General features: G+C 73.8%; 40 protein-coding genes and 1 pseudogene. 27 read left to right on the forward strand and 14 right to left on the reverse strand.

The window, feature by feature from the left end; all coding sequences use genetic code 11:
* From HYE82_RS07170 to HYE82_RS07180, 3 genes and pseudogenes are all read left to right on the forward strand, one after another.
* Positions 1 to 511: pseudogene (locus tag HYE82_RS07170) on the forward strand (hypothetical protein); the annotation flags it as partial.
* Between the two features lie 103 nt (positions 512 to 614).
* The gene (locus HYE82_RS07175; RefSeq protein ID WP_179173087.1) at positions 615 to 1,715 is read left to right on the forward strand and encodes a calcium:proton antiporter; all 1,101 of its coding nucleotides are present in this window, start codon (positions 615 to 617) and stop codon (positions 1,713 to 1,715) included.
* A gap of 73 nt (positions 1,716 to 1,788) precedes the next feature.
* On the forward strand, positions 1,789 to 3,297 hold the full coding sequence (locus HYE82_RS07180; protein ID WP_179173088.1) for a fatty acyl-CoA synthetase: 1,509 nt from the start codon (positions 1,789 to 1,791) through the stop codon (positions 3,295 to 3,297).
* Between the two features lie 67 nt (positions 3,298 to 3,364).
* Here HYE82_RS07180 and HYE82_RS07185 read toward each other — a convergent pair whose 3' ends face one another.
* The 3 genes from HYE82_RS07185 to HYE82_RS07195 all read right to left on the reverse strand — a co-directional run bounded on the left by HYE82_RS07185 (position 3,365) and on the right by HYE82_RS07195 (position 7,511).
* Positions 3,365 to 4,186, reverse strand: coding sequence for a YhjD/YihY/BrkB family envelope integrity protein (locus tag HYE82_RS07185; protein ID WP_179173089.1), 822 nt, complete (start codon positions 4,184 to 4,186; stop codon positions 3,365 to 3,367).
* A gap of 70 nt (positions 4,187 to 4,256) precedes the next feature.
* Positions 4,257 to 5,585 carry a phenylacetate--CoA ligase PaaK gene (gene paaK / locus HYE82_RS07190; RefSeq protein WP_179173090.1) on the reverse strand — a complete coding sequence of 443 codons (1,329 nt, stop codon included), beginning with the start codon at positions 5,583 to 5,585 and terminating at the stop codon, positions 4,257 to 4,259.
* 267 nt (positions 5,586 to 5,852) lie between these two features.
* Positions 5,853 to 7,511 (reverse strand): acyl-CoA synthetase, encoded by a 1,659-nt coding sequence (locus HYE82_RS07195; RefSeq protein WP_179173091.1) that lies wholly within the window; start codon positions 7,509 to 7,511, stop codon positions 5,853 to 5,855.
* Positions 7,512 to 7,695: 184 nt separating this feature from the next.
* Between HYE82_RS07195 and HYE82_RS07200 the strand changes: the two genes are divergently transcribed.
* The 7 genes from HYE82_RS07200 (at position 7,696) to HYE82_RS07230 (ending at position 14,307) form a co-directional block, all read left to right on the forward strand.
* Positions 7,696 to 8,496, forward strand: a complete 801-nt coding sequence (locus HYE82_RS07200; RefSeq protein WP_179173092.1) for a crotonase/enoyl-CoA hydratase family protein — start codon at positions 7,696 to 7,698, stop codon at positions 8,494 to 8,496.
* A 195-nt stretch (positions 8,497 to 8,691) separates the two neighbouring features.
* Positions 8,692 to 9,696 (forward strand): Zn-ribbon domain-containing OB-fold protein, encoded by a 1,005-nt coding sequence (locus HYE82_RS07205; protein WP_179173093.1) that lies wholly within the window; start codon positions 8,692 to 8,694, stop codon positions 9,694 to 9,696.
* Positions 9,697 to 10,120: 424 nt separating this feature from the next.
* Complete coding sequence (locus HYE82_RS07210; RefSeq protein ID WP_309144227.1) at positions 10,121 to 11,194, forward strand: thiolase domain-containing protein; 1,074 nt, start codon at positions 10,121 to 10,123, stop codon at positions 11,192 to 11,194.
* On the forward strand, positions 11,191 to 12,357 hold the full coding sequence (locus HYE82_RS07215) for a thiolase domain-containing protein (protein WP_179173095.1): 1,167 nt from the start codon (positions 11,191 to 11,193) through the stop codon (positions 12,355 to 12,357). The genes HYE82_RS07210 and HYE82_RS07215 overlap by 4 nt, the downstream gene beginning before the upstream one ends.
* A 131-nt stretch (positions 12,358 to 12,488) precedes the next feature.
* On the forward strand, positions 12,489 to 12,728 hold the full coding sequence (locus HYE82_RS37815) for a DUF397 domain-containing protein (protein WP_179173096.1): 240 nt from the start codon (positions 12,489 to 12,491) through the stop codon (positions 12,726 to 12,728).
* 184 nt (positions 12,729 to 12,912) lie between these two features.
* Positions 12,913 to 13,746 (forward strand): maleylpyruvate isomerase family mycothiol-dependent enzyme, encoded by an 834-nt coding sequence (locus HYE82_RS07225; RefSeq protein ID WP_179173097.1) that lies wholly within the window; start codon positions 12,913 to 12,915, stop codon positions 13,744 to 13,746.
* A gap of 60 nt (positions 13,747 to 13,806) precedes the next feature.
* Positions 13,807 to 14,307, forward strand: coding sequence for a hypothetical protein (locus HYE82_RS07230; protein ID WP_179173098.1), 501 nt, complete (start codon positions 13,807 to 13,809; stop codon positions 14,305 to 14,307).
* Positions 14,308 to 14,422: 115 nt separating this feature from the next.
* On the opposite strand, the gene kstD is transcribed toward HYE82_RS07230, so the two are convergent.
* Positions 14,423 to 16,222, reverse strand: a complete 1,800-nt coding sequence (kstD, locus tag HYE82_RS07235) for a 3-oxosteroid 1-dehydrogenase (RefSeq protein ID WP_179173099.1) — start codon at positions 16,220 to 16,222, stop codon at positions 14,423 to 14,425.
* A gap of 188 nt (positions 16,223 to 16,410) precedes the next feature.
* Positions 16,411 to 17,535, reverse strand: a complete 1,125-nt coding sequence (locus HYE82_RS07240; protein ID WP_179173100.1) for an aminoglycoside phosphotransferase family protein — start codon at positions 17,533 to 17,535, stop codon at positions 16,411 to 16,413.
* Positions 17,536 to 17,763: 228 nt separating this feature from the next.
* Here HYE82_RS07240 and HYE82_RS07245 point away from each other — a divergent pair, with 228 nt between their 5' ends.
* Positions 17,764 to 19,245, forward strand: a complete 1,482-nt coding sequence (locus HYE82_RS07245; RefSeq protein WP_179173101.1) for a hypothetical protein — start codon at positions 17,764 to 17,766, stop codon at positions 19,243 to 19,245.
* A 159-nt stretch (positions 19,246 to 19,404) separates the two neighbouring features.
* Here HYE82_RS07245 and HYE82_RS07250 read toward each other — a convergent pair whose 3' ends face one another.
* Positions 19,405 to 20,832, reverse strand: coding sequence for a PP2C family protein-serine/threonine phosphatase (locus HYE82_RS07250; RefSeq protein WP_179173102.1), 1,428 nt, complete (start codon positions 20,830 to 20,832; stop codon positions 19,405 to 19,407).
* A 234-nt stretch (positions 20,833 to 21,066) separates the two neighbouring features.
* The gene (locus HYE82_RS07255) at positions 21,067 to 21,315 is read right to left on the reverse strand and encodes an SCO4226 family nickel-binding protein (RefSeq protein ID WP_179173103.1); all 249 of its coding nucleotides are present in this window, start codon (positions 21,313 to 21,315) and stop codon (positions 21,067 to 21,069) included.
* Between the two features lie 366 nt (positions 21,316 to 21,681).
* On the opposite strand from HYE82_RS07255, the gene HYE82_RS07260 reads away from it, so the two are divergent.
* Positions 21,682 to 21,990, forward strand: coding sequence for a hypothetical protein (locus HYE82_RS07260; protein ID WP_179173104.1), 309 nt, complete (start codon positions 21,682 to 21,684; stop codon positions 21,988 to 21,990).
* Positions 21,991 to 22,029: 39 nt separating this feature from the next.
* Here the strand turns inward: HYE82_RS07260 and HYE82_RS07265 are convergent, their stop codons facing one another.
* Positions 22,030 to 23,247 (reverse strand): CdaR family transcriptional regulator, encoded by a 1,218-nt coding sequence (locus HYE82_RS07265; protein WP_179173105.1) that lies wholly within the window; start codon positions 23,245 to 23,247, stop codon positions 22,030 to 22,032.
* Positions 23,248 to 23,392: 145 nt separating this feature from the next.
* Between HYE82_RS07265 and HYE82_RS07270 the strand changes: the two genes are divergently transcribed.
* The 8 genes from HYE82_RS07270 (at position 23,393) to HYE82_RS07305 (ending at position 31,561) form a co-directional block, all read left to right on the forward strand.
* Positions 23,393 to 23,956 (forward strand): TetR/AcrR family transcriptional regulator, encoded by a 564-nt coding sequence (locus HYE82_RS07270; RefSeq protein ID WP_179173106.1) that lies wholly within the window; start codon positions 23,393 to 23,395, stop codon positions 23,954 to 23,956.
* 55 nt (positions 23,957 to 24,011) lie between these two features.
* Entirely contained in the window at positions 24,012 to 24,626 is a 615-nt protein-coding gene (locus HYE82_RS07275) for a DUF6461 domain-containing protein (RefSeq protein ID WP_179173107.1), read from the forward strand.
* A 363-nt stretch (positions 24,627 to 24,989) separates the two neighbouring features.
* Positions 24,990 to 25,406 (forward strand): hypothetical protein, encoded by a 417-nt coding sequence (locus tag HYE82_RS07280; protein WP_179173108.1) that lies wholly within the window; start codon positions 24,990 to 24,992, stop codon positions 25,404 to 25,406.
* Positions 25,403 to 26,185 carry a transcriptional regulator gene (locus HYE82_RS07285; RefSeq protein WP_179173109.1) on the forward strand — a complete coding sequence of 261 codons (783 nt, stop codon included), beginning with the start codon at positions 25,403 to 25,405 and terminating at the stop codon, positions 26,183 to 26,185. The genes HYE82_RS07280 and HYE82_RS07285 overlap by 4 nt, the downstream gene beginning before the upstream one ends.
* A gap of 92 nt (positions 26,186 to 26,277) precedes the next feature.
* Positions 26,278 to 26,709 (forward strand): roadblock/LC7 domain-containing protein, encoded by a 432-nt coding sequence (locus HYE82_RS07290; protein ID WP_179173125.1) that lies wholly within the window; start codon positions 26,278 to 26,280, stop codon positions 26,707 to 26,709.
* Between the two features lie 93 nt (positions 26,710 to 26,802).
* Entirely contained in the window at positions 26,803 to 27,177 is a 375-nt protein-coding gene (locus tag HYE82_RS07295) for a hypothetical protein (protein ID WP_179173110.1), read from the forward strand.
* Positions 27,178 to 27,355: 178 nt separating this feature from the next.
* Positions 27,356 to 30,940, forward strand: coding sequence for a bifunctional glycosyltransferase family 2 protein/CDP-glycerol:glycerophosphate glycerophosphotransferase (locus HYE82_RS07300; protein ID WP_179173111.1), 3,585 nt, complete (start codon positions 27,356 to 27,358; stop codon positions 30,938 to 30,940).
* A 138-nt stretch (positions 30,941 to 31,078) separates the two neighbouring features.
* Complete coding sequence (locus HYE82_RS07305) at positions 31,079 to 31,561, forward strand: VOC family protein (RefSeq protein WP_179173112.1); 483 nt, start codon at positions 31,079 to 31,081, stop codon at positions 31,559 to 31,561.
* A 44-nt stretch (positions 31,562 to 31,605) separates the two neighbouring features.
* Here HYE82_RS07305 and HYE82_RS07310 read toward each other — a convergent pair whose 3' ends face one another.
* Positions 31,606 to 32,331 (reverse strand): Sir2 family NAD-dependent protein deacetylase, encoded by a 726-nt coding sequence (locus tag HYE82_RS07310; protein ID WP_179173113.1) that lies wholly within the window; start codon positions 32,329 to 32,331, stop codon positions 31,606 to 31,608.
* 170 nt (positions 32,332 to 32,501) lie between these two features.
* Between HYE82_RS07310 and HYE82_RS07315 the strand changes: the two genes are divergently transcribed.
* Genes HYE82_RS07315 through HYE82_RS07325 form a run of 3 tightly spaced genes read left to right on the forward strand, consistent with a single transcriptional unit; the run spans position 32,502 to position 34,806 of the window.
* Positions 32,502 to 32,933: a hypothetical protein gene (locus HYE82_RS07315; RefSeq protein ID WP_256986986.1), complete on the forward strand. Its 432-nt coding sequence runs from the start codon at positions 32,502 to 32,504 to the stop codon at positions 32,931 to 32,933.
* A gap of 41 nt (positions 32,934 to 32,974) precedes the next feature.
* On the forward strand, positions 32,975 to 33,910 hold the full coding sequence (locus tag HYE82_RS07320) for an ATP-grasp domain-containing protein (protein WP_179173114.1): 936 nt from the start codon (positions 32,975 to 32,977) through the stop codon (positions 33,908 to 33,910).
* A 32-nt stretch (positions 33,911 to 33,942) separates the two neighbouring features.
* Entirely contained in the window at positions 33,943 to 34,806 is an 864-nt protein-coding gene (locus tag HYE82_RS07325) for a GNAT family N-acetyltransferase (RefSeq protein ID WP_179173115.1), read from the forward strand.
* 142 nt (positions 34,807 to 34,948) lie between these two features.
* On the opposite strand, the gene HYE82_RS07330 is transcribed toward HYE82_RS07325, so the two are convergent.
* The 3 genes from HYE82_RS07330 to HYE82_RS07340 form a co-directional block, all read right to left on the reverse strand.
* Entirely contained in the window at positions 34,949 to 35,392 is a 444-nt protein-coding gene (locus HYE82_RS07330; RefSeq protein WP_179173116.1) for an SSI family serine proteinase inhibitor, read from the reverse strand.
* 227 nt (positions 35,393 to 35,619) lie between these two features.
* Positions 35,620 to 36,084, reverse strand: a complete 465-nt coding sequence (locus tag HYE82_RS07335; RefSeq protein WP_179173117.1) for a Crp/Fnr family transcriptional regulator — start codon at positions 36,082 to 36,084, stop codon at positions 35,620 to 35,622.
* A gap of 85 nt (positions 36,085 to 36,169) precedes the next feature.
* Entirely contained in the window at positions 36,170 to 36,472 is a 303-nt protein-coding gene (locus tag HYE82_RS07340; RefSeq protein WP_179173118.1) for a hypothetical protein, read from the reverse strand.
* 199 nt (positions 36,473 to 36,671) lie between these two features.
* Here HYE82_RS07340 and HYE82_RS07345 point away from each other — a divergent pair, with 199 nt between their 5' ends.
* Both HYE82_RS07345 and HYE82_RS07350 read left to right on the forward strand, forming a co-directional pair.
* Positions 36,672 to 38,639: a cellulase family glycosylhydrolase gene (locus HYE82_RS07345; protein ID WP_179173119.1), complete on the forward strand. Its 1,968-nt coding sequence runs from the start codon at positions 36,672 to 36,674 to the stop codon at positions 38,637 to 38,639.
* Between the two features lie 187 nt (positions 38,640 to 38,826).
* A complete protein-coding gene (locus tag HYE82_RS07350) occupies positions 38,827 to 41,559 on the forward strand; it encodes a DNRLRE domain-containing protein (protein WP_179173120.1) in 2,733 nt (910 codons plus the stop codon).
* A gap of 28 nt (positions 41,560 to 41,587) precedes the next feature.
* Here HYE82_RS07350 and HYE82_RS07355 read toward each other — a convergent pair whose 3' ends face one another.
* Positions 41,588 to 42,001 carry a DUF3224 domain-containing protein gene (locus HYE82_RS07355; RefSeq protein ID WP_179173121.1) on the reverse strand — a complete coding sequence of 138 codons (414 nt, stop codon included), beginning with the start codon at positions 41,999 to 42,001 and terminating at the stop codon, positions 41,588 to 41,590.
* 138 nt (positions 42,002 to 42,139) lie between these two features.
* On the opposite strand from HYE82_RS07355, the gene HYE82_RS07360 reads away from it, so the two are divergent.
* On the forward strand, positions 42,140 to 43,135 hold the full coding sequence (locus HYE82_RS07360) for a YafY family protein (RefSeq protein WP_179173122.1): 996 nt from the start codon (positions 42,140 to 42,142) through the stop codon (positions 43,133 to 43,135).
* Between the two features lie 29 nt (positions 43,136 to 43,164).
* Here the strand turns inward: HYE82_RS07360 and HYE82_RS07365 are convergent, their stop codons facing one another.
* Entirely contained in the window at positions 43,165 to 43,626 is a 462-nt protein-coding gene (locus HYE82_RS07365) for a hypothetical protein (protein WP_179173123.1), read from the reverse strand.
* Between the two features lie 169 nt (positions 43,627 to 43,795).
* On the opposite strand from HYE82_RS07365, the gene HYE82_RS07370 reads away from it, so the two are divergent.
* On the forward strand, positions 43,796 to 44,098 hold the full coding sequence (locus HYE82_RS07370; protein WP_179173124.1) for a hypothetical protein: 303 nt from the start codon (positions 43,796 to 43,798) through the stop codon (positions 44,096 to 44,098).
* Positions 44,099 to 45,168 lie beyond the last annotated feature (1,070 nt).

The following is a 45,168-nucleotide window of genomic DNA, read 5'->3' on the forward strand; positions in this document are numbered from 1 at the left end:
CGGCGGCACCGGTGGTGGCGGTGGTGGCGGCGGCCTCGCCTGGTGCGCCGTTCCCGTGAAGCCGGGGCAGTCGTACGTGGTCGTCGTCGGCGACGGCGGTACGGGCGGTACCGGTGGCGCCGGCGGTACGGGCGGAGGCCCGGGCGCGGCCGGCAACCCGGGTGCCGCGGGCAGTGCCACCACCCTGGCCTCGCCCAAGGGCGACCTCCTGGTCACGGCCGGCGGCGGTGGCGGCGGCGGTGGCGGCGGTGGCGGGACCACCGTCGACGGAGCGGACGGTACGCCCGGCGCCGGCGGCACCGCCTCCTGCCGCACCGGCGGCGTGACCAGGCCCGGGGAGCCCGGGACCGGCAACACCGGCGGTGGTGTCGCCGACGGCGTCATCGGCCTGCCCGACGGAGCCGGCACCGGCGGGTTCGGTGCTGTCGGCGGAAGCAGCGGCCGCACGTCGGGCGAGCAGGGCGGTACGTCGATCGGCAGCGGCGACGGATACGCCGTCATCTTCTGGTAGTCGCCCCCGTGGCGACGGCCGGCTGCAGGCCCCGGCTCGGGGACCGCAGCCGGCCCGCACCGCCGGTCGCGCGGCGGATCACGCGGCGTGACAGCGTGGGGGCATGAGACGCGCCGCATTCAGGCTCCCCGCCGCCGCGTGGACCGCCGCGGTCCCGCTCGTCTCGCTCCTCGCGCTCGTGTTCGGCTGGGGGCGGGACCTGCCGGGATTCGCGGTGGCGATCGTCGCGCTGTGCCTGGCGGGCGCGGTGCTCGCGGCCGTACACCACGCCGAGGTCGTCGCCCACCGGGTGGGCGAGCCGTTCGGCTCCCTGGTCCTCGCGGTGGCCGTCACCGTCATCGAAGTGGCCCTCATCGTCACCCTGATGGTCGACGGCGGCCCCAAGACCGCCTCCCTCGCCCGCGACACCGTCTTCGCCGCCGTCATGATCACCTGCAACGGCATCGTCGGCCTGTCCCTGCTCGTCGGTGCGCTGCGCAACCGCGTCGCCGTCTTCAACGCCGAGGGCTCCGGCGCCGCCCTGGCCAGCGTGGCGACCCTCGCCACCCTCAGCCTGGTCCTGCCGACGTTCACCACCGCCAAGCCCGGCCCGGAGTTCTCCGCGGCCCAGCTCACCTTCGCCGCCTGCGCCTCGCTCGCCCTCTACGGGCTGTTCGTCTCCGTGCAGACCATCCGCCACCGGGACTACTTCCTGCCCGTCGTCACCGGCACGGACCGGGGCGACGACCGCCACGCCGCGCCCCCGACCGCCCGCGCCGCCCTGATCAGCCTCGGACTGCTGCTCGTCTCCCTCGTCGCCGTCGTCGGCAACGCCAAGGCCGTGTCGCCCACCATCGAGTCGGCCGTGACGGAGGCCGGCCTGCCGCAGGCCGTCGTCGGCGTCGTCATCGCCCTGCTCGTCCTGTTACCCGAGACGCTCGCCGCCGTCCGCGCCGCAAGCCGCGACCGCGTCCAGACCAGCCTCAACCTCGCGTACGGCTCCGCCCTCGCCAGCATCGGCCTGACCATTCCGGCCATCGCCGTCGCCTCCCTGTGGCTGTCGGGCCCGCTGCTGCTGGGCCTCGGACCGGTCCACATGGTGCTGCTCGCGCTCACGGTCGCGGTCGGCACGCTCACCGTCGTACCGGGCCGCGCCACCCTGCTCCAGGGCGGCGTCCACCTGGTCGTCCTGGCGGCCTACCTCTTCCTCGCCGTAAGCCCGTGAGCGCCCCGCGGGCGCCAGCCCGATCGGCCGTGCGGTGGTTGACCGGGGTGCGCGGGGGGACGAGGATCGCGGCATGACGGCAGTGCGGGACAACACGGTCGACGGTTTGGTGCGCGACAGCGCGCGGCGGTTTCCGGAGCGGGAGGCCGTCCGGTACCGCGAGCGGGTCAGGACGTACGCCGACCTCGACGCCGCGGTCTCCACCGGGGCCGCCGTCCTGCGCGGGCGGTACGGGCTGGGCGCCGGCGACCGGGTCGTGGCCTTCGGCCGCAACTCCGACGCCTACCTGCTCGCCTTCCTCGCCTGCGCCCGGGCCGGGCTCACGCACGTCCCGGTCAACCAGAACCTCACCGGCGAGGACCTCGCGTACATCCTGGACGACTGTTCGGGCGCGCTCGTCCTCGCCGACCCAGACCTGGCCCCGCGGATTCCCGACGGGTATGCCGTGCGGCCGCTGCGCGACGCGCCGGGCTCCTTTCTCGCGGGGCTCGACGAGCCACTGCCCTTCGAGCCCGTCGGCGACCCGGGCGCCGTGGTGCAGCTGCTCTACACCTCCGGGACCACCGCCCGGCCCAAGGGCGCGATGATGACGCACCGCGCCCTGGCCCACGCGTACGAGAGCGCCGTCGAGGCGCTGGACCTGCACCCCGAGGACCTGCCGGCGCACGCGCTGCCGCTGTACCACTCGGCGCAGATGCACGTCTTCCTGCTGCCGTACCTGGCCGTCGGCGCACGGAACACGATCCTGGACGCGCCCGCCGCCGAGGAGCTGTTCGGCCTGGTGGAGGCGGGGCGGGCGGACAGCTTCTTCGCACCGCCCACGGTGTGGATCGCCTTCGCCGAGCACCCGGAGTTCGAGCGGCGCGAGCTGGGCGCGCTGCGCAAGGCGTACTACGGGGCGTCCGTCATGCCGGTGCCGGTCCTGGAGCGGCTCCGGTCGCGGCTGCCCCGCCTCGGGTTCTACAACTGCTTCGGGCAGAGCGAGATCGGGCCGCTGGCCACCGTTCTCGGGCCCGCGGAGCACGAGGGGCGGCTGGAGTCCTGCGGGCGGCCGGTCCGGCACGTCGAGGCGAGGGTCGTCGACGAGGACGGCGTGGACGTGCCCTACGGGACCGCGGGCGAGGTGGTGTACCGCTCGCCGCAGCTCTGCCTGGGCTACTGGAACGATCCGGAGGCCACGGAGAAGGCCTTCCGGGACGGCTGGTTCCGCTCCGGTGACCTGGCGGTGCGCGATGCGCAGGGGTACTTCACGGTCGTCGACCGGGTCAAGGACGTCATCAACTCGGGCGGGGTACTGGTCGCCTCGCGGCAGGTCGAGGACGTGCTCTACACGCACCCGGCGGTGGCCGAGGCGGCCGTCGTGGGGCTGCCCGACGGCCGCTGGATCGAGGCGGTCACGGCCGTCGTGGTGCCGCGCGGGGAGGTGGCCGAGGCGGAGCTGCTGGCCTACGCGCGGGAGCGGCTGGCCCACTTCAAGGCCCCGAAACGGGTGCTGTTCGTCGACGCCCTGCCGCGCAACGCCAGCGGGAAGATCCTCAAGCGCGAGCTGCGCGACCGGTTCGGCCGGGCGGCCGGCCGTTGACCCGGGGCGCCGCGGGTGCTCCCCGGGCACCGGCGGCAGGGGCTCGCGGCAGCCCGGGCCGGGGCGTTCAGTCGGGGAGCAGGCCCGAGTGGTGCAGTCGGCGCAGGGTGAGGTGCTCGTGGACCAGGCGGCCCACGAGCGCTCCCCCGTAGACGACGAAACCGACGCCGACGAGCCAGGACTGGACGACCAGCAGGGTGCCGAACGGCCCGTACGTCACGGCGTTGGAGGCGATCAGCGGCGAGAACACCAGCTGGGAGAAGATGCGCAGGCCGAGCAGGCCCAGGCCGGTCGCCACCGCCCCGGGCAGCAGTGCCCGCCAGCGGACCCGGCCCCCGAGCAGCAGGCGCTGGGACCCCCAGAAGAACAGGCAGGTGCCGATGACGTCCCCGGTACCGACGAGGAGGTTGCCCAGCACGTCGTCCGACGGGGCGGGGACCCCGACGAGCAGCGCCAGGTAGCACACCAGCAGGGCGAGCCAGATCACGTGCCGCCACATGGTGTGCCACCGGGCGGTGGGCAGGTCCCAGACCTTCTCGTACCCGGTCTGCACGGCCGACCCGAAGGTGAGGCCGAACACCGTCAGGGCCGCGAGGCCGAAGGCGGTCGTCCGCTCCAGCGCCAGGTCTGCCGACGCGAACAGCACTTCGATCCGGGCCCGGGAGGACGTCGTGACCCCGAGCGCCTGGCCCAGCCAGCGGCCGAAGTTCGAGCCGCTGCCGGGCGCGGCGGCCGCCACCACGACCAGCAGCGGCACCAGGGTGAGGAACCCGAGGGCGGCGAAGCCCATGGCCCGGTGCATCAGCTCCATCTCGCGCCCCCGGCTCCAGGCGAGCCCGGCCGGGGAGGCCAGGAGCCGGTCATGGAGGTGGCGGAGCTCGGAGGTCACGCCTCATCCACTACCCGCACGGGCCCGGCGGCTCTCGGAGGCCGGACCGAAGTGGGGCCGATCGGGCGCGTCAGCTGCCCGGGCGCGTGTTCCCCCTCTCCCCGGTGCCGCGCAGGTCGACGAGCCGCTTGAGCTTCCCCACCGAGCGCTCCAGGGTCTCAGGGTCGACGACCTCGACCGCGACGGTGACCCCGATGCCCTCCTTGACCGCCCGCACCACGGCCGCGGCCGCGGCCCCCCGCCGGGCGGCGTCCGCATCCGGGCGCGCCTCGACCCGTACCGTCAGCGCGTCCATCCGGCCCTCGCGGGTCAGCCGCAGCTGGAAGTGCGGGGCCAGACCGGGCGTCCCGAGCAGGATCTCCTCGATCTGGGTCGGGTACAGGTTCACCCCGCGCAGGATGAGCATGTCGTCGCAGCGGCCGGTGATCCTCTCCATGCGCCGGAACGCAGGCCGGGCGGTGCCCGGCAGCAGCCGCGTCAGGTCCCGGGTCCGGTAGCGGACCACCGGCATGGCCTCCTTCGTGAGGGAGGTGAACACGAGCTCCCCGGGCTCGCCGTCCGGCAGCACCTCGCCGGTCACCGGGTCCACCACCTCCGGGTAGAAGTGGTCCTCCCAGACGTGCAGGCCGTCCTTGTGCGTGGCGAACTCCTGCGCGACACCCGGGCCGATCACCTCGGACAGGCCGTAGATGTCCACGGCGTCGATGCCGAGCCGATCCTCGATCTCCCGGCGCATGCCCTCCGTCCACGGCTCCGCGCCGAATATCCCGGTCCGCAAGGACGTGCTGCGCGGGTCCATGCCCTGCCGCTCCATCTCGTCGAGCAGCGCCAGCATGTACGAGGGCGTCACCATGATGACCTCCGGCCGGAAGTCCCGGATCAGCCGCACCTGGCGGTCCGTCATGCCGCCGGAAGCGGGCACGACCGTACAGCCCAGCCGCTCCGCCCCGTAGTGCGCGCCCAGTCCTCCGGTGAACAGGCCGTACCCGTACGCGATGTGCACGATCTGGCCCGGGCGCCCGCCCGCCGCACGAAGCGAGCGGGCGACGACCGACGCCCAGGTGTCCAGGTCCCCGTCCGTGTAGCCGACCACGGTGGGGCGGCCGGTGGTGCCGCTGGAGGCGTGGAGTCGGCGGACCTCCGTGCGGGGCACGGCGAACATGCCGAAGGGGTACTGGTCGCGCAGGTCCGTCTTCGCGGTGAAGGGGAAGCGGGCGAGATCGACGAGGGACCGGCAGTCGTCCGGATGCACCCCGGCCTTGTCGAAGGCCTGCCGGTAGAAGGGCACCCGCTCGTAGGCGCGGGCCAGGGTCTCCCGCAGCCGGGTCAGTTGCAGGGCGGCCAGCTCGTCGCGGCCGAGCCGCTCGCCCGCGTCCCGGACGTCCTCGTACTGCGTCATGTGCCCTCACCCCGTCGCGAGCCGAACAGCCGACCGATCATTCGGTACATTGCCTGAGGTGGGCGGCCGAAATCAATGACTCGAACGAGTGATCGCATGATGGCATGGTCCCACCCCTTCCTGCAGCACCTGTGACGGGACCCCACTCGCCTACCGCGCCAAGGGGAGGGCGAAACCCTCGTCGGCCTGCCCGGCGGCGCGACGCGCGCCCCCGCCCGCCCCGGCCGGCGCGCGCGGCGGTACGACGGCAGCGCCGGCGCCGCCCCGTCAGCCGGCCGGTGGCACGCTCCGGCGGGCGGCCGCATCGGCCTCCGCCGCCACCGACTTCGCCCACCGGTAGTCCGCCTTCCCGCTCGGCGACCGCTGCACGGCCGGCGCGACGACCAGCTGGCGCGGGATCTTGTACCCCGCCAGCCTGGTCCGGCAGTGGCTCTGGATCTCGTCCAGCGTCGGCTCCGGCGCGCCCGCGCGCAGCTGGACCACCGCCGCGACATGGCTGCCCCACTGCGCGTCCGGCACCCCGGCCACCAGGGCGTCGTACACGTCCGGATGCGCCTTGAGCGCCTGCTCGACCTCCTCCGGGTACACCTTCTCGCCGCCCGTGTTGATGCACTGCGAGCCGCGGCCGAGGACGGTGACGATGCCCTCGTCGTCCACCGTGGCCATGTCCCCGAGCAGCACCCACCGCTCGTCGCCCTTCCGGAAGAAGGTCGCGGCGGTCTTGACCGGGTCGTTGTAGTAGCCGAGCGGTACGCGGCCGCGCTGCGCCAGCCGCCCCGGCACGCCCGGCGGCACCGGCTCGTGCGACACCGGATCCACCACCTGCGTACGGTCGTTGACCACGAGCCGGAAGCCCCGCTCCGGACCCGCGTCGTCGGCAGCCCGTCCGTTGGACCCGGACTCCGAGGAGCCGAAGTTGTTCAGCAGCAGCACGTTCGGAACGAGCCGGAGGAACTCGGCGCGGACCGAGTCCGACATGATCGCCCCGGACGAGGAGACGCTGAACAGCGAGGACAGGTCGGTCCCCTTCAGCGGTCCCTTCAGCGCGTCGATGAGCGGCCGCAGCATCGCGTCGCCCACCAGGGACACGCTCGACACCTTCTCCTTCTCGATCGTCCGCAGCACTTCCTCGGGGACGTACTTGCGGTGGATGACCACGCGCTGGCCGTAGTTGAAGGCGATGAACGAGGTCAGTGTCGACGTGCCGTGCATCAGCGGCGGGGCGGGGAAGAACGTGAGCCCGGCGCCGCGCGCCGCGACCCGCTCCGCCAGCTCCTCCGGCCGCTTCACCGGCTCGCCCGACGGCTCCCCGCCGAACAGGCCTGCGAAGAACAGGTCCTCCGCCCGCCACATGACGCCCTTGGGCATGCCGGTCGTGCCGCCCGTGTAGATGATGAACAGGTCGTCGGGGGAGCGGGGCGGGAAGCCCCGGGCCGGCGAGCCGGCCGCCTCGGCATCCGCGAACGCGACCGGGGCGACGGCCGGCTCCGGTGCACCCCCGGGCACCTCCCCGACCCTGATCAGATGGCGCAGCTTCGGCGTGCGGGGCAGGGAGGCCGCCACCCGCGCCGTGAACTCGCCCTCGAAGACGAGGGCGGCGAGGTCGGCGTCGTTGTAGAGGTAGACCAGCTCCTCCTCCACGTAGCGGTAGTTGACGTTCACCGGCACCAGGCGGGCCTTCAGGCAGGCCAGGACGGTCTGGAGGTACTCGACCCCGTTGTAGAGGTGCAGGCCCACGTGTTCGCCGGCCTTCAGCCCGCTGTCCCGCAGGTGATGGGCGATGCGGTTGGCCGCCGCGTCCAGCTGCGCGTACGTGAGGCGGCGCTCGGCACCGGATCCCGGGTGGTCCACGTACACCAGAGCCTCGCGGTCCGACGGGACCGCGTCCACGACCGATTCGAACAGGTCGGCAAGGTTGTACTCCACCGCTCCTCCTGACCCCCGAAGCTCCCTCGGCGCACGCCCGGCCGGACCGCCCGGCGGTCATTAGAGCGCCGCCCCCGGCAACTGGGAAGGGCGCGGACAAGAAAACTGACTGGGTGTCAGAAAACCCTTGAACTGCACCCCTCGCTCCTGCAACCTGTTCTAGGTCTCGAGAGGGAGGACGGCAATGGTCGGTACCGAACACCTCACCGTCGAACGGCACGGCGCCACACTGGTGCTCACCATGAACCGCCCCGAGGCGAAGAACGCGCTCTCGCTGCCCCTGCTGGTCGGCCTGCACGACGGCTGGCTGGAGGCCGACGCCGACGACACCGTCCGCTCGATCGTCCTGACCGGCGCCGGAGGGGACTTCTGCGCCGGCATGGACCTCAAGGCGCTCGCCGGAAAGGGCATGGCCGGCGACCGGTACCGCGACCGTCTCAAGGCCGACCCCGACCTGCACTGGAAGGCGATGCTGCGCCACCACCGGCCGCGCAAGCCCGTCATCGCCGCCGTCGAGGGCTACTGCGTGGCCGGCGGCACCGAGATCCTGCAGGGCACCGACATCCGCGTCGCGGGCGCCGGCGCCACCTTCGGCCTCTTCGAGGTCCGGCGGGGCCTGTTCCCGATCGGCGGCTCGACCGTACGGCTGCCCCGCCAGATCCCCCGCACCCACGCCCTGGAGATGCTCCTGACCGGTCGGCCCTATTCCGCCGAGGAGGCCGCCCGGATCGGGCTCGTCGGCCGCGTCGTCCCCACCGGAACTGCCCTGGACCACGCCCTGGAGCTCGCCGAGCAGATCAACACCTGCGGACCCCTCGCCGTCGAGGCCGTCAAGGCCTCGGTCTACGAGACCGCCGCACTGGACGAAACCGCGGGACTGGCCGCCGAACTCGCCCGCGGGTGGCCGGTCTTCGACACCGCCGACGCCAAGGAGGGCGCCCGAGCCTTCGCCGAGAAACGCCCCCCGGTGTACCGCCGCGCCTGAGTGCTCCGCGGGAGGTCTGGTCCGGTCATGAACCGCGGGCCGGTGGGGCCGGCCGCGCTGTTCCCCGCGCCCCGAGGGGGCGCGGGACGGCACCGGACTCCACCGAGCCCGCCCAGGCCGCCGCGGCCGCCCGGCCGCCCGCCCGTCCGCCCGCCGTACCCACCCCGTCCGAACCGGAGAACCGGGAGAGCCGCCATGACCGCCGCGTCCCCGCCAGAGGTGCTGCGCGCGCCCCTCATCGTCGAGTTCCCCTTCACCCGCTCCCTCGGACCCGTGCAGAGCGCCTTCCTCACCGGGCTGCGCGAGCGCGTCGTCCTGGGAGTGAAGACCTCCGACGGCTCGGTGATGGTCCCGCCCGTCGAGTACGACCCCGCCACCGCCGAGGAACTGCGCGAGCTCGTCGAGGTCGCCCCCACCGGCACCGTCACCACCTTCGCCTGGAACGGCCACCCCCGCCCGAACCAGCCCCTCGGCACCCCCTTCGCCTGGGTGCTGGTCCGCCTCGACGGGGCCGGCACCGCCCTGCTGCACGCGCTCGACGCGCCCGGCCCGGACGCCGTACGCACCGGAATGCGGGTCCGCATCCGCTGGGCCGCCGAACGCACCGGCTCCATCACCGACATCGCCTGCTTCGAGCCCTGCGAGCCCGACGAACCCGACGTGCCCGACGTGCCCGCGGAGGGCCCGCAAGCCACGACCACCACCCCGCACGACGGGGCCTTCGCCGAGCCCGTCACCGGCATCGTCGCCCCCGCCCGCCTCGACTACACCTACAGCCCCGGCCGCGCCCAGACCGCGTACTTGGGCGCCCTCGCCGAGCACCGCACCGTCGGCGAACGCTGCCCCTCCTGCCGCAAGGTGTACGTCCCGCCCCGGGGCGCCTGCCCCACCTGCGGGGTTGCCACCACCGACCGCGTCGAGGTCGGCCCCCGCGGCACGGTCACCACGTTCTGCATCGTCAACATCAAGGCTGCGCACACGGCGAATCTCGACCTCGAAGTGCCGTACGTGTATGCGCACATCGCCCTCGACGGCGCTGACCTCGCCCTCCACGGCCGGATCGGCGGCATCCCCTACGACCGGGTCCGGATGGGCCTGCGCGTCGAGCCCGTGTGGACCGAAGGCGGCCGCTACCCCGACCACTACCGCCCCACCGGCGAACCGGACGCCGAGTACGACACGTACAAGGAGCTGCTGTGAAACCTCTCTTCCCTGACGGGAGGGGATTCCCGGCCCATTTCCTTCGCCCGCGCCTGGCGAAGTCGCGGACGGTCAGCCGGCGAACCGAACGGCCTTCGCGCAGCCGGCTCATCGACTGCCGGGCCCGGTCGGCATCCCGTCCGGCTGCGCCGGCCGCACGTCGTCCTCTCACCGGTCGCCTTGCTGCGCCCGTGGACCTCGCGGGACATCGCCGCGCACTCGTCCCACACCCCCGGCACCGCGCCCACCCCCCTTCGAGGGCTGCGTGTGTCGCCGTCGTGCCTCGGACGCTGACAGCCGCCACCGACAACGAATGAGAGTGCAGGTCAGAGCAGATGCGCAACGAACTCCACCACTTCGCGGCCCCGCCCCGAGGGCCCGTTCCTCCCCGGCCCGAAGGCCGGGGCTTCCCGGGAGGAGTCCGGTGACCGACGGGACCCGGTACGCACGCGAGGTCGCGGTCGTGGGCTTCGCGCAGAGCGACCACCTGCGCCGCACCGACGAGCTGAGCGAAGTCGAGATGGTCATGCCGGTCCTGCACGAGGTGCTCCGGCAGACCGGGCTGCGCACCGGCGACATCGGCTTCACCTGCTCCGGATCCTCCGACTACCTCGCCGGCCGGGCCTTCTCGTTCACCATGACCCTCGACGGCGTCGGCGCCTGGCCGCCGATCTCCGAGTCGCACGTCGAGATGGACGGCGCCTGGGCCCTCTACGAGGCCTGGGTCAAGATCCAGACGGGCGAGGCCGACACCGCACTGGTCTACGCGTACGGCAAGTCCTCCCCGGGCCCGGTGCGCGACGTCCTGACCCGGCAGCTCGACCCCTACTACCTGGCGCCCCTGTGGCCCGACCCGGTGGCCCTGGCCGCCCTCCAGGCCCAGGCGCTGATCGACGCGGGGGAGACCGGCGAAGCCGCCCTCGCCGCCATCGGCGCCCGCAGCCGCGCCGCCGCCGGGTCCAACCCGCACGCCCAGCTCCGGGGCCCCGTCCCGCAGGGCGACTACCAGGTCCGTCCCCTGCGCACAGGCGACTGCCCGCCCATCGGCGACGGAGCGGCCGCGGTCGTGCTGGCCGCCGGCGACACCGCGCGGCGGCTGTGCGCCCGCCCGGCCTGGATCACCGGCATCGACCACCGCATCGAGGCCCACGGCCTGGGCCTGCGCGACCTGACCGACTCCCCGTCCACCCGGACCGCGGCCCGGCGCGCCGGCTTCTTCGACCGCCCCGTGGACACGGCCGAACTGCACGCCCCGTTCTCCTCCCAGGAAGTCGTCCTGCGCAAGGCCCTCGGCATCGGCGACGACGGCGCCGTGGCCGTCAACCCCTCGGGCGGGGCGCTCGCCGCCAACCCGCTCATGGCCGCCGGCCTGATCCGGATCGGCGAGGCCGCCGCCCGGATCCACCGGGGCGAGTCCGACCGGGCCGTCGCCCACGCCACCTCCGGCCCCTGCCTGCAGCAGAACCTGGTCGCCGTCCTGGAAGGGGACCGCACATGAGCAAGGAGCCCGTGGCCGTCGTCGGCATCGGCCAGACCAAGCACGTCGCCGCCCGCCGCGACGTGTCCCTCGCCGGCCTCGTCCGCGAGGCCGCGGTCCGCGCCCTCGCCGACGCCGAACTGGCCTGGGCAGACGTCGAAGCGGTCGTCATCGGCAAGGCCCCCGACTTCTTCGAGGGCGTGATGATGCCCGAGCTGTACCTCGCGGACGCCCTCGGCGCCACCGGCAAACCCATGCTGCGCGTCCACACCGCCGGCTCGGTCGGCGGATCCACGGCACTGGTCGCAGCCAACCTGGTCGCCGCCCGCGTCCACCGCACCGTGCTCACCCTGGCCTTCGAGAAACAGTCCGAATCCAACGCCATGTGGGGCCTCTCGCTGCCCGTCCCCTTCCAGCAGCCGCTGCTCGCGGGCGCGGGCGGCTTCTTCGCCCCGCACGTGCGCGCGTACATGCGGCGCACCGGCGCGCCGGACACCGTCGGCTCGCTCGTCGCCTACAAGGACCGCCGCAACGCGCTGAAGAACCCGTACGCACACCTCCACGAGCACGGCATCACCCTGGAGAAGGTCCAGGCCTCGCCCATGCTGTGGGACCCGATCCGCTACTCGGAGACCTGCCCCTCCTCGGACGGCGCCTGCGCCATGGTCCTCACCGACCGGGCGGGCGCGGCCCGTTCGGCGAAGCCGCCCGCCTGGCTGCACGGCGGCGCGATGCGCAGCGAGCCGACCCTCTTCGCCGGGAAGGACTTCGTGTCGCCGCAGGCGGGCAAGGACTGCGCGGCCGACGTGTACCGGCAGGCGGGCATCACCGACCCGCGCCGTGAGATCGATGCCGTGGAGATGTACGTGCCCTTCTCCTGGTACGAGCCGATGTGGCTGGAGAACCTGGGCTTCGCGCAGGAGGGCGAGGGCTGGAAGCTCACCGAGGCAGGGGTGACCGAGCTCGACGGGGACCTCCCCGTGAACCCCTCCGGGGGCGTGCTGTCCACCAACCCGATCGGCGCCTCCGGCATGATCCGCTTCGCCGAGGCGGCCCTGCAGGTCAGCGGCCGGGCCGGGGAGCACCAAGTGCCCGGAGCCCGGCGGGCGCTGGGACACGCGTACGGCGGCGGGGCGCAGTTCTTCGCGATGTGGCTGGTGGGATCGACGGCCCCGGACTCCTGACCGCCTCCCGACCGGGCCGGGAAGGGACCGTGCCCGCGACGTACCGGTCGCGAGTGACGCACGGTGGCCTGTGCGACACGCGCCGCGATGGCTACCCTGGCCCCGGACGACGTACCGGGAGGAGCACGCACGTGGCAGACACCATCATTTCGCAGCCGTCCTCCGGCTGGGGCAAGCCCGACCTGGACCTCAGCCAGGCGGACTGGCAGTCCAGCAGCCGGGGAGCGGGCGACGTCCAGATCGCCTTCGTCGAGGGGTTCGTCGCGATGCGCAACAGCGAGCGCCCCGAGAGCCCGTCGCTGATCTTCGCGCCGGACGAGTGGCGCAGGTTCGTCCTCGGCGCCCGGGGCGGCGAGTTCGACCTCACCTGACCCGCCGCCCCGTCGACCCGCCGACGCCGCCGGACCGCACAGCCGCTACGCCCGGCGGCGTCGGCGTGCCCGGGCGTACCCGGAGGCGCGCACATCCGCGCACGACCGCCCACGCCCGCGCACGACCGCGTACGCCCGCAGCGCAACCCGGTACGCACGCCCGCGCGACGGGCAGAGTCGCCGCATGGACCACAGCGAACGCCTGTCCCATTTCCGCCACGAGACCCTGGCCTTCGAGAAGGCCGTCGGCCGCGCCGTCGCCGAAGCCGGCGACGGCCCCCTGCCCCTCGTGCCCTCCTGCCCCGGCTGGTCGGCCTCCGACCTCCTCGGCCATCTGGGCGCCGTCCACCGCTTCGTCGGACGCATCCTGCGCGACCGCCTCGCCGAGGCGCCCGACCCCACCGACCCGTCCCTCTTCGGGCTCCCCGAGGACCCGACGGCCCGGGCCGCCTGGCCGCTCCCGGAGCAGGCGCCGAACCGGGGGCCGCTGCCGCAGCAGGTGACGGACTGGTTCGGGCAGGGCGCGCGCCACCTGGCGGACCTGTTCCACGAGCTGGGACCGGAGGAGCCCGTGTGGACCTGGTCCGCCGACCGCAGCGGGCACACCAGCGGGTTCTGGCTCCGGATGCAGACCATCGAGCTCGCGATCCACCGCTGGGACGCGGAGGGCGCCACCGGAACCCCCGGCCCCGTCGCCGCGGACGTGGCGACCGACGCCGTCCCGCAGACCTTCGAGGTCATGGCACCCTTCCGGCGCGCCGTGTCCGCCGCCCCGCCCGGGGCCGGCGAGTGCTACCGGTTCCGCCGTACGGACGGTCCCGGATCCTGGACGGTGACGTTCTCCGGGGACCTCGTCCGCGTGGAGCGCGACGCCACCGGCCCGGCGCACGTCGAGGCCGTCGGCACCGCCTCCGACCTCATGCTCTTCCTCTGGCAGCGGATCCCGGCGGACGATCTGGAGGTCACCGGAGACGAGGAGCTCCTCGCGCGCTGGTTCACCCTCGTCCCGCCCCTGTAGGAGCCCGCCACTGCCCGCCCCGGGATCCGGAAACCGCGACCGGCCACGTACCATGGCGGCATGTCCTTCCTCCGCCGCAACCGCGCCGCCACACCCGCCGGCCCGGACTTCGACGTCCTGGCCATGGACCCGGGGGACTGGCCGGGCAATCTCGGGGCCGGGCTGCTCCCCGCGCCCGACGGCAGCTGCCAGGGCGTCTTTCTCCGCTACGACCTGTTCGGCGGCCGCGGCCCCGCAATGATCATCGGCAACCTGCCCGAGGGCTCCCCGGCCCGGGACCTCGGCGAGGGCCAGGTCCCCTTCGAGGTGGCCCAGCTCCTCGACGCCCTCGAGAACGACGAGGAAATCCACGTCACCGGAACCGAGGACTGCCCCGTGATGCAGGGCGACAACCTCCTCATCGTCCGGAAGGTCAAGCTCTCCGAGAGCCGGATCAGCTGCGTCCAGTTCGACCGCAGCGACAACGTGCTGGTCACCATCGCCAGCTGGGACCGGCCCATCAGCGACGACCTGTACGCCCTGCTCAAGCCGCTCCCCGCCGAGCTCTTCCAGCAGGGCTGACGGCAGGGCCGGGGGCGGTGCGGGAGCGCCCCGAAGGGGCGCGGGGAACTGCGCGATCAGCCACGACCGGGCCGCAGACGATCGCCGGACCACCGTCGCACCTCCCGCGGAGCGCTCAGGCGTCCGCGATGTCGTTCGCCGCGATGTAGCCGAAGGTCATCGCGGGGCCGATCGTCGATCCCGCACCCGCGTAGCTGTGCCCCATCACCGCCGCGCTCGCGTTGCCCGCCGCCCACAGGCCCCGGATCGCCGAGCCGTCCGGCCGCAGGGCCCGGGCCCGCGCGTCCGTGACGATGCCGCCCTTGGTCCCGAGATCGCCCGGCACGATCCGGAAGGCGTAGAACGGCGGCACCCACACCGGCGCCAGGCACGAGTTCGGATGCACGCCGGGGTCCGTGTAGTAGTGGTCGTACGCCGTGTCCCCGCGCCGGAAGTCTCCGTCGGACCCGTTCCACGCCTGCGCGTTGAACCGGTTCAGCGTCGCCCGCAGCGCCCCCGCCGGAACCCCGATCTGCCCGGCGAGCGCGTCCCACGTCCAGGCCTTCCGGACCGCGCCCGCACCGTACCAGGACTCCGGGAACGGCAGCGCCGGCAGGACGTCCTTGAACAGGTACCTGTTCCGGTAGTTCTGATCCACGATCAGCCAGGCGGGGATGTGCGAGCCCGGTGCGCCCCGGTCCTTCTCGTACATGACGTGCACCACGTCGCTGTACGGGGCCGCCTCGTTGACGAACCGGACGCCCGCCGCATTCACGATCAGCCCGCCCGGCAGGGTCCGCTCCGCCAGGCAGAAGTACGGCTCCCCCGGCAGCGGGATCGACGGCCCCCACCAGGCGTCCTCCATCAGCGCCAGGGCAGCCCCGGCCCGCTCGCCGGCCCGGATGCCGTCGCCGGTGTTCTCCTTGGCGCCCACCGACCACTGCGTGCCGATCGGCTGCTGCTGGTACCGGGCCCGCATCTGCGCGTTGTGCTCGAAGCCGCCCGAGCCGAGCACGACCCCCTTGCGGGCGCGCACCACACCCCGTACGCCCTCCCTCTCCACCACGACGCCCGTGACCGCCCCGCCCTCCCGCACCAGGTCCACCAGCGGGCTGCCGAGCCACACCGGAACCCCCGCCGTCAGCAGGCCGGCCCTCAGCCCGGCCGCCAGGGCCTGGCCCATGGTCAGCGGCCTCTCCCCGCGCAGCGCCGCCGCCGTACCGCGCGCCAGGCATTCGGCGGACACCGCCGTCCCCCTGGCGTTGACGGCGGCGAGGGTGAGCCACTTGTAGTCCTGGCTGAACACCACCATCCCGGTCGGGACCGCCATGTACGCCGGGTTCAGGTGGTCGAGCTCGGCGCCCAGCACGTTGCCGTCGAGCTGGTCGGGCTCGATGGAGCGGCCGTTCGGCAGACCGCCGGGGAGGTTCGGGTAGTAGTCGCTGTACCCGTCCATGTACCGGAACCGCAGCGGGCTGTTGGCCATGACGAAGTCCAGCATCCGCGGCCCGTGCGCCAGGAACGCCGCCTGCCGGTCGGCCGGCACCTCCGGCCCGACCACCGCGGCCAGGTACGCCGCCGCCTTCTCCGGCGTGTCGGGCACGCCCGCGCGCAGGATCACCGAGTTGTTCGGCAGCCAGATACCGGCCCCGGACCGGGCCGCCGAGCCGCCGAACGTGGGCGCCTTCTCCACCACGAGCACGCTCAGGCCCCGCCGGGCGGCCGTGAGCGCCGCGGTCATCCCGGCGGCCCCCGAGCCGACCACCACGACGTCGTACTCGACCGGCGGCGCCCCCTCGCCGGAGCCGTCGGCCCGGGCCGCGGCGGCCGGCAGCACGGCGGCCGCGGCCCCGGCCCCGGCCCCGGCGAGGACCGACCGGCGGGAGGGCCGCGTCCGGGAACTCCGGGCGGGGGAGGGGGAGGCGCTCGCAGTCATGGGCAGGCTCCAGCAGCGGAGGAGACGCGGGACAGGGGACACCGGACCTGATGCCGTATCAGAAAACTGTGCGCGGGAGCACGGGAAGTCAAGCCATGCGCGAGGGCGGACGCACGAAATCCCGTGGTTCGCACACCGGTTGTGTGCGCCACGGGATTTTCGTACGGGGTGCGGATGACCGCCCGGGGTCAGCGGGTGCCGACCGCCGCGCGTACCGCCCTGCGGGCCATGCCGCAGTCGTCGTGCAGGCGCCGCAGCAGCAGCCGCTGCTCCTCGCCGGAGGACAGGGTGCCCGCCGGCAGGGGCTGCGCCGGGACTGCCGCCGCCATCGACCGCTGGACCGCCGTCTCGGACATCCGGATCTCCCGGGTGAGCACCAGCATCAGGTTGACCAGGAAGGCGTCCCGCGCGGCCGGTCCGGCCGCCTGCGCGAGCCGGCTGATCTGGCTGCGCGCCGCCGGGGCGTCGCCCAGGACCGTCCACAGCGTGGCCAGGTCGTAACCGGGCAGGTACCAGCCCGCGTGCTCCCAGTCGAGCAGCACCGGCCCGGCGGGGGACAGCAGCAGGTTCGACAGGAGCGCGTCGCCGTGGTTGAACTGCCGCTGCACACCGGCCAGTTTGAGGCCATGCAGCAGCTTCTGCAGGTCACCCAGGTCCCGGTCGGTCAGCAGTCCCAGCTCGTGGTACCGCGCGATCCGCTGCGGGTAGTTCAGCGGGTCGTCGAACAGCTCCGTCGGCGGCCGCCACTGGTTCACCCGGCACACCGCGCCCAGCGCAATCCGCAGGTCGGCCCGCGGCGGGGCCTCCACGGGGTGCCGCTGCAATGCCGCGACCCGGCCCGCCATCCGTTCGACCACCAGCGTGCAGTTCTCGGGGTCCGCGGCGATCAGCCGCGGCACCCGGACCGGCGGGCGGTGCCGGACGAACGCCCGGTACGACGCTATTTCGTGCCGGTACCGCTCCCGCCATTCCGGCGAGTGGTCCAGTAAAACCTTCGCCACGGCCGTCGCCCGTCCCGTCGTCCCGACCAGCAGGACCGACCGGCCGCTGCGCCGCAGCACCTGCACCGGCGCGAACTCCGGACAGATGCGCTGCACCGAGGCGAGCGCGGTGCGCAGTTGCGCGCCCTGCGGCCCGGACAGGTCGATTCTTCCGCTGAGCGGCTGCGCGGCGGCCCCCGGCATGCGCCGTGCCCGGAGGGCGCCCGGCACCGGTGCCGCGGGACGGCCGGGGTCGAGATACGAGCCGCTGCCCGCCTGGAGCGTGCGGTGCGGCCGGACCGGGGCGGACACGGAGGACGTTGCTGCGTACATGGCTTGCGGTTCCCTTCGTGCGCCGACGAGTTGCGTACGCCGCCCCGCCGATCCCGTACTTCACCCTGGGGAGTTCCGCCGGTGACCGGGTCGGGGAGGCGCATTCCTACCTGACACCCGGCGACGGGTGGCGGACCACGAAGCGTGCCCTGGCGAAGCCTGGCGAATAGTCGTGGGGTACCTGACGGAGGGCTAGTGTCACATCAGCCGAGAACCTGGGGGCTTGACGTGAGCAAGGGACCAAACACCCGACTGAGCGACCTGTTCGGCCTGGCCGGCTGGTCGAAGGGTGAGCTGGCGAGGATGGTCAACCGGCAGGCGGCGGCCATGGGCCACCACCAGCTGGCCACCGACACCTCGCGCGTGCGGCGCTGGATCGACCGGGGGGAGACCCCCCGCGAACCGGTACCCACCGTACTGGCGGCCCTGTTCACCGAGCGGCTCGGTCGTGTCGTGACCATCGAGGACCTCGGGTTCGTACGGCAGCGGCGCACCTCCAAGCGGCAGACGGACGGGGTGCAGGAGAACCCCGACGGCATGCCCTGGGCGCCCGAACGCACAGCCGCGGTCCTCACCGAATTCACGGGAATGGACCTCATGCTCAACCGTCGCGGTCTGATGGGCGCGGGAGTGGCGCTCACCGCCGGCTCCGCCCTCACCAACGCCATGTACGACTGGCTCCACACCGACCCCCGCGCCGTCAAGAACGCACAGCGCTACGGCGAATCCTTCCAGGCCGATCCGGCCGCCTTGGACCGCTACGAGGCCGCCCCCATCGGCTCCGAGGAAATCGATGCCCTGGAGCGCTCCGTGGAGGTCTTCCGCGCCTGGGACGCCTCCAGAGGCGGGGGCCTGCAGCGCAAGGCCGTGGTCGGGCAGCTGAACGAGGTCGGCGGCATGCTCGCCTATCACCACCCCGACCACCTCCAGCGGCGGCTGTGGGGGGTGGCGGCCAACCTGGCGGTCCTGGCGGGCTGGATGTCCCACGACGTCGGCCTCGAACCCACCGCGCAGAAGTACTTCGTCATCGCCGCGCACGCGGCCCGGGAGGGCGGCGACCGGCCGCGCGCCGGTGAGGCGCTGTCCCGTGCCGCCCGCCAGATGGTCCACCTGGGCCGTCCCAACGAGGCCCTGGACCTGATGAAGCTGGCACAGTCCGGTTCCGGCGAGCAGACCCTGCCGCGCACCCGCGCCATGCTCCACACCATCGAGGCCTGGGCGCAGGCCGCCCTCGGCAAGGGCCAGGCCATGCGCCGCACGCTCGGCGAGGCCGAGGAGCTGTTCGTGTCGGACAAGGGCGACGTGCCCCCGCCCTCGTGGATGCAGCACTTCGACGAGGCGGATCTGCACGGCATGCAGGCCCTGGCCTACCGCACCCTCGCCGACCACGACCCCTCCGCCGCCCCCGTCGCCCAGCAGCACGCCAAGGAGGCATTGCGGCTGCGCTCCGGCGGCCACCAGCGCTCCCAGATCTTCGACTACATCTCGATGGCCTCCGCCTGTTTCCTCGCCGACGACCCGGAACAGGCCGACCGGTACGCGCGGCTCGCCCTGGTCTCCATGAACGAGACCTCCTCGTACCGGACGTGGGACCGGTTGCGCGAGATGTACCGGCTCACGGCCGAGTACGCGGGCTACGCGCGCATCGAGGACCTGCGAGACGAGATCAAGTTCGCCCTGCCCAACAGCCCCGTGCAGCAGACCGTCTAGACCTTGAGCCGGCCCACCGCATCCACGTCCACATCCGCATACGCATCTGCGTCCTCCGGTTCGGCTTCCGCATCTCCGTCCGCCTCCACAGGCGCGCGAAGACGGGGAAGGCCGCGCTGTTCGGCGCGGCCGCGGCATCCGCCGTACTTCTGCGGTCGGTCAGTCCGCGATCCGGGCCACGAGGATGCAGGCGCCGTCCTCACGGTCGCCCTCGCCGAACTCCTCCAGCACCGTCCGCAGGCACTCCTGCGCCGACCGCGCCGCAGTGAACCGCGGCGCCAGCGCCAGCAGCCGCTCGATGCCGCCCGGCCGGACCGCACCCGTGTCGCCGGAGGCGAGTCCGTCCGTGTGCAGGACCAGGACGTCGCCGGCCTCCAGCCGCTCCTCGGCCTGCCCGTACGCCGCCCCGGAGGTCGCGCCCAGGAGCACGCCCTCCGGCGGGACCAGGGCGCGGCCGGCGCCGCCGCGGAACAGCAGCGGGGCAGGGTGCCCGGACTGGGCCCAGGAGAGCGTCCGGCGGGCGGGGTCGTAGCGGCAGCAGACGGCTGACCCGAGTGCGGGCTGCGCGGAGGCCTCCTGCAGCTGGTTGAGCCAGCCCATCAGCGGGCCCGGCTCGATACCTGCCATGGCCATGCCGCGCAGCGCGCCGAGCATCATCGCCATGCCGGACGTGGCCGTCACCCCGTGGCCGGTCAGGTCTCCCACGGTCAGCAGCGAGCAGCCGTCGGCCAGTTCGAGGGCGTCGTACCAGTCGCCGCCGATCAGGGCACTGCTCGCGGAAGGGAGGTAGTGCGCGGCCACGTCGAGCGCGCCGGTGTCGCCGTGCGGGAACCGCAGGGAGCCGCGCCACGGGGGGAGCACGGCTTCCTGCAGCTCGACCGCCAGCCGGTGTTCGGTCTGCGCGATCTCCCGCCGGCGCTGCAGTGAGTCACGGGACTCGCGGACGGCGCGCTGGCTTCGGCGCAGTTCACTCACGTCCCGGAGCACGGCCCACATGGAGGCGGTGCAGCCGTCCGAGTCGAGCACCGGCTCGCCCCGCATGTGCAGGGTACGGACCCGGCCGTCGGACCGGACGATGCGGAACTCCCCGTCGATGGGCTTGCCGTCGACCAGGCAGGCCGTCACCATCGCGGTCAGCAGCGGCTGGTCCTCGGAGAACAGGATGGACCCCAGTTCGTCGAGGGGCAGCGGGCCGGCCTCGGGGGGGCGGCCGAAGATCTGGAACAGCTCGTCGGACCACGTGACCTCGTCGGTCAGCAGGTTCCACTCGGCGCTGCCGACGCGGGTCTGCGGGGTGCCGTCGGCGTCGGCCTCCGGCCCCGGTTCCGTAAGCCCCTGGAGGGCGGGGGCGGGCGGCAGCCCCTCCTTCAGCTGGTCCAACTGCTCGCGCAGGTCGTCGAGGTGGTGCACGGCGAGGTCGCACAGCGCCCGCTGCCAGCGGCCCTGGACGTCGTCGTCATCGACGACGGTGTCGCGGCGCACGGCGTCCACACCACCGCGCAGCCGCCGGGTCTGCGAGATCAGTGCGTCCACCGACCCGGGCTCGGGCGGCTGCGCGGGACGGTCCGCGAACAGGTGGGACGGCATGGGGACTCCGATACAGGCGCGACGCGGCCAGGTATGAAGGGTGGGCCTACGACGACTGTGGCACAGGCCGCAAGAACCCGTAAGGCGTTTGGCAACATCCGCAAAGGTCTTGCTTCCGGCATATGCCAAGGGCCTCGCGGCCGGTCTCCCGGCCGTGCGAACGATTCCGGCCATGATTCCGGTTGCGGCTCCGGCCGGGGTTCCGGTCGCCGTGTCCTGGAGGAGTCCCCCGCCTCACACGATGAGCGGGACCGGGTGGATCTCGTTGAACGGGTGGCCGCTGCGCTCGTGGATCCGCTGGACCGCGTCGGCCGAGGGCGCCTCGGACAGGCAGTACACCGTGCCCGACTGCGGGTCGGCCCAAGCGCGCTCGAAGTGCACGCCCTCGTCCTTCTCGATCGCCAGGTCGGCATTGTGGGCGGCCAGCAGCTGCTCCCGCGTGATGCCCTTCATGTCGTGGTGGACGTCCATGTACTTCGCCATCGCCACACACCTCCTGTCGGTTTCTCTTCTCCTCCATCGTGCGCCCGCGGCCGGAAACAGTCCTGCCGGGACGGCAGCAGTCGAGCGCGTGGCCGAGGGGCGACCCGTTCGGGCGCCCGGACTCGTACGCGGGGCCTTGGCGCGCCCCGACGGGGCACCCCCCGAACGAAGGACCCCCTCCCGCGTAGCCCCCTGTCGTTCCGCTTCCCCAACCCTCGGCTGGCCGCTACCGTACGTGGCGGTAACCGGCCGGAAGTGACGGGAGGGGCCCGTGTGAACGCTCGGCGTCCGCGGCCCCCGAGCACGGCTGCGGCGTGAGGGTCTGCACGACCTCCACCGGCCCCCCGAGGGTGAGGGCAACCGCCCGTGCGTCGTGCCCGTCGCGGCCTGCGCGGGCCGGTCGGTGACCGCCATCGAAGGACCGACATCCGCGAGGCCATCCGCAACGCGGCCATCCGCAACGCGGCCATCCGCAACGCGGCCATCCGCAACGCGGGCGCCCGCACTGCTGCGGTGGCTCGCCGGCCGGACCGGCGTACCGGACCCGGGAAGACGGCCGCGGCCGACGCGCGCACCGCACCGGACCCGCCCGGCAAGGCGCGGCGGAACCGGTCGCCCGCGGAGTCCGGGCGGCAGTCCGATCCGGCGCAGGTGGCGTCCCGGCCCGTCCCCTGAACCGTCCCCTGCCTCGCCCCGCCTCGCGCGGCCGTGCGGTCAGGCGGGGCGGTGGGCCGGTCGCCCGGCGGTGGGCTTCGGCGGGGCGGTGTCGCCCGGCGTGCGCTGCAGGACCGCCGCATGCGCCAGGGCCAGTTCCACCACCTGCGCCGGATCGGACAGCGAGCGGCCGGTGAGGTGCTCCAGGCGACGCAGCCGGTTGGAGACGGTGTTGCGGTGGCAGTACAGCACCAGCGAGGCCTGCGTCGTCGAGCCCCGGCAGGCCAGCCAGGTGCCCAGCGTGGTCAGCAGGACGCGGCAGTCCTCCGCGGGCAGCGCCAGCACCGGGCCGAGCACCACCTGCCGCAGCCGGCACGCCAGTTCGGCCTGTGAGGCCACGAGCGCCATCGGCAGCCGCTCGTCCAGCAGCGCGGTGTGCGGCCCGGCCGACGCGGGCGCGGTGCGCAGCGCGAGCGCGGCCAGCCACCGGGCCCGCGCCAGATCCCCCGGGGCCTCCACGACCGGGCTGACCCCGGCACGCACCCCGAGCGGGGCCAGCAGGTCCCGTACGGACTCCAGCGGATGGCGGCCCAACTCCACCAGACCGGTCTCCCCGTCGGCACGGATCCGCCACAGTACCCGCGGCCCCGTCGCCGCCCGCTCGGCACCGCGCCCGCCGGAGCTGCCCGAGCCGATCACCACCACCGCGAACCGGCCCCGCTCGGGCAGCCCCAGCTGGGCCGCGGCCTCCGAGGCCGCCGGGCCCTCCGCCGGGCCCCCGCCGTCGAGCAGCGCGTCCAGCAGGGACGCGCGGCGCTCCCGGTCGCGGTCGAAGCGCGCGGCCTCCGTGCGGCGGTACGCCTCGGCCACCGCGTCCGTCAGTTGGTCCACCACGTCCCACAGCACCGAGGCGAGCGGCAGCAGCCGGGGGAGCGCGGCCGGATCGTGCGCGGTCACCGCCTCGGTGAGGGTGTGCCACAGAAGCCGGCCGCCCCGCCGGTACGTGCGCAGCAGCGAGGCGAGCGGCAGGCCCTGCTCGGCGCGGAGCGTGCCGGTGGCCCGCGCGTCGCCGAGCTCCACCGGCAGCCCGCGCGCGCTGCGGACCAGTCCCTCGACGGACTGCGCCAGGTTGTGGTGGATCCGCTCGCGCAGCTCCGCCCGGCCGAGCAGGGCGGCGTACGCGGCGTCCTCGGCCAGCGTCCGGTCGGCGAGCCGGTCCGCCGTCCCGGCGATCCGACGGGACAGTTCCTCTCGAATCTCCTCGATGATCCGCTCCATGGGGGGCAGAGTGACACGTGAGGGGCACCGGTGGGGAGGGCCGGGATCCGCCGTGTCCGCTAGCGTGTCCGGATCACTGCAAGTGGAGTGGCCACTCCGCAGTGATCAGCGCGCCCACACACCCACACACCGTCAGGAAACGCCCATGCGCCACAATCCCGAGCGCCGCACCGCGCTGCTCGACGCCGCCATCGAAGTACTGGCGCGCGAGGGCTCGCGCGGCCTGACCCTGCGGGCGGTCGACGCCGAGGCGGGCGTGCCGACCGGGACCGCCTCGAACTACTTCGCCAACCGCGCCCAACTGCTCGGGCAGATCCTGCACCGCACCCGGGAGCGGATCGCCCCCGACCCGGCGGACCTGCCCGTACCACTGGACACGAAGGTCCTGCTCATGCTGCTGCTGGAGCGGATGCGGCGCGAGCGCAGCGTGCACATCGCCATGCTGGAGCTGCGGCTGGAGGGCATCCGCCGCCCCGAGCTCCAGGCCGAGGTGGCCGCGTTCCAGCGCGCGGAGCTGGAAGCCAACATCGCCTGGCACCTGGAGGCGGGCCTGCCCGGGGACCGGCAGGGCGTGCTGCTGCTGTACCTCGCGATGATGGGCCTGATCGTGGAGGACCTGACCGTGCCGACGATGCTCGAGGCCTACCCGGTGGCGGGCATCATCGACTCGATGGTCGAGCGACTCCTCCCGGAATCCCCCGCACAGTGACTATCGTGCCGGTCGGGGGAGTGCCGGCACGATGCGCGGAGGAACGACCGTGGACATGACCGGGGACCGAGGCGGCGCCATACGGTGGCTCGCCGACTGGGACGGCTGGTACGCCGGCCTCACTTTCGCCCGGGGCATCGCCCCCGAGGAGCTCGCCCGGCGCCTGGGCGCGCTGCCCGGCATCCGGCCCGGTCCGCTGGGCGCCGCCGACGCCTGGAGCATGGTCGCCGAGACCGTGGACGGCGACGGCGTGGCCCGGGTCGGCCGGTGGGGCGGCTGGTCCTTCGCCGTCGAGCACGGCATGCCGGCCGGGGCCGACCGGCTGGCCGAGGTCTCCCGCTGCGGGGCGGAGGCCCTCCACCTCGACCCCCAGCCCGACCGTCCGCCCAAGCTGTTCTCCTACGCCCGCGACGGCGAGCTGGTCTGCTGCTTCGGCCTCGGCGAGGAGGCCTGGCGCGGCGGCCACCGACCGGACTACCTGCTCCCGGACCTCGTGGCCGCCGGCATCCTCACCGCCGACGGCGGCTCCCACGACCGGCGCGAGGACGAACCCTGCGCCGACCGGGACCGGCGCACCCTGGCGGTGCTGGAGCGCCGCTTCGGCCTGTCACTGCCGCGCCGCCTGATCGAGGACGCCCGGCTCCCGGCATACGTGACCTGTACGCAGTGACGCGCCCGCGGTGACGTGCACGCAGTGACGCGCCCGCGGTGACGTGTGCGCGGTTCCGTGCAGCCGGTGGCGTGCAGGCCGGGACCGCTGTACGGGCGGTCGGCGGCGATCGCCGTCACCCGGACGGGCCATGCGCGTTCGCGTCGGCCGCTCGAATCCCCCGTCCCCCCGGCCCCGGGGGTCGGGCCGTGATCAACAATCCCGATCAGAAGTCGACGGGTTCCGGCCAAGGTGTCGTGCTCTTCCGTGCATGTTCCCGCGGAAAATGCCAGATGGCCCTTCCAGGCTGCTGAACGCGAGTAGGTTCCTCTCTGTCGCGCTGTACGACGTCACCTCGCACATCCGGTCGGGAGGGGAGCCCGCGTGCCCGGGATCGACGAATGCCTGCTCGAAGCCATGGCCCTGCCTGGCGCGCGCGGGGCCGCTCTGGTCGACTGGAGCAGCGGACTGGCCCTCGGCACCGCCGGCGAGTCGCCCGTCGGTGACCACGAGACCACCGCCGCCGAGACGGCGGAGCTGGCCAGGGCTGCCGCCGAGTACGAATCCTTCGCCCAGCCCGCCCCGGCGGCGATGGTCCAGGCCGCCGCCCTCGGAGCCGACGGCCCGCCCGTGGAGGACGTGATCGTCACCACCCGAACCGGCTACCACGTGCTCCGATTCGTCGAGACCAGCTTCGACAGCAGCGTCTTCCTCCACCTCTGGCTGGACCGCACCGAAGGCAACTTGGCCCTCGCCCGCCACCGACTCAGGGCCCTCGCAGAGGGGCTGGTACTCAGATGACCGCCTTCGCGACAGCCGCCGCCGCTGTCTCGCCCCTCCTCACCCGACTCGCCGCCGAGCGTGCCACCGGCGCCCTGCTCCGCGATCGCGGCACCCTCTTCCTGCAGGACGGCCGCATCGTCCACGCCGAGAGCCCGGCCACCCCCGGCCTGGACGTCCTGCTCACCACCGGCGGCGCCCTCGCCCCGGAGCGCTGGCGCGAGGCCGTCGACCGGGCCGGCGCCCGCGGTCAGGTCGCCCGCTTCCTCGTGGACAGCGGCGGCCTCGCGGACGGCGAACTGGAGATCTGCCACCTCGCCGCGATCTTCGACGCCGCCTTCTTCGCGCTCTCCCCGGGCAGCGGCCCCTCCCGATTCCGCCGCGGGGCCACCCACTGGATCGGCTCCGTCCGCTCCGTCCCGGCCGCCGCGGTCGAGCGCGAGACCCGGCGCCGCCGGGAGCTCCTCGACGCGGTCTGGCCCTACCCGCAGCTGGACACCGCCTCCGTGGTGCCCCGCGCGGCCGCCCCCGGCCAGACCGTCACGGCCCGCCAGCGGCTCCTGCTGGCCCACGCGGACGGCGTCCGGACCCCCGCGGACCTGGCCTGGGTCCTGGGCCGGCCCGCCTTCCACACCCTGCTCGACGTGCGGCGCCTCGCGGCCGCGGGCCTCGTGGAGACCCCGCACCCGCCGGCCCGGGCGCCCGTCGTGACGACCCTGCCCGACTGGATGACCCAGACCCAATCCCCGGACGTGGCGCTGCTCCGCCGGTTACGCGACGCACTGGAGGCAAGCCTGTGAGGCTCCCGCTGCGACCGGCACTGCGCGCCGAGCGCGCCGACCGCTCCGAACGGAGGCAGCCCGAAAGGAGGCAAGTCGACATGAGCACGGCGATGGTGCCCGCGGAGGCCGAAGCCGAGATACTCGCCGAGCTCCGCCGGCTGCGAGCCCGGGTGCCCCAGCTCAGCGGCGCCCTCGCCGGAAGCTCCGACGGCCTGGTCCTCGCCCAGGACAGCGCCGCCACCGAGGTCGAGGCCGTCGCGGCCCTGACCGCGGCCGCCCTCGGGGTGGCCCAGCGGCTCAGCGACAGCACCGGCCAGGGCGGCTTCCGCGAGCTGCTCGTCCGCGGCGAGCACGGCTACGTGGCGACCTACGCCGCCGGCGACGCCGCCGTCCTCACCCTGATCGCGGAACCCCGCGTCAACGTGGGCCGGCTCCACCTCGAGGCCCGCCGCTCCAGCCTGCGCATCGCCGAGCTGATCGACGACATCCTCGGGCGCCGCGGACCCGTGCGGCCGGCCCTGCCGCCGTCCCCGTCCGCCTGACGGGCCCGGAGCCACCGAACCAAGCAGCACCGAACGATCACGAACCGCACGTGCAGACGCGTGCGCAACCCGTACACAAGGAAGGACCGGATCATGGCCAGTGTGGAGACCGCACTCAAGGAAGCCACCACCGTCATCGACGGAGCCCTGGGCGCCGCCCTCGTCGACTACGACAGCGGCATGGCCCTCGGCACCATCGGCGGCGGCAAGGACCTCGACCTCAGCGTGGCCGCGGCGGGCAACACCGACGTGGTGCGCGCCAAGGTCCGCACCATGGACATGCTCGGACTCAAGGAGGAGATCGAGGACATCCTGATCACCCTCGGCAGCCAGTACCACCTGATCCGGCTGCTGAAGGGGCGGGGGAGCAAGGGCTTCTTCCTCTACCTCGCGCTCGACCGCGGCCGGGCCAACCTGGCGATGGCCCGGCACCAGCTCAAGAAGATCGAGAGCGAACTCGAAGTCTGAGCGAACGTTCGGTCGAACATCGACGCCGAGGTGGCGGGCGGCTGAAATCTTTGCCGTCCGTCTCGGTCGACGACGGCAAATGTCCAGGATGGGGGGACTTTATCATCCTGTAACCGAGTAGGATGCTCTCAACCTCTGATCATCCAAAGAGTTTGATTCGCTGGAGAACCCGCAACCCATGCCCCCGCGCCTGAGCATCGTCGTCCCTGTCTACAACGTCGAGCTCTACCTCGACGAGTGCCTGGAGTCCATCGCCGCCCAGACCTTCGCCGACTTCGAATGCATTTTGGTCGACGACGGTTCCACGGACAACAGCGCCGCCATCGCCAAGGCCTTCGCCGCGCGGGACAAGCGGTTCCGGGTCGTCATGCAGGCCAACGCCGGCCTCGGCGCCGCCCGTAACGTGGGTGCCCGGCACCTCACCGAGGGCACCGAGTACCTGGCCTTCGTCGACAGTGACGACACCATGCCGGACTACGCGTACGAGCGCCTGATCGCCGCCCTCGACGAGACCGGATCCGACTTCGCCGGCGGCAACGTCCAGCGTTTCCGCTCCGTCGGCATGCAGCAGTCCTGGGGTCACCGGGCCGCCTTCGCGAAGACGCGCCTGAAGACCCACATCTCCAAGTTCCCGGAGCTCGTCACCGACCGCACCGCCTGGAACAAGGTGTACCGCCGCACCTTCTGGGACGAGCACGGCTTCCAGTACCCGGAAGGCATCCTCTACGAGGACGCGCCCGTCAGCATCCCGGCGCACTACTTCGCGTCCAGCGTCGACATCCTCAGCGAGTGCGTCTACCACTGGCGCGTCCGCGAGACCGGCGAGCGCTCCATCACGCAGCGCTCCACCGACCCGGTCTCCGTCATCGACCGCGTCACCTCCATCCGCCTGGTCCGCGAGGCCCTCCAGGGCAAGCAGGGCGCCAAGTACGTCCGCTACCTGCGCGACTACGACCACAACGTGCTGAGCGAGGAGCTCCCGCTCATCTACAAGTACGTCGGCGAGGGCGGCCCCGAGTTCCGCGCCGCCTTCGTCAAGGAGGTCGGCGGCCTCGTCCGTGAGATCGGCACCGCCCCCTGGTCCGGCCTCACCGTCGCCGACCGGCTCAAGGCGTACCTCGCCAGCGAGGGTCGCGTCGAGGACTTCATCGCCCTCACGGACCACCAGCGCCACTACTCCTACAGCGTCCCGGTGAAGGGCCTGGCGCGCCCGCAGGCCGACTACCCGTTCCTGCACGGCCGTCCGCCGGTCCCGGCCAAGCTCCTCACCCTCGGCACCCGCGAGCTCCGCGTCGTCAGCCGTCTGGAGCAGGCCGTCTGGAAGGAGGGCAAGCTGCTGCTGCGCGGCTACGCCATCCCCGGCCACCTCGGCGCCGAGAGCCGCCTCGCCTCCCGCAAGGTGCTGGTCTTCCGCGAGGGCGGCAAGCGCCGCCGCACCGTCGTGAAGACCCGCACGGTCGCCTCCCCGATGGCCACCGTCGACGTCGCGCACCTCGCCCTGCGCCACGCCGACTGGGCCGGCTTCACCGCCGTCGTCGACCCGAGCGTCTTCCAGTCCGGCGGCACCTGGCGCGACGGCATATGGACCACCTCCGTCGCCGTCACCGGCGCCGGCGGCCTCCACCGCGCCCGCCTCAAGGGCGGAGAGGCCGACAGCGGCCAGAACCCGCCCGCCCACTGGGTGGCCCCGGACGTCCGCATCGTGCCCAACGCCCAGGGCTCCCTGACCATCCAGGTCGAGGTCGTCCGGGCCCGCGCCCTCGACGTCCGCCCCGGCGACGACGACTCCGTCGAGATCGCCGGCGAGATCGCCGCCGAGCTCGGCGGCGCCGGCGCAACCATGCGAGCCGAGCACGTCTCCAGCGGCACCGTCCTCACCTTCCCCCTGGAGACCGCCCCGGCCACCGGCGCCGGCCGGGTCCCGTTCACCGTGCGCGTGCCGCTGGCCGACCTGGCCGCCGTACCGGACGGCGAGGTCGCGCCCGGCGAGTGGTCCCCCGAGCCGTGGAGCCTGGCCGTCACCGGCACCGACGGCAAGGAGCACCGCCTCGTGCACGACGAGCGCGGCGGCTTCACCGGCCTGGTCCTCCCGCTGCCCGGCGGCGACACCGGCCGGACCGTCTTCGCCAAGCGAGGCAACAGCGGTCACCTGACCCTCTCCGTGCAGCCCTCCCCGCCCCTGATCGACGAGGTCTCCGCGCAGGACGGCGCCTTCACCGTGCGCGGCCGCTTCACCGCACCCGTGGACGAGCCGTACGAGCTGGTCTTCCACAACGCGTACGGCACCGAGTTCAGCTACCCCCTCACCCGTGACGGCGACCGGTTCGAGGCCGTCTTCGAGCCCGTCCTGCCCGAGTCCTACGCCGGCCGCGCCACCCTGCCCCACGGCCGCTGGTGGCCGACGCTGCGCCCGGTCTCCGAGGCCGGCACCACCGCGGGCCTGCTCGGCGTCGAGCGCGGTGCCCCGGTCCAGTTCGCGTCCGGTGCCCTCCACGCCGGTCCCGTCGGCCTCACCGTGCAGGGCCGCCGGATGCGGATCGAGGCGCGCTTCTACGACCGCATGGCGCTCATCGCGGACGAGATGCTCACCCCGCACGACCGCTCCCGGTACGCCCAGCGCGTCCTGCGTGACGAGACGTACCCGGCGCGCCGCGCCCTGCCCCTCAAGGACATCGTCGTCTACGACACCTTCCAGGGGCAGGCGGCCGGCGACGCGCCGCGCGCCATCCACGAGGAGCTGGTGCGCCGCGGTGAGAAGCTGGAGCACCTCTGGCTGGTCCGCGACGGCCGCGCCGAGGTCCCGCCGACCGCCCGCGCCGTGGAGTACGACAGCGTCGAGGCCTGGGACGCCCTGGCCCGTGCCCGCTACTACGTGCTGAACGACAGCGTGGCGCGCCGCTTCCGGCGCCGTTCCGGCCAGGTCGTCGTCCAGACCTGGCACGGAACGCCGATCAAGGAGATCGGCCACGACTTCATCCACGACTACTACACCAGCCCCGAGGTCCTGGACGGCCTGGAGCACGACAGCGCCCAGTGGTCGCTGCTCGCCTCCCCGAGCTCGTACGCCACGCCGCTCCTGAAGCGCGCCCTCGGCTACAAGGGCGAGGTCATCGAGTCCGGAAGCCCGCGCACCGACGCCCTCGTGCGGCCCGACGCCGAGCGGATCGCCGAGGTCAAGCGGCGGCTGGGCCTGCCCGAGGGCAAGAAGGTCGTCCTGTACATGCCGACCTGGCGGGAGAACCGAGAGAGCTTCTCCGGCGGCTACAAGCTCGACCTGCAGATCGACCTCGACGCGGCCCGTGAGGCGCTCGGCGAGGACCACGTCCTGCTGATCCGAGGCCACCACCGCGTCACCGAGCAGGTCCGCTACCGGGGCCGGGACGGCTTCGTCGTCGACGTGTCCCGCTGGCCGGACGCGACGGACCTGCTCCTCGTCGCCGACGTGCTCATCTCGGACTACTCCTCCGTGCTGTTCGACTTCGCGGTCACCGACCGGCCGATCCTGCTCTTCACGTACGACCTGCAGCACTACCGGAGCACGCTGCGCGGCCTGAACTTCGACCTGGAGGAGAAGGCGCCCGGCCCGATGCTGGCCGACTCGGCGAGCCTGATCGAGGCCGTCCGCAACGCCGACGCCCTCTGCGAGGAGTACAAGGAGGCGCGGGCCGCGTTCCGCGCCGAGTTCTGCGACCTGGACGACGGCCAGGCCACCCGGCGCGTCGTCGACCGGATGCTGGAGAAGGGTGCGAACCCGGAGGCCTGAGCCGAAGGAGTGCATTCCAGGCACTGAGCAGACCCGCCCCGGGCCCACCGATGAATTTCGGGCCCGGGGCGGGTCTGTAGTGGGAGAAGGTGCTACCCCTGCACCCCGTCCGCCCGCCCACCCCGCCTGGAGGCAGTCATGAGCAGCAACGGGTTCACCACGTGCCTGTGGTTCGACGGCAACGCGGAGGCCGCCGCCGACTACTACCTGTCCGTGTTCAAGGACGGAAAGCGCGGCCGGATCGGCCGCTACACCGAGGCGGGGCCCGGCCCGGCCGGCGAGGTGATGATCGTCGAGTTCGAGATCAACGGCCAGAAGTTCGTCGGACTCAACGGCGGGCCGCAGTTCCCGTTCACAGAGGCGATCTCCTTCCAGATCCACTGCGCGGACGAGGCGGAGGCGGACTACTACTACGCCGCGCTGACCCGGGACGGCGGCGAGGAGTCCAACTGCGGCTGGGTCAAGGACAGGTTCGGGGTGTCCTGGCAGGTCGTCCCGCCCGGCGCCATCGACCTGGTGACCGACCCGGACCCGGCGCGGGCCGCCCGCGCCACCGCCGCGATGATGACGATGAAGAAGCTCGACGTGGCCGGGATGCGGCGGGCCGCCGACGCCGCCTGACCGGCCGACGGCCCGCCCGGCCGCCCCTGGGGCGGCCGCCTGGGTCAGCCGGCGATCCGGGCCAGCAGCGCCGGCAGGGCGGTGCCGATCGGCTCGCGGATCACCTCGTCGGCGAGGGGGTCGTACGGGGTCTCCTCCGCGTTCACGATGATCAGGCGGGCCCCCGCCTCGGCGGCCATCCCGGCCAGCGAGGCGGCGGGCTGCACCTGCAGCGTGGAGCCGACGGCGATGAACACGTGGCAGCCCTTGGCGACGGCCACCGCCTGCGCCAGCACCTCCGGATCGAGGTTCTGGCCGAACATCACGGTCGCCGCCTTGAGGATCCCGCCGCAGGCCGTACAGGCCGGGTCCGGCTCCCCGGCGGCGACCCGGTCCAGCGCCTCCTCCATCCCCGAGCGGGCGCCGCAGGCCGTGCAGACCACCTCCCGGGCGGTACCGTGCAGCTCCAGCACCTTCCGGGCCGGCACCCCCGCCAGCTGGTGCAGCCCGTCCACGTTCTGGGTGATCACCCGCACCGGCGTGCCGCCGCGCTCCAGCTCGGCGACGGCACGGTGCGCCGCGTTCGGCCGGGCGGCGAGCTTCCCGATCTCGGCGCGCATCAGCCAGGACCGGCGCCGGATCTCCGCATCCGCCATGTAGTACTCGTACGTCACGAGCTTCTCGGCATCGGGCTCCCGGCGCCACAACCCCTGCGGCCCCCGATAGTCCGGAATCCCGGAGTCGGTGGAGATCCCGGCCCCACTGAACACTGCGACAAGCGGCTTACCCATGCCCCGACCCTACGGACCACCGGGGCCGGGCCGCGACCGCATTACCGCCGGCCCCGGCCGGACGCCGCCGTCCCGCGGGGGATCCCCCTGCGGTGAATCCCGGCCTCCACCGGAGTGAGATCCGGCGCCCGCCCCGGCCCGCGCCACGCCCTGCCGGTTACACATGCGGCATGAGACTCATGCCCTACGGTGTCGGCGCCGCGCTGCTCAGCCTGCTCGCGCTGCCGGCCCCGTCCTCATCCGCCGCCGCTGCCGACCCGGCCCCGGCGCACGCCCGGTACCGGCACACCGCCGCCGACATCAGCCGCTTCCTCACCACCTTCTACGGAAACCACGGCCCCTCCGACCAGGACCGGTCCCTGCGGGTCTCGCAGCACCTCAAGGACAGACAGGCGCTGAGCCGGAGCCTCGACATACTGCTCTGCGCCCCGAAGGAACCACGGGGCATCGCCGTCGGCCCGGTGACCGTCGCGCAGTCGGCCAACGTCGGCTGGGCCACCGTCACCACCCACTGGGACGACGGCACCACCGACACCTTCACGGCGTACGTACGCCTCGACTCGCAGCCGATCACGCTCGACGACGTCATCTGCGCGGGCTGACCACCGGCACGGGGCCGAAAGCGGCCCCGTACGCTGGCCGCATGCCGACCACCGTCCTGTACTGCTCCGATCCGCTGAACGAGCGCCGGGTCGACGCCCACTTCGCGACGGAGGCCAGGCAGCTGCGCGCCGACGGCGCCGCCGTCCACCTCGTCGACCACGACGCGCTGACGGCCGGGGACGCCGAACGCTCCGTCTCCCGCGTGCCCGCGGGGGCGGGACCGCTGTGGTACCGCGGCTGGATGCTCCCCGCCGACCGGTACGCCCAGCTCGACGCGGCACTGCGGCTGCGCGGCGCCCGGCTCCTCACCGACCCGTCCCGCTACCGGCGCGCCCACGAACTGCCCGGCTGGTACGCCACGTTCGCCGAGCTCACCCCGGCCAGCCGCTGGCTTCCCGCCGCTCCGGGCCGCGCCCCGGAGCCGGAGCGGCTCGCGGCCCTGGCCGCCGGGCTGCCGGCCGGGGCCGCCGTGGTCAAGGACTACGTGAAGTCCCGCAAGCACGAGTGGGACGAGGCCTGCCACATCCCCGACCTCGCCGACCGAGCCGCCCTGCACCGTGTGGTCAGCCGATTCGTCGAACTCCAGGGCGATTTCCTCGCGGGCGGCGTCGTCCTGCGCGCCTTCGAGCCGTTCGGCGTACCCGGGCCGGGACCGGACGCGGCGCCCGGGGAGATCCGCGTGTGGTGGCGGGACGGTGCCCCGCGGCTGGTCACCCCGCATCCCGACGGCCCGGCCGGAGCCTGCGCGGTACCGGGCGGGGCCGGAGGCGGAGCGCAGCCCGGCCTGCCGGATCTCGGACCGGTGCGCGCCGCCGTCGAGGCGTTGGGCTGCCCCTTCGTCACGACCGACCTCGCACTGCGCGCCGACGGCGTCTGGCGGGTCGTCGAAGTGGGTGACGCACAGGTGAGCGATGTCCATCGCGATGTCGATCCGGCGGCCTTCGCACGGCTGTTGACGACCGACCGGCGCTCCTGACGGCCTCTCGCGCATCTGGTACAACACGGCACATGACGGGATTCGAGATCACCGGCGCGAGTGCCGCCGACATGGAACTGATGCGCGCCTGGGCCGATGCCGAGGGCTGGAACCCGGGCGACTCCGACCGGTTCGCGTTCGCGGTCGCCGATCCGGGGGGCTTCCTCATCGGCCGGGTCGCCGGCGAACCGGCGGCCTGCATCTCGGCCGTGCGGTACGGGTCCGGCTTCGGGTTCATCGGCTTCTACATCGCGAACCCCTCCTTCCGCGGCCAGGGGTACGGGCTCCGGCTCTGGAACGCCGGCATGGACCGGCTGGCCGGACGGCTCGTCGGCCTCGACGGGGTGGTCGAACAGCAGGACAACTACCGGAAGTCCGGGTTCTTGCCGGCCTGGAACAACGTCCGACACGAGGGCCGGCCGCGTCCCGGGGGCCCCGGTGGCGCGGGTACGGGCGCCGGCGGGTTCGAGGTGGTCGATGCCGCCGCGCTGCCCTTCGGCCTGCTCGCCGCGTACGACCGCCGGTTCTTTCCCGAGGCCCGCGACTCCTTCCTGTCCGCCTGGACCGCGCTGCCCGGGCGGACGGCCCTCGCCGCCTTCCGGGACGGCCGGATCGAGGGCCTCGGCGTGGTCCGCCCGTGCAGCGGGGCCTCCCGGATCGGCCCCCTGTACGCGTCCACCCCGCAGATCGCGGCCTCGCTGCTGCACCGGCTCGCCGAGCACACCCCGGACGGGGTGGTCGCCGTGGACGTCCCCGACGTGAACAGGGCCGCCACGGAGCTCGTGGCGGCCCTCGGCCTGGTGCCCGTCTTCGAGGCCGCCCGCATGTACACGGGGCCGGCGCCGGACCTCGAACTGTCCGGGCTGTACGGGGTGACGAGTCTCGAACTGGGCTGACGGCCCACGTCGGTTGTCCGGGTACGTGCCGGGGCCGGGCAGCCGAGGCCCGCCGGGAACCCGCGGGCCGGTCGACGGGGCCGATCCGCTGCGGCCCGGGCGGCGGTCGCACGGCGCCGCCCGGGCCACCCGGCGCGCCCGGTCAGAAGTCGAACAGGGTGCCGCTGCTGTACCGCATGGCGCACGGGTTGGCGAAGGTGTACGAGTACGTGATCCGTCGGCCCTGCCAGACCCCGTCGGCGGTGACCGTCATGGGGTTCCACTCCCTCGTGCAGTCGACCCCGGGCAGGGGTTCGGCGACCGCGTCCAGCCGGTCGGCGTGCGCGCGCAGTTCGGCGCAGGCGGCGGCCGGGGACGGGTGGGTGCCGCGCGGGACGGGCGAGCAGGACAGGGTCACCGCGCGCAGCGCCGTGCCGTACCCGGGGTCCTCCCCGGGGGTGACGGCGAGGACGAGGGCGGAGGGGGCGTAGACGCTCTCGGTGCCGGTCGGCGCGGCGTCGGCGGTTCCGGGCCAGGCCAGCGCGGTGAGCGCGGTGAGCGCCATGGCGGAGGAACCGAGGCCGAGACTCCGTGCGATGGACCGCATTTCGAACTCCTTGGGGTGGGCGCTTCGGATAGCGGACAGGAGTCTTGCCGACCCGGGCGTCGAACGCCCGCCCGCACCGTGCTTTTTCGTCACCGTTCGTGAGTGAATGCATGCAGTCCGCAGCCGTGCGAGGGCGCTGACCTGTGCGGAAGCAGGCCTTCGAAACGGCCGAACACACACGCTGAAACCTTTGTCCAGCGGGCCTGGCCGGGTGGTTTACACCGTGTTCACAAACCTGCTCCCGCGTGGGGGGCGTACAGGTCGAGCAGTCGGGTCCGGGTCTGCTGGAGGCGCATCGCGAGCACCCGTCCGACCCAGTGTCCGACGGCGGAGCCGAAGGCGGGGTCGGCGTCCATGAGCATCCGCACGGCGGTCGCGTCGAACTCGTACGCGCGCACCGGCGTCATCGCCTCCGCGCTGAGCTGCCAGACGTACGGCGGGAACAGCCAGGACCAGCCCACCAGCTCCCCGGGGCCGAGGTTCTCCACGGGGGCGGGCCGCCGGCGACCGGAGACGGGGATCTGCAGGGTCACCGTGCCCGAGCGCACGATCCAGAACGACTCGGACGGAGTGCCCTCGTCGAAGATCCGCGCGCCCTCGGCAAAGTTGACCTCGCGCGCGTGGGACATCAGCCGGCCGCGGTGTTCGGCGGAGAGGACTGCGGCGATTCGGATGGGGGAAGGTGTGCTCACGACGGCCTCCGATCAGGGCCCCCCGCTAACCCCAGTGTGGCCGACACCCGCGCGAATGCAGCCGGCGGCGGCAGCACTGTTTGCTTCAGTCCTCGGCGCCGGCCTCCAGACAGGCCAGCTCCATCGCGTCGAGCACCGCCTCGTGGCTGCGCCGGCTCAGCTCGGCCACGCTCTCGATCTGCGCCGTCGCCCAGGACGCCAACGTCATCACCAGGACGCGCAGCCCGTCCGTGCCGTGCTCGGCGAGGATCTCGTCGGCCACGGCCATCGCGTCCTCGGGCACCTGTTCCGGCGGCTCCAGTCCGGCCAGGCCCCGCAGCATGACCAGGGTGCGGCGGGAGATCTCCGGGGTCATCCTCGCCAGCCGCAGGTCCTCTTCCTCGTCCACCGGCCCCGCCGCCTTCCCGTCGTCCGCCCTCGCCCGATCCCTGCAGGGCACCGTAGAGGCCGGCGGCCGCGCGCGCGGGGGTTTCGGCCGGGCCGGCTCCGGGAAAACCGGGGTCCGTACGGGTTCCCCGGATGTCGACCGGCCGGTAACTTGTCCGCGGCAGTCGCCCGCCCGGGTGGCCCGATCCGGCAGGAGCCCGATGAGAAGCCGCTTTGCGCGCCCCTTGCTCACCACCGTTCTGCTCCTCGGGTCGGCCCTGACGGCGGTCGCCGCCCCGACCGCGGCCGTCGCCGCTCCGGCGGCCCCGGCGGCGGAGCACGCCCGGCCGGCGGACCGAGACCGCGCCGTGGAGGAGGCTCCGGCCGAGAGCTGGACGCCGCCGCTGTCCACGCGGGGCCGGTACATCGTCGACGCGCACGGCAACCGCTTCCGCCTGCGCTCCGGCAACTGGGACGGCGCCCAGGGCTCCTGGACCGGCTCCGGCGACCGCAACGATCCCGCACACCACCACTCCGGGCAGAACGCGCACGGGATCCCGCTGGGCCTGGACCGGGTGCCGCTGCCCACCCTGCTGGCGGACTTCCGCGCCCTCGGCCTCAACAGCATCCGGCTGCCCTTCTCGAACGAGATGCTCCGCACGACCGAGCCCGTCCCCGACGCGGCGGTCGCCGCGAACCCGGCCCTGCGCGGACGGACCCCGCTCCAGGTGTTCGACTCCGTCGTTGCCGCGCTCACCGACGCAGGCTTCGCGGTCATCCTCAACAACCACACCGTCACCACCCGCTGGTGTTGCGGCCTCGACGGCAACGAGCGCTGGAACAGCGGCCGCACCACCGCCCAGTGGGCCGACGACTGGGTCTTCCTGGCCCGCCGCTACCGCGACAACCCGCGCGTGGTCGGCGCCGACCTCTACAACGAGGTCCGCCGCGACACCTTCGACGACCCCAACTGGGGTCTCGGCGACAACCACGACTGGCACGCCGCCGCCCAGCAGGCCGGCGACCGGATCCTCGCCGAGGCCAACCCGGACCTGCTCATCGTGGTCGAGGGCATCAACTGGACCGGCATCCCCGTCAACGGCTTCCCGCACGGCCGCCCCGCCCTCACCCCCGTCCGCACCCTCTCCCACACCCTCGTCGTCTCGAACAAGCTCGTGTACTCGGCCCACTTCTACGGCTACACGGGCCCCCGGCACAGCGGCGCGACCGGCCTGGGCGAGACCAGCGACCCGCGCTACCAGGACCTGAGCCCCGCCGAGCTGCAGCAGGCCCTGTACGAGCAGGCCCTCTACGTCTCCGCCGAGACCGGCACGCACTTCACCGCGCCCGTCTGGATCAGCGAGTTCGGGATCGGCGCCGACGAGACGGGCGAGCGCCCGCGCGCCTGGTTCCCCCGCCTCACCGGCCTGCTGGCCGCCGCCGACGCCGACTTCGCGTACTGGCCGCTGGTCGGCTGGAGCACCACCGCCCAGGGCGCTCCCGGCGGCGACACCTGGGCGGTCCTCCGCTACGACGCCGCGGGCCGCCGCTCCGGAGTGCTCGACGCCGCCGACTGGCGCACCGCGCCGTGGCACGCCCTCGCCACCGCCCCCGGGCGCACCGGAACCGTGCCCGCCACGCCCGGCTGGCACCAGCTGACCACCGACCACCGCGACCACAACGCCTCCTTGCTGATCCGGGCCGGAGGCGACTGGGACAGCGGCGCCCGCAAGGCGGTCTGCCCCGACGGCTCCCGCCTCGCCGGCCTGTCCCACACGGGCGGCCGCGGCCTGTGCGCCGACACCGACCTGCGCGCCCCGGCCGACGCGCACACCGTCGTCCGCGACGAGTCCCACGTCCCGGCGGGCGGCGACTGGTCGACCGGGTACACCAAGTTCCAGTGCCCGGTCGGACAGTTCCTGATCGGCTACAGCCTGCGCGGCCGACAGGTGTCGGCGGCGCTGTGCGCACCGGCCCGCACCGCCCTCCCGGCCGGCGGGGGCCGCACGGTGTGGTTCGACCGCGGTGACGACCGCCCGGCGGGCGGCCCCGGCGGTGACTACGCCTCCGGCCACTACAAGGGCCAGTGCCTGCCCTCCGAGTACGCGGCGGGCATCGCCTTCACCACGCGCTTCGCCTCCCGCCCGTCCCCGGCGGCCCTGCTCTGCCGCCCCCTGCCGACCTCCTGACCCGGTTGGCGCAGACGCCGCCGGGCAATTTCGCATCCAATACGCCAAGTACGGTGAACGGACCGGTGAATCGGCCTAGGGTGCGCCCGTACGCACGGCCGGGGCGGGGCGGCGCCCGGTCCCGGCCACCGCACCGCGCACACCGATCGGGTGCACCCCGGTCGGGTCCACACGACCTGGGGGCCTCATGCGCAGATCCACAGGGGCGGCGGCCGCGCTCGCCCTGTCACTGGTCGGGACCGCCGCGGGGGTCGGCCTCGGCCTCCTCCCGCAGGCGGCGGCCGTCACCCCACCCGTGGCCTTCACCGCCGACGCGCTGCCGACCTGGCAGCCCGACGGCGTCGTCTGGGCACTCGCCGAAGCCGGCGGGACGGTCTTCGCCGGCGGCACCTTCTCCGCCGTACGACCGCCCGAGGGCGGCTCCGGCACCGAGCAGCCCGCCGTGAACTTCGTCGCTCTCGACGCGGCAACCGGCGCCCCGACGTCCTGCAGGCTGTCCTTCACCATCGCCTCGGGCACCGCCACGGTCCGCGCCCTCACCCTCTCTCCCGACAAGAAGACCCTTTACGCCGGCGGCTACTTCGGGGCGGTCAACGGCACCCCCGTCTCCAGCCTGGCCGCCGTCGACGTGGCCACCTGCACCGTGAAGCCGTCCTTCCGTCCCGCCTTCGCGGCGACCGTACGCGCCCTGGCCGTCTCCGGCGACACCGTCTACGCGGGCGGCGACTTCCTGACCGTCGCCGGGCAGCCGCGCGAGCGGTTCGCCGCCGTCGCCGCGTCCGACGGCGCGCTGAAGCCCTTCCGGGCCGACGCGGACGAGCCGGGCCGGGCCGTCGAGGTCACCCCGGACGGCCGGGGCGTCGTCCTCGGCGGCGACTTCTTCACCGTCAACGGCACGAACAGCCACGCCTTGGCCGTGGTGGACGCCGCCAGCGGCGCGCTCACCAAGGCGTACCCGAACTTCATCGAGACCAACTCCGTCGTCAAGGACATCGCGACCGACGCGACCGGCTTCTACACCGCCAACGAGGGCACCGGCGGCGGCGTCTTCGACGGCCGGATCGCGCTCGACCTGTCGGACTTCGGCCAGCGCTGGCGCGACACCTGCCTCGGCGCCACGCAGGCCGTGCTCCCGTACCAGAGCGTGCTCTACAGCGCCTCGCACGCGCACGACTGCTCCGGTGTCGGCGAGTTCCCCGACGGACAGCGCCACCACCTGCTCGCCCAGCCGACCACCGGCACCGGCAAGCTGGGCTGGGCCCCTGACACCAACGACGGCATCGGCGAGGGCATCGGCCCGCGCGTGATGGCGGTCGCCTCCCGGGGCGGCGCCGAGTACCTGTGGGTCGGCGGTGAGTTCACCACGGTCAACGGGGCGGCGCAGCAGAGCCTCACCCGGTTCGCCTCCACCGGGGACACCGGCGCGCCCACCACGCCCCTCGCGAGCGCGGCGAGTTTCCGGCCCGGCGAGGTGCAGGTCCGCTGGCGCACCAGCCTCGACCTCGACGACAGCACCCTCACCTACCGGATCCACCGGGGCGGCGCGGCCGACCCGATCGCCACCGTCACCGCCGACTCGCTGTTCTTCAAGCGCCCGCAGGCGTCCTGGACCGACACCACCGTCACGCCCGGCCAGACGTACACGTACCGGGTCAGCGCCACCGACGCGGCCGGCAACACCAGCGCCCTGTCGGCGACCGCGACCGTGACCGTGCCGCAGTCGGCCGACGCCTACGCGGACCGCGTCCGCTCCGACGGCGCCCAGCTGTACTGGCGCTACGACGACACCGTCCTGCCGTACGCCGCCGACTCCTCGGCCGGCGGCAACCAGAACGGCGTGCACCACAATGCCCCGGCTCTGCGCCGGACCCCGGCCGCGGTCTCGGGCGCGAGCACGGCGATCGGCTTCAACGGCACGGACACCCGCATCTACGGGGACCGCCGCCAGACCGTCGGCGGCAGCTACTCCGTGGAGACCTGGTTCAGGACCGGCACCACCCGGGGCGGCAAGCTCGTCGGCTTCGGCAACAACCAGGCCCGCGGCAGCAGCCAGTACGACAAGCACGTGTACATGACCAACGACGGGCGCCTCGTCTACGGCGTCTACACCGGCGCCACCCGCACCATCACCACCAGCGGTGCCTACAACGACAACAAGTGGCACCACGTCGTCGCCACCCAGGGCCCCGGCGGCATGGCCCTGTACCTGGACGGCGTGCAGCAGGGCACCCTCGCCGTCACCACGCACGAGAACTATGCCGGCTACTGGCACGCCGGCGGCGACAGCCTCGGCGGCTGGCCGAACCGCCCGACCGGCGAGTTCTGGGCCGGGCAGCTCGACGAGACCGCCGTCTACGGCAGCGTGCTGAGCCCGGCACAGGTCCAGAACCACTACACCCTGGCCTCCGCCCCCGCCGACACCGTCGTCCGGGTCACCGCCGCCGAGGACACGTACGCGAACGCCGGCGCCCCGGACACCAACTACGGCACGTCCGGGTCGCTCGCCGTGCGCGGCACCCCGCTCTACCAGAGCCACCTGCGCTTCGACCTGCCCGCCGCGCCGGCGGGCACGGCCCTGAAGTCGGCCGTGCTGTCCGTGAAGACCAGCACGATGAGCGGAGCTGGCACCGCCGACACGGTGTCGGTGGTCCCGGTCACCGGAGCCTGGACCGAGAGCGGGACCACGTACGCCAACCGGCCCGCGCTCGGCGGCACCGCCGTCGGCAGCTTCGCCGGCGTCCCCGACGGCTCCGCGGTGCACACCACGGCGCTGTCCACGGCGGCCGTCGGGGCCGCGCTGGGCACCGGCTACGGCCTCGCCCTGACCGGCTCCGGCACGGACGCCCTGTGGCTGTGGTCCTCCGAGGCACAGGCCAACGAGGGGACGCCGCAGCTCACGCTGACCTTCGGCGCGCCGTAGCGGCGCCGGGCGCCGGGGGAGTACGTCCTCACCTGCCTCCCCCCAGGTCGTAGGTGAGGACGTACTCCACCGAGGTGTCGCCATGGCGGCACTCGAACGAACCCGACCCCGTCAGCCCGGCGAGCTCTCCCGTCCCCGAACCCGGCACCACCTCGAAGCCGCACCGGGTGCCGCCGGCGTCGAAGGTGCCCTGCTCCTTCAGGACGAAGGCACCCTTGCGGCCGTCGACGGCGCCCGACAGCAGCTCCAGACCGGTGTACGAGCCGACGTTCTCCCCCGTGTACACGATCGTGTAGGTGCAGGTCGTCGCCTCCGCCTCGACGCCCCCGGCGAAGGAGTTCACCACCGTGGCGCGGGCGATCCGCGGCACGGAGCCGGCCGGGCCGACCGGCTGCTCCTCCCAGTCGGAGAACGTGAAACGACCCGTGGTGCGGACGGACATGGGGTACCTCCCGGTGCTCGACGGGCCGGACGGGATCCAGTTCCCCGCCCGGCACGGAACCAGCCTGTCGGGGGTACCTGACACCCTCTGTCAGGTACCCCCGACAGGGGCCCCGGACGTGCTGCGGACAATGGCCCCATGCGTGCCGACCGCCTCCTGTCCCTGCTCCTGCTGCTGCAGAACCGCGGCCGCATGACCGCCCCCGAACTCGCCGCCGAACTGGAGGTCTCCGTACGCACCGTCTACCGGGACGTCGAGGCCCTCGGTGCCTCCGGCGTCCCGGTCCACGCCGACCGCGGACCCGCCGGCGGCTACCGGCTGATGGACGGCTACCGCACCCGCCTCACCGGCCTCACCGACACCCAGGCCGATTCCCTCTTCCTCGCCGGCACGCCCGGACCCGCGCAGGACCTCGGCCTCGGCGCCGACCTGGCCGCCGCCCGGCTGAAACTTCAGGCCGCCCTGCCCGCTGCACTCGCCGACCGGGCCCGGCGCCTCGAAGGCCGCTTCCACCTCGACGCCACGGCCTGGTTCCGCGAAGCCGACCCCGTCCCGCACCTGGCGCGGATCGCCCAGGCCGTCTGGGAGCAGCGCGTCCTGGTCGTCGGCTACCGCCGCTGGAACGGCGAGGAGCGCACCGGCCGCGCCCTGCACCCCCTCGGGCTCGTCCTCAAGGGCGGCATCTGGTACCTCGTGGCAGCCGGTGCCGGTGCCGGTGCCGGGGACACCCGCGTGCGCACCTACCGCGTGTCCCGGTTCCAGGACGTGGACACCGATCCCGAAGGCTTCGAACGCCCGCCGGGCTTCGACCTCGCGGCGTACTGGGAGGAGTCCGCCCGCCGCCTGAACGAGGTCCTGCGCCACCAGACCGCCCTCGTACGGCTCTCCCCGCGCGGCCGGCGCCTGCTGCCGATGCAGTTCGGGGCGGCCGGTACCCGCGCCCTCGCCGACGCGGAGCCCGTCGACCCGGCCGACCCCGACGGCTGGGTCGTGGTCCGCCTGTCCGTCGAGGCGCAGTCGGTGGCCGTCGGCGACCTGCTGCGGCTCGGCACCGAGGCCGAGGTCCTCGGCCCGCCCGAGCTGCGGCGCGCCCTCGCCGACACGGTCGCGGCACTCGCCGAGCGGTACCGCTGACCCCTGGCGCCGACCGGTGAGGGGCCCGGTCAGCGCGGGGGCTCGACCTCCAGGAAGCGGCGCCTGCGCGGGCCGCGGTAGAGGAGGCAGACCCAGCCCAGCTCCTCCAGCGCCGCCGCGCAGGCCGCGAGCCGTTCCTGCTCCTCCAGGGCCGCGCCCCCGCCCGGCGGGCCGACCCACGTCACCTCGACCCGGCCGCCCGGCGGCGCGCCGGGCGCCACCCGGTACCCCGTCCGCGTCCGCCGGCCCTCCGCGTCCACCGCGGACGACGGGAGGCCGGCCGCCTCCAGCACGATGGCCACCGCGCGGGGCATCTGCCGTCGTTCCCAGGCGGCGGGAACCGCCGCGGCCGCCCCGCCGCCGCCCAGCATGCGGCGGATCTGCAGCAGGCCCTCGTACGCCGTGCGCACCTCGCCCGCCCGCTCGGCGGTGGCCGGCACGGCCGGACCGTCGCCGGTCGCCGGCTCGAACCCGTGCCCCGGTGAGGCCATCGTCCACCGCCCTTCCACCGCTGTGCGAGGAGTACGCCGCTCCTGCGGTACGCCGCAGGAGCAAGGTTCATGAGTACGGCTCATGAGTACCGCTCATGAGTACGTCACGGCCAACCGTCTGAGTATCCGTACCGATTCCCCGGCGGCCCGCCGCTGGTCGAATGGGGGCATGACCTCCGACGCCCCGCCCAGCTCTCCCCGCCCGCGCCTGCAGCAGGTGACCGTGGCCGGTTCGGCCCTGGCCGTGGCGCTGCTGCCGCTCGTGGTCGGCGTCCTCGTGGCCAAGGGCATGGCCGCCGATCCGCACACCCCGGTCAATGCCCTCATCACCAGCGGGGGCCAGCGGGCCGGCCTGCCCCGCGGCGAGTGGCGGCGGCGCGGCCACACGACGATGTGCCGCCTGCGCAGCGTCCGCCGGAACACCGTCCGGCGCTGCGCGGCCGTCCGCGCCCGCCGCCCGCCCGCCTCCTGAGCCGGTCGCGCCGTACGCCGTCAGTGCTCGTACTGCCCCATGCACAGGTCCACGATCGACGGCGGTACGGCGCCTTCCGCCGCCGTGCACGGTTCCGCCCCGCCGGCGGCCGGAACGGGCACCGGCGGCGGCTCCGGTGCCGGCGCGGGGGAGTGCTGCTGACGCAGGGTGCGGCGCGGTGAGGGGCCCGGCGGGTGCGCCCTCCGGGGCGGGGGCGGCTTGACGGGCCGTGCGGCGGACGCCCGGCCCGCAGCGCCGGCCGGCGCGGTGTCGTCCTCCGCCGGGACCGGCGGCCGCTCCGGCACCGGCCCCGGTTCCCGCTGCGCCGGCTGCGGCCGGGACTGCGGCGGGGCGGAGGCCGGCGCCGGCCGGGGCGGCTGCGCCGCGGGGGACGGTGCGCGCGGCGTCATCTGGGCTCCGGCAGGGGGTACGGACGTACGCGCCGGAAGCGGACCGCGAGGCGCGGGCGGGGTCGGGGGCGAGGCCGTCGAGGCACAGCCGGTGCTCGCGAGCAACGCGACGAGGGACAGGGGCAGGGCTCGGCGTAGCTGCATTCGACCACGATGCCGCACGGCCGGGCCGACCAGGCGGCCCCGTTCACGCGCCCGGGCGGCATCTCGCACGCCTGTTCGCGCACGAAGGTGCTCGGTGCGTCCGTCGGCGCCGCCGGGCGGTCGGTCACCGCCTTCCCTGCGGCCACCGCCGTCCGGCACGCCGGACGGATGGGACAGTTCGGACAGCAGGCTTGACCGCAGCCTCCCGGGCGGCAAGAGTGCGCCGGTCAGGCAGACAAGAGGACCACCGTACGAGTCGCACATCGGAGACAGCCCAGATGCCCCACCCGGTTCGCTTCCCGCGTGTCCCGGCGACCACGCTCGCCACCGGCCTCCCGGCCACCGCCGCGGCGGCTCCCGTTCGGTCTCCGGCTCCGGCCGCGCGGCGGCGCAACGCCTGACCGGCGCAGGGCGCCGGGTCCGGCGGGCGGCACCGTACCGCCGCGCGGACCCCCGCCCCGTCCCGGGAGACCACCGTGTCCCACCACCCCGATGACAGCGGGTCCGCCACCGAGG

The organism is Streptomyces sp. BR123 (assembly GCF_013401435.1).
Classification (GTDB): domain Bacteria; phylum Actinomycetota; class Actinomycetes; order Streptomycetales; family Streptomycetaceae; genus Streptomyces.

Coding starts and splice junctions, on each gene's coding strand:
- HYE82_RS07205 (WP_179173093.1), top strand. CDS start 8,692: ATGACCGCCGCGTCCCCGCCAGAGGTGCTGCGCGCGCCCCTCATCGTC.
- HYE82_RS07360 (WP_179173122.1), top strand. CDS start 42,140: ATGCGTGCCGACCGCCTCCTGTCCCTGCTCCTGCTGCTGCAGAACCGC.
- HYE82_RS07290 (WP_179173125.1), top strand. CDS start 26,278: ATGGTGCCCGCGGAGGCCGAAGCCGAGATACTCGCCGAGCTCCGCCGG.
- HYE82_RS07285 (WP_179173109.1), top strand. CDS start 25,403: ATGACCGCCTTCGCGACAGCCGCCGCCGCTGTCTCGCCCCTCCTCACC.
- HYE82_RS07355 (WP_179173121.1), bottom strand. CDS start 42,001: ATGTCCGTCCGCACCACGGGTCGTTTCACGTTCTCCGACTGGGAGGAG.
- HYE82_RS07240 (WP_179173100.1), bottom strand. CDS start 17,535: ATGTACGCAGCAACGTCCTCCGTGTCCGCCCCGGTCCGGCCGCACCGC.
- HYE82_RS07345 (WP_179173119.1), top strand. CDS start 36,672: ATGAGAAGCCGCTTTGCGCGCCCCTTGCTCACCACCGTTCTGCTCCTC.
- HYE82_RS07305 (WP_179173112.1), top strand. CDS start 31,079: ATGAGCAGCAACGGGTTCACCACGTGCCTGTGGTTCGACGGCAACGCG.
- HYE82_RS07215 (WP_179173095.1), top strand. CDS start 11,191: ATGAGCAAGGAGCCCGTGGCCGTCGTCGGCATCGGCCAGACCAAGCAC.
- HYE82_RS07200 (WP_179173092.1), top strand. CDS start 7,696: ATGGTCGGTACCGAACACCTCACCGTCGAACGGCACGGCGCCACACTG.
- HYE82_RS07175 (WP_179173087.1), top strand. CDS start 615: ATGAGACGCGCCGCATTCAGGCTCCCCGCCGCCGCGTGGACCGCCGCG.
- HYE82_RS07330 (WP_179173116.1), bottom strand. CDS start 35,392: ATGCGGTCCATCGCACGGAGTCTCGGCCTCGGTTCCTCCGCCATGGCG.
- HYE82_RS07270 (WP_179173106.1), top strand. CDS start 23,393: ATGCGCCACAATCCCGAGCGCCGCACCGCGCTGCTCGACGCCGCCATC.
- HYE82_RS07370 (WP_179173124.1), top strand. CDS start 43,796: ATGACCTCCGACGCCCCGCCCAGCTCTCCCCGCCCGCGCCTGCAGCAG.
- HYE82_RS07365 (WP_179173123.1), bottom strand. CDS start 43,626: ATGGCCTCACCGGGGCACGGGTTCGAGCCGGCGACCGGCGACGGTCCG.
- HYE82_RS07250 (WP_179173102.1), bottom strand. CDS start 20,832: ATGCCGTCCCACCTGTTCGCGGACCGTCCCGCGCAGCCGCCCGAGCCC.
- HYE82_RS07325 (WP_179173115.1), top strand. CDS start 33,943: ATGACGGGATTCGAGATCACCGGCGCGAGTGCCGCCGACATGGAACTG.
- HYE82_RS07350 (WP_179173120.1), top strand. CDS start 38,827: ATGCGCAGATCCACAGGGGCGGCGGCCGCGCTCGCCCTGTCACTGGTC.
- HYE82_RS07320 (WP_179173114.1), top strand. CDS start 32,975: ATGCCGACCACCGTCCTGTACTGCTCCGATCCGCTGAACGAGCGCCGG.
- HYE82_RS07225 (WP_179173097.1), top strand. CDS start 12,913: ATGGACCACAGCGAACGCCTGTCCCATTTCCGCCACGAGACCCTGGCC.
- HYE82_RS07265 (WP_179173105.1), bottom strand. CDS start 23,247: ATGGAGCGGATCATCGAGGAGATTCGAGAGGAACTGTCCCGTCGGATC.
- HYE82_RS07255 (WP_179173103.1), bottom strand. CDS start 21,315: ATGGCGAAGTACATGGACGTCCACCACGACATGAAGGGCATCACGCGG.
- HYE82_RS07295 (WP_179173110.1), top strand. CDS start 26,803: ATGGCCAGTGTGGAGACCGCACTCAAGGAAGCCACCACCGTCATCGAC.
- HYE82_RS07300 (WP_179173111.1), top strand. CDS start 27,356: ATGCCCCCGCGCCTGAGCATCGTCGTCCCTGTCTACAACGTCGAGCTC.
- HYE82_RS07230 (WP_179173098.1), top strand. CDS start 13,807: ATGTCCTTCCTCCGCCGCAACCGCGCCGCCACACCCGCCGGCCCGGAC.
- HYE82_RS07315 (WP_256986986.1), top strand. CDS start 32,502: ATGAGACTCATGCCCTACGGTGTCGGCGCCGCGCTGCTCAGCCTGCTC.
- HYE82_RS07180 (WP_179173088.1), top strand. CDS start 1,789: ATGACGGCAGTGCGGGACAACACGGTCGACGGTTTGGTGCGCGACAGC.
- HYE82_RS07275 (WP_179173107.1), top strand. CDS start 24,012: ATGACCGGGGACCGAGGCGGCGCCATACGGTGGCTCGCCGACTGGGAC.
- kstD (WP_179173099.1), bottom strand. CDS start 16,222: ATGACTGCGAGCGCCTCCCCCTCCCCCGCCCGGAGTTCCCGGACGCGG.
- HYE82_RS07310 (WP_179173113.1), bottom strand. CDS start 32,331: ATGGGTAAGCCGCTTGTCGCAGTGTTCAGTGGGGCCGGGATCTCCACC.
- paaK (WP_179173090.1), bottom strand. CDS start 5,585: ATGACGCAGTACGAGGACGTCCGGGACGCGGGCGAGCGGCTCGGCCGC.